Genomic DNA, 54,385 nt, shown 5'->3' with positions numbered 1-54,385 from the left:
CCACCCCAGGCACCCGCATCTCAGCCCGTCCGGCGTTTGAGGACGAGCGCGTTCAGCGCGACAGGCGGGGGTCTGGGGGCGCAGCCCCCAGAAGGATGGGAACGGGTAGGGGCGGCGGGGGCGAGATCAGCCCGCTACCGACACCGACGGTTCGCCCGACGCGATTCCGTCCGCCTCCATCTGCTCGGCGATCTTCATCGCCTCCTCGATCAGCGTCTCCACGATCTTCGACTCGGGCACCGTCTTGATGACCTCGCCCTTCACGAAGATCTGGCCCTTGCCGTTGCCCGAGGCGACGCCCAGGTCCGCTTCCCGCGCCTCGCCCGGGCCGTTCACCACGCAGCCCATGACCGCGACGCGCAGCGGGACCTCCATGCCCTCCAGGCCCGCCGTGACCTCCTCGGCCAGCTTGTAGACGTCGACCTGGGCGCGTCCGCAGGACGGGCAGGAGACGATCTCCAGGCCTCGCTGGCGGAGGTTCAGGGACTCCAGGATCTGGTTGCCGACCTTGATCTCCTCGACCGGCGGCGCCGAGAGCGAGACGCGGATCGTGTCGCCGATGCCCTCGCTCAGGAGCGCTCCGAAGGCCACCGCCGACTTGATCGTGCCCTGGAAGGCGGGGCCCGCCTCCGTCACGCCCAGGTGGAGCGGGTAGTCGCAGGCCGCCGCGAGCTGGCGGTAGGCGTTCACCATGACCACCGGGTCGTTGTGCTTCACCGAGATCTTGATGTCCCGGAAGTCGTGCTCCTCGAAGAGGGACGCCTCCCACAGGGCCGACTCGACGAGCGCCTCCGGGGTCGCCTTGCCGTACTTCTGGAGCAGCCTGCGGTCCAGCGAGCCCGCGTTCACGCCGATGCGGATCGGCGTGCCGTGGTCCTTCGCGGCCCGCGCGATCTCCTTGACCTGGTCGTCGAACTGCTTGATGTTGCCCGGGTTCACCCGCACCGCCGCGCAGCCCGCCTCGATCGCGGCGAACACGTACTTCGGCTGGAAGTGGATGTCGGCGATCACCGGGATCTGCGACTTGCGCGCGATCGTCGCCAGCGCGTCCGCGTCGTCCTGCGTCGGGCACGCCACCCGCACGATCTGGCAGCCGGAAGCCGTCAGCTCGGCGATCTGCTGGAGCGTGGCCCCGATGTCCGACGTACGCGTCGTCGTCATCGACTGCACCGAGACCGGCGCGTCTCCGCCAACGGCCACCGAACCGACCTGGATCTGCCGGCTCTTCCGGCGTTCGGCGAGCTTGGTCGGAACGGACGGCATGCCGAGAGAAATCGCAGTCATCTGCTGTGCAACCCCAAGTTGTGGTTCAAGGTCCGGTCCCGGGAACGGCGGGCTCCGGCCTTCGAGATTACGGCACCGGCCCAGGCCCGAGCACATCCCGCACCTAAACCCACTCATTGGGGAACGGCCGGGCACCGTGGGACCTCCCACGGTGCCCGGCCGTCACGAACTCGTCGCGAACTCGTCGAGAACTTTCCCGGAAACCCCGGGTGGCTATGAGATGCGCACCGGGTTGACCACATCCGCCACCAGCACCAGCAGCGTGAAGCAGATGAAGATGCCCGCCACCACATAGGCCACCGGCATCAGCTTCGCCACGTCGAACGGACCCGGGTCCGGCCGCTTCAGCACCTTCGCCGTGTTCCGGCGCAGCGCCTCCCACAGCGCCCCCGCGACATGGCCGCCGTCGAGCGGCAGCAGCGGGAGCATGTTGAAGAGGAAGAGAGACAGGTTGAAGCCCGCTACCAGCATCAATGCCATTGCCAACTGCTGGGTCGGCGGGATGTCCAGGGTGAAGATCTCGCCGCCCACCCGGGCCGCGCCGACCACGCCCATCGGGGAGTCCGCCGCGCGTTCACCGCCGTCGAAGGCCGCGTTCCACAGGGCGGGGATCTTGCCGGGCAGGCTCGCGATGGAGTCGACGGCCTCGCCCATCCGGTCGCCCATCCAGGTCACCGAGTCGCCGAAGTCCTGGCGGACGATGCCGGTGGCCGCGCTGAAGCCGAGGAAGCCGGCCGTGACGTACTGGCCCTGGACGATCTGGCCGCTGGAGTCCTTCTTGGCGACCTGGTTCGTGGCGATCTTCGCGTTCAGCGTGAGCTGCTCGCCCTTGCGTTCGACGACGATCGCGACGTCCTTGCCGGGGTTGGCGCGGATCTCGTCCGAGAGCTTGTTCCAGCTGTCGACCTGGACCCCGCCGAAGGAGAGGATCTTGTCGCCCGCCTTGAGGCCGGCCGCGGCGGCCGGGGAGGCCGCGTCGGTCTTGCGGCAGTCGTCGCGGCCCTCGCTCTGGGCGATGACGCACTTGGAGACCGAGCTGACGCTGGTGGTCTGCTGCGAGACGCCGAAGCCCATCAGGACGACGAGGAACAGGGCCGCCGCGAGGATGAGGTTCATGAAGGGGCCCGCGAACATCACGATGACCCGTTTCCACGGCTTACGGGTGTAGAACAGGCGCTTCTCGTCGCCCGGCAGCAGCTCCTCGAAGGACTGGGCGCGCGCGTCCTCGATCATCACGCGCCAGGGGGAGGTCGAGCGGGCCTCGATCCGGCCGTCCGGGCCGGGCGGGAACATCCCGATCATGCGGATGTAGCCGCCGAACGGGATCGCCTTGATGCCGTACTCGGTCTCACCCTTCTTGCGCGACCAGATCGTCGGGCCGAAGCCGACCATGTACTGCGGTACGCGGATGCCGAAGAGCTTCGCGGTGGAGAGATGCCCCAGCTCGTGCCAGGCGATCGACACCAGCAGGCCGATCACGAAGACGACTATGCCGAGGATCATCATCAGTGTCGTCATGCACGGGCCTCCGCCATTGTCTTCGCCTGTTCTGTCAGTTCCCGGGTCCTCGACCGCGCCCAGGACTCCGCCTCAAGGACGTCCGCGACGGTCAGGGAAGTTCCCGTACGAGGTGTGCCGTGTTCCTCGACCACCCGGGTCACGGTCTCCATGATCCCGTTGAAGGGCAGTGCGCCGCCGCGGAACGCCTCCACGCACTCCTCGTTCGCCGCATTGAACACCGCGGGGGCCGTGCCCGCGAGCTGCCCCACGTGGCGGGCGAGGCCGACCGAGGGGAACGCCTCGGTGTCGAGCGGGAAGAACTCCCACGTCGACGCCTTGCTCCAGTCGAACGCGGGTGCCGCGTCTGGTACGCGCTCGGGCCAGCCGAGGCCGATCGCGATGGGGCCGCGCATGTCGGGGGGCGTGGCCTGCGCCAGTGTCGATCCGTCCGTGAACTCAACCATCGAGTGGACATACGACTGCGGGTGCACGACCACCTCAATGCGGTCGAAGGGAATGTCGTAGAGAAGGTGGGCCTCGATCACCTCCAGGCCCTTGTTGACGAGGGTCGCGGAGTTGATCGTGATCACCGGGCCCATCGCCCAGGTGGGGTGCGCGAGGGCGTCCTCGACCGTCACGTCGGCCAGCTGGGCCTTCGTACGGCCGCGGAAGGGGCCGCCGGAGGCCGTCACCACGAGCTTGCGCACATCGGCGCGGGTGCCGGCGGCCAGTGCCTGGAACAGGGCCGCGTGCTCGGAGTCGACCGGGATGATCTGGCCCGGCTTGGCAAGGGCCTTGACCAGCGGGCCGCCGACGATCAGCGACTCCTTGTTGGCGAGCGCGAGCGTGCGGCCCGCCTCCAGGGCGGCGAGGGTGGGGGCGAGGCCGATGGAGCCGGTGATGCCGTTCAGCACCGTGTGGCAGGCCGAGGCCGCCAGGTGGGTGGCCGCCTCCGGTCCGGCGAGGATCTCGGGGAGCGGCTCCCCGGCGCCGTACCGCCCGCTCAGCGCCTCGCGCAGGGGTCGTACGGCGTCCTCGCGGGCGACCGCGACCGTGCGGACGCCCAGCCGGTGCGCCTGCTCGGCGAGGAGTTCGACCCGGCCGCCCGCGGCGGAGAGCCCGGTGACCCGGAAGCGGTCCGGGTTGCGCAGCACGAGGTCGATGGCCTGGGTGCCGATCGACCCGGTGGAACCGAGGATCACCACGTCCCGCGGAGCGTCTCCGGCGACGGGGTCGAAGACGAGGTGCGGGTCTGCGAGGGGGGCTGGACTGTCGGTCATCTCTCCATTGTGGCCGCAACCACTGACAGTGAGGACAGTGCGTCCCCCGAGTGAGTGTCCATATGCGAAATCGATCTACAGATCATGTGATATCACTTCTGGCCTGGCCGGTGGACGACCGGCCAGTCGTGGACTCAGTCGTGAACGAAATCCTGGGGGGATCTCGATGCGCATCCGACGTACAGCCCTGCCCGCGCTCGCGGGCGCGGTCGCGCTGACCGGCGCGGTTCTCAGCACTCCGGCCGAGGCGGCCGGGGGTGTGGTCATCAAGCACGTGTGGTTCGACAGTCCGGGCTCGGACAACGGCTCCAACGCGTCCCTGAACGGGGAGTGGGTGGAGATCAAGAACACCAGCTCGGCGTCCATATCGCTCAAGGGCTGGATCCTGAAGGACGTCGCCAATCACAAGTACACCTTCGCCAATCTGAAGATCGGCGCGGGCAAGACGATGAAGATCCGTACCGGCAAGGGGACGGACACGGCGGCGACCAAGTTCCAGAAGCGGGGCTGGTACGTCTGGAACAACACCAGCGACACGGCGATCCTGACGAGAGCGAACGGGTCGAAGGTGGACGACTGCAAGTGGACGACCAGCGATCCGAGCGACAAGAAGTGCTGAGCGCTCCGCTGGGTGGGGCGTTCGGCAGGTGGTTCGGTAGGTAGTTCGTCGGCTGCCGGTCTGTGGGGGCTTGTCGCGCAGTTCCCCGCGCCCCTTGGGGGGGGCGGGGAACCGTTAGTCGATAGCGATGGACGTCAGTGGATGGGGCGGTGGACGTTCTCGCCCTTCGCCCGGCCCGGGGTCGCGTCCGCGATCCAGGGGCCCTCGCCCGAGAGGTCGACTACGCCCTCCTCCAGCCAGGTGTACGTGCCGGCGAGGACGCCCTTGACCACCGCGCGGTCGACGTCGTCGGTGTTGGTCCACAGGCGGCCGAAGAGTTCCTCGACGCGGACGCGGGCCTGACGGCAGAAGGCGTCGGCGAGTTGGTAGGCCTCGCGGCCGTTCTCGCCCTGGGCGCGCAGGAGTTCGGCGCGTACGCAGGCCGCGCTCATCGCGAACAGTTCGGCGCCGATGTCGACGATCCGGCCGAGGAAGCCCTGCTTGGTCTCCATCCGGCCCTGCCAGCGGGACATGGCGTAGAACGTCGAGCGGGCCAGCTTGCGGGCACTGCGTTCGACGTACCGGAGGTGCGGCGAGAGGTCGACCTCGTGCTTGAACTCCGCGTACGAACGCGGGAGTTGACCTGCGCCCGTGACCAGCTTCGGCAGCCACCTGGCGTAGAAGACCCCGGCGTTCGCGCCCGCCTTCGCCTTGTCCGAGAGGGACTTGTCGGGGTCGATCAGGTCGCCCGCGACCGACAGATGGGCGTCGACGGCCTCGCGCGCGATCAGCAGATGCATGATCTCCGTGGAGCCCTCGAAGATGCGGTTGATACGGAGGTCCCGCAGCACCTGTTCGGCGGGGACCGCCCGTTCACCGCGGGCGGCGAGCGACTCGGCGGTCTCGAAGCCGCGTCCGCCGCGGATCTGGACGAGTTCGTCGGCCATCAGCCAGGCCATCTCGGAGCCGTACAGCTTGGCGAGGGCGGCCTCGATGCGGATGTCGTTGCGGTTCTCGTCGGCCATCTGGGAGGACAGGTCGAGGACCGCTTCCAGGGCGAAGGTGGTGGCCGCGATGAAGCTGATCTTCGCGCCGACCGCCTCGTGCAGCGCGACCGGCTTGCCCCACTGCTCGCGTACGCCCGACCACTCCCGGGCGATCTTCAGGCACCACTTCCCGGCGCCGACGCACATCGCGGGCAGCGACAGGCGGCCCGTGTTCAGGGTCGTCAGGGCGATCTTGAGGCCCGCGCCCTCGGGGCCGATGCGGTTGGCGGCCGGGACGCGTACCTGGTGGAAGCGGGTGACGCCGTTCTCCAGGCCACGTAGGCCCATGAAGGCGTTGCGGTGTTCGACGGTGACGCCCTCGGAGGCGGTCTCGACGACGAACGCGGTGATCCCGCCCTTGTGGCCCTCGGACTTGGGGACGCGGGCCATGACGACCAGGAGGTCGGCGACGACGCCGTTGGTCGTCCAGAGTTTCACGCCGTCCAGGACGTAGTCGTCGCCGTCCGGTACCGCGCTGGTGGCGAGCCGGGCCGGGTCCGAGCCGACGTCCGGTTCGGTGAGGAGGAAGGCGGAGATGTCGGTGCGGGCGCAGCGCGGCAGGAACTCGTCCTTCTGTTCCTGGGTGCCGAAGAGCTTCAGCGGCTGCGGTACGCCGATCGACTGATGGGCGGAGAGCAGCGCGCCGAGCGCCGGGTTCGCGGAGCCGACCAGGGCGAGGGCCTTGTTGTAGTACACCTGGGTGAGGCCGAGGCCGCCGTACCTGGTGTCGATCTTCATGCCGAGGGCGCCCAGTTCCTTGAGGCCGTTGACGACCTCGTCGGGGATCCGCGCCTCGCGTTCGATGCGGGCCGCGTCGATCTTCGTCTCGCAGAAGTCGCGCAGGGCGGCGAGGAACTCCTCACCGCGCCGCGCGTCCTCGGTGGGCGGGAGCGGGTGCGGGTGGATGAGGTCGAGCCGGAAGCGGCCTAGGAACAGTTCCTTGGCGAAGCTGGGCTTTCGCCAGCCCTGTTCCCGGGCGGCCTCCGCCACCTCGCGGGCTTCCCGTTCGGTGACTGTGGGTTTGGCGGAGGGTTGGGCGGAGGGCTTGGCTGGGCTTGCGGTCATGAGGCTCACCTCGCCGCGAATCGGGATCTTGAGGACCGTACGTTACCGATCGGTGCTACTCGATCGTATGTACCCGATATCGGACGGTCCCACCAGCCCTCGCGCGTCCGTCAGCCGATGTCGACGGAATACGCCTTGGTGTCCAGGCGGCCCGTCCCCTTGAAGACCTCGGTGCCGGCCTCGATACCGGAGACGTACTTGTCGTTGGTGAGGAGCTTGCGGCGGACCAGGGCCTGGGTGAAGTCGTCCAGGTCGAGGGTGGCCTTGGTGGTGTTGGCGCGGCGGACGAAGGAGTGGACCTTCCAGCCGATGTCGCCCTCGTAGATGTCCCACATCGCGCCGCCGAGGCTGACGCTCGACGTCTTGGTGCCGAGGGGGCCCGCGCCGCCCTGGCGGTTGAGCCAGATCATGATCTCGTCGGTGGGCTGGTCCTGCCAGTCCGCGGTGTTCTTGCTGTGCAGCCACAGGTCGTAGGCGACGTTCATGACGCCCGGGTTCGAGCTGACCGTGAAGTCCCAGGTGGTCCGGACCGGCTTGCGGTCGCCGACGCGGATCGGCAGCTGGGTGGCGGCCTTGTCGGCCTTCCAGCCCCAGTGCCAGCCGAGGACCGTACTGGCGTACGTCTTGACGTCGTAGTCCTTGCCGGTGGCGCTGTTGGCCCAGTTGTAGTTCGTGCCCCAGGAAATGGTCGAGCCGGAGCGGGAGTTGTCCCAGACACACTGGGAGCCGACGGCCTTCTCCTGGTTCCAGAGGTTGTTGTTGACGTAGTACTTGCCGAGCGTGACGGTGTCGAATGCCCCGCACTTCTTGCTCGACTCGCCCGCCTGCGCGACGGTGACACCTGCCGCGGCGGCGAGGGCGACCAGGGCGGAGGCGAAGGTCTTCGCCTTCTTCGACAGGCGCGGTCTGCGGTGTTGCATGGGGGTCCTTCCGGACGACGATTCGCGGAGCACTCCCCAGTGGCCGCCGCGGGGTGGGAAAGTTGCCACGTTGGCCGGGAAAGATCCGAGAAGGACCGGCGGACGCCCCGAGAAACCTTGTCGAAGCGCTTCGACAACATATGGACACCCACCCCCGGTGGGGTTACTGTCGTTGCACCCTCACTCGCCGATATCCCTCACCGTTATCCGTTACGCGCACTGTCGAAGCGCTTCACACACCGCTTGGAGAGCTGGATGGTCACCCTCGCCGAGGTCGCCCAGCACGCCGGAGTCTCGGCGAGCACGGTGAGCTATGTCCTCAGCGGCAAGCGGTCCATCTCCGTGGGCACCCGGCAGCGGGTCGAGCAGAGCATCCAACAGCTCGGCTACCACCCGAACGCGGGCGCCCGGGCGCTGGCGAGCAACCGCTCCAACATCATCGCCCTGATGGTCCCGTTGCGTACGGACATGTACGTGCCGGTGATGATGGAGATCGCCATCGCGGTCGCCACCAACGCCCGCACGCACGGGTACGACGTCCTGCTGCTCACCGGCGAGGAGGGCCCCGACGCCGTGCGCCGCGTCACCGGCAGCGGGCTCGCCGACGCGATGATCCTGATGGACGTCGAACTCGACGACGAGCGGCTGCCGTTGCTGCGCGGCACGGACCAACCCTCCGTGCTCATCGGGCTTCCTGCCGCCACCGAGGGTCTGACCTGCGTCGACCTCGACTTCGCCGCCACGGGCGCGCTGTGTGCCGAGCACCTGGCGAAGCTCGGCCACCGCGACATCGCTGTCATCGGCGAGGCGCCCGCGGTCTACGAACGGCACACCGGTTTCGCCGAGCGCACGCTCGACGGACTCCGGTCCCGCTCACGGGAGTTGGGGGTGCGGGTGCTGCACCGGCCGTGCGAGGGCGGGTTCGACGCGATGACGGTGACACTGGCCCGGATCTTCGACGAACGGCCGGGCACCACGGGGTTCGTCGTGCAGAACGAGTCGGCGGTGGAACCGCTGCTCGCGCTGTTGCGCCAGCAGGGGCGGGCGGTGCCGGAGGACGTGTCGGTCATCGCCGTCTGCCCGGACCAGGTCGCCACCCAGGCCTCGGTGCGGCTGACGTCCGTCGCCATTCCCGCGCAGGAGATGGGGCGGCGGGCGGTGGAGCTGCTGATCGCAAAGCTCGACGGGCACGGGGGCGACGAAGTCGCGCTGCTCGCACCCGAGTTGACGGTACGGGCGAGTACGGGCCCGGCTCCGGTCACTTCCTGAGCACGGTCACTTCTGAGTACGGCTACTTCCTGAGCACGGTCAACTCCTCAGCACGGCTACGTCCTTAGTACGGCTACGTCCTTAGTACGGCTACGTCCTTAGTACGGCTATCGCCGGTCCGGTCGCTTCCCGCGTCGGGCCCCTCCCTGTCCCGGTGCGGCAGAGCTGTGCCGGTTCCCCTCCCCCACTCCTTCCTTCACAGGAGCCGCCACGTGAACCAGCCCGCCGAAACCCCGCCCCCGTCAGGCGCGGTCAGCCTCGCGCAGTCCTCCCCCACCGTCGGTACGTTCCGTGAGCGGGACGGTGCACTGGAGTGGAGCGGCCGGCAGGAGACCGTACGGATAGAACCCTGGGGTCCGGACGCGGTCCGGGTCCGGACACGGCTCGGCGGGCCGGTCCTTCAGGGGTTGCCGGGCGCCCTGCTCGACGAGCCGCCGTCGACCGCGTCCACTGTCAAGATCGAGGGCGGGCAGGGGCAGTTGACGGTCGGTGCGCTGACCGTCGAGGTGAGCGCGGAGGGCCTGATCCGGTTCCTGCGGACCGACGACTCGGCCGAGCTGCTCGCCGAGGAGCGGGCGCACTTCTGGTGGCCGGGCTCGCGTCTCTACACGGCCGTCGGCAACGGCCACCACCGGCTGGAGCAGCGGTTCGCCGCGTACGAGGGCGAGAAGCTGTACGGGCTCGGCCAGCACCAGCACGGGCTGTTCGACCAGAAGGGGGTCGTGCTGGACCTGGTGCAGCGCAACGCCGAGGTGTCCGTGCCGGTGCTCACCTCCAGCCGTGGCTACACCCTGCTGTGGAACAACCCGGCGATCGGGCGGGTGGAGCTGGCGGGCAACGGGACGCGCTGGGTGGCGGATTCGGCCCGGCAGATCGACTACTGGATCACCGCAGGGCAGCCGGCCGACGCCCAGCGCCGCTACAGCGCGGTGACGGGCCGCACGCCGATGCTGCCGGAATGGGCGGCGGGCTTCTGGCAGTGCAAGCTGCGGTACCGCACCCAGGACGAACTCCTCGACGTGGCACGGGAGTACAAGCGGCGCGGGCTGCCGCTGCGGGCCATCGTGTGCGACTTCTTCCACTGGACGCATCTCGGCGACTGGAAGTTCGACCCGGCCGAGTGGCCCGACCCGGCCGCCATGGTCGCGGAGTTGACGGAGATGGGCGTCAAGCTCGTCGTCTCCGTGTGGCCTTCGGTGTCGCCGCTCTCCGAGAACCACGAACTCATGGAGCAGCGCGGCTACTTGATAGGCACGCAGTACGGCCCGATGGCCCACGCCGACTGGCCGGACAAGGGGGTCGCCTCGACCGTCCAGGTCGCCTTCTACGACGCCACGAACCCCGAAGCTCGCGATTTCCTCTGGTCGAAGATCCGCGACAACTACCTTGCCCCGTACGGCATCACGGCCTTCTGGCTGGACGCCTGCGAGCCGGAGCTGAAGCCGGGCTTCCCGGAGAACCTGCGGTACTGGGCGGGCCCCGGCCTTGAGGTCGGCAACCTGTACCCGCTCGACAACGCCCGCACCTTCTACGAGGGCCTGGTCGCGTCCGGCGAGGACGAGGTGATCAGCCTCAACCGCTCGGCCTGGGCGGGCAGTCAGCGCTACGGCGCCGCCCTGTGGTCCGGCGACATCGGCGTCGACTTCCCGACCCTGCGCCGCCAGATCGCGGCCGGTCTCAACACCGCTCTCTCCGGCATCCCTTGGTGGAACACCGACATCGGCGGCTTCCACGGCGGCGACCCGGACGACCCGGCGTACCGCGAGGTCATGGTCCGCTGGTTCCAGTTCGGCGCGTTCTCGCCGCTGATGCGGCTGCATGGGTTCCGGGATCCGGGGATGCCGTTGGGGCCCGACATGACCGGTGGGCCCAACGAGGTGTGGTCGTACGGGGAGGAGGCGGGGGCGATTCTTGAGCGGTATGTGCGGTTGCGGGAGCGGTTGAAGCCGTATGTGTTGGGGGTGATGCGGTCGGCTCATGAGGAGGGGTTGCCGGTCATGCGGCCACTGTTCCTGGAGTTCCCGGAGGATCCGGCGACCTGGTCGGTCGACGACTCGTATCTGTTCGGGCCTGATGTGTTGGTCGCGCCCGTGCTGACCGCGGGGGCTACGGCTCGTACGGCTTACCTTCCGGCGGGGGCGAGTTGGACGGATGCGTGGACGGGTGAGGTGTTTGAGGGAGGTGTGGCGGTGACTGTCGATGCGCCCTTGGATCGGATTCCGGTGTTCCTGCGGGGTGGGGTGCGGTTGCCTATCGCCGAGTAGGGGTGGGTTCGGCTCGGGAGCGGGTGCGGGTGCGTTGCGGCTGGTCGCGCAGTTCCCCGCGCCCCTTTGGGGCGCGTCTGTTCGGGGAGTCGGTCAGGTACGGTCGATCCACGCCTCGACGGAAAGGAACACGGCCCGTGTCTGCTGCTCCCCTCCCCCTCTTACTGGCCAATCTGCTGCTGCGGCCTTCGTTCGGATCGCGGCGCGAGCCGGATCGGGTCTTCGAGCGGATCGTCGAGAAGGCGGGGTTGGCGGACGGGGACGAGTGGTTCGTCGACGGGTTACGGCCGTTGCTGCGGGAGTGGGCGGGCGACGTGGAACTGTCGCCGGTCGGCTGGCAGTCCGCGCAGGGCCATGTGCGGCGGCATCTGACCAACCGGGCCCGTGTCGGCCGGCTGATCGCCGAGCAGCCGGCCATCGCTCAAGAGGCCGTCGAGAAGCCGGTGTTCGTGGTGGGGCTGCCGCGTACCGCCACCACGCTCACCCACGGCGTGTTGTCCCTGTCCGACGAGCATCGCTGCCCCCGGCTCTGGGAGTTGCTCGCCCCCGGACTCGAACCGTCGCCTCAGGAACGGAAGAAGGCGGTCACGGCCGCGCGCCGGATGCTCGACGGGACGTATCTGCTCTCCCCGCGCTTCCGTGAGATCCACCCCATGACCGCCGAGGGGCCCGAGGAGGACACCTTCCTGCTGCCGCACGCCCTGGTGCCGTTGTCCCAGGCGCGGCTGCCGGAGTACCACGCCGAGCAGTTCACGCGGGACTTCGTTCCCGACTACCGCCACCTCAAGGAGTGCCTCCAGGTGCTCCAGTACGGGCGGCCGAAGCGGCGCTGGATTCTCAAGTCCCCTATGCACACCGGGAATCTGGACGCCCTGCGCACCGTGTTCCCCGATGCCACGCTCGTGTGGACCCACCGCGACCCGGCGACCGCCGTCGCCTCGTTCTGCAGTCTGGTCGAGTGCGGGATGGACCTCTCCCGGCGTACGACCGACCTGCACGCCCTGGGCGCCACCTGGCTGGATCTGCTGAGCCGTGCCGTGCGGCGCGGGCTCGCGGCTCGGGCCGGGTTCCCGCGTGAGGCCGTGGTGGATGTGCCCTACTCGTGGCTCGGCACCGATCCGGCGGCGGGCGCTCCGAAGTTGTACGCGGCTGTCGGCGCCCACTGGACCGACGCGGACGCGGCCCGGCTCCCGACGGTCGCCACCCACCTCAGGGGCAGCCGACCGCACCGGTACGACCTGGCCCGTTACGGGCTGACGGCGGCCGGTGTGGAGGAGGCATTCGGCGAGTACAACGCGCTGCGGGCCGAGGTCGACCGCGCCTGAACGGCACGACCGGCCCCGGCCCGGCTGCGACCGGCCTCAGCTGCTGCTGACGGTCAGGTTGTTGGTGGTGAAGTCCAGGCCGCCGGAGGACGAGGTGACCTCGTAGCCGAACTGCACGTCACCGATGGTCTCGTTGCCGAACCAGCCCTTGGTGTCCTTGATCCACTTGAGGATCGGGAGGATGTTGACGGTGCCGGAGGTGGAGTCGGAGGTGCGCAGGAACGAGAAGACCTCGTTGGCGCCGTTGCTGCCCTTGTAGACGGTCCAGGTGTGGCCGCCGAGGGTGACGTTGCCCTGCGAGGTGCCCAACGGGCCGACGGCGCCGTTGTAGTTGACCCAGAGCATGATCTCGTAGTCGTAGTCGGTGTCCCAGATGTCGTACGACGTGTTGTACGCGCCGGACGACGGCACGGTGACGTTGTAGCTGCTGGAGAGCGAGCCGAGCGAGGTGATCGTCTTGTTGATCACCTTCTTGGAGTTGGGGTACGACTTGATGCCGCCGGTGTTCGGGTGGTTGGCCCAGACACCCCAGTTGGTACCGGAGTTGGCCCAGATGCACTGGCTGCCGGCGCCCGAGCCCCAGATGTTGTTGTAGAGGGTGTAGCCGTTCAGGCTCGTGTTGCCCCACTGGTCGCAGGAGTTCCAGACTGCGGCCGAGGCGGGGGCGGAGGCGAGCCCGACGGTGGCGCCGAGCGCCATCGCCGGTGCCAGCACCGCCATGGTGATCCTGCGGAGGGTGTTCCTTGCCATGGTGGTTCCTTCCATGGGTGGGGGGATGTGGAGGGGGGAGTCACCGCGTCTCGAACGTTTCGAACGTCTCGAACGAGAGCACGCGGTCTTCTCCGGCGACGAGGTCGAGCGTGCGGGCGCCGGAGGAAGTCCTGAGGTCGATCCGGTGGGTTCGGGTGGGGCGTACGACGGCCCGGAGCTGCCCCGGTGCCCAGTCGAGGTCGACCTCCGCGCCGAACCGCGTCCGTACGCCCCGGAGTTGACCTGTGGGGCAGGCCGCCGGGAGCGCGGGCAGGAGGACCAGCCGGTCGGGGGTCGACTGGACGAGCGCCTCGATCAGTACGGCGGGGAGGGTGTGCGCGGCGTCCGCGTTGTAGACGTCCCGTCGCGGGTAGTGGGCGCTCATCAGGGACGCGTGGAAGAAGTCGCCGTCGAGCACCTCGCCGAGGGCCTGGGTGACGCGTTCGCCGTCGCGGAGGCGGGCCGCGATCAGGGCGTGGTGGAGGTGGCCGTGGGCCGAGTCGTTCTCGGCGCCCCGGAGTTGGAGCGCGCGGTACGCGGCTGCGGCGAGGTCGGGAGTGTCGTACGGGTTGATCTCGTCGAGCGGCCAGACGCCGTAGAGGTGACTGAGGTGGCGGTGGTCGTAGGTGTCGTCCAGTCCCGGCCGGGCCCATTCGGCGAGGGCGCCGTCGGCGTTGACCCGGTGCGGTGGCAGCCGGTCGGCCAACGCCCGCCAGCGAGCCGCCCGTTCGGGGTCGCCGGGGTGGTGGTCGGCCGCCGTGCGCAGGGCGTGCCGGGCCGCCGAGAGGTCCATGGCCGCGTTGACGGCACCCCAGCTCGCGTTGGCGGGACGGTTCTCGGGCGAGTAGGAGGGGACGACGACGAGATGGCCGTCGGCGTCGGTGCGGGTGAGGAAGTCCTCGTAGAACAGGGCGACTTCGGCGAGCAGGGCGGCCGTGCGCGGGTCGTGGACGCCCTCGGTGTCGTCGTGGTCGACGAGCGGCTTGAGCAGCCAGTCGGCGCCGGCCGTCCAGAGGTGCAGGGGGTATTCGCGGCTGAAATGGTACGTCAGCCCGGACTCGCCGTCGGTGTGCGCGGGCGCCATGACACCCCTCGCGCCGAAGACGGTACGGGCGTTCTCCCGCCAGTTGTCGACCTGACTGTGGATCAGGGAGGCGAGCGCTTCGGTGACTTCGGGGAGGGCGCCGGCTGCGGCCGACGCGGTCTGCAGGTTGACGTTGGCGTCGTTGGTGAACGCTCCCGACCACGCCGTGTCCCAGTCCCCGGTCCACAGGCCGGTCAGACGGGGCGGGAAGAGGCCGCTGGCCGACAACAGGTGGTAGCGGCCGGCGGCGAAGAGGCGCTCCAGGAGGGCGGGGCTCTTGGTACGGGCGAGCAACTCCGTGCCGGGCAGGGCGCGTTCGGTGTCGTCGGCGGTGAGGTCGAGGGTGACGCGATCGTAGGCGGTGCGGTGGAGGGAGATGTGGCGGGCGAGGAGGTCGCGGTACGTGCGCTCCCCTTGCGGCTGCTTGTCGTCCGCGTCCGACAGCAGGTCACGCAGAGCGCGGGCGTGGTCCTCCGTGCCCAGTTCGCCGACGTGCCGGTCGACACGGGTCAGCAGCAGCACGCCCTCCGCGCCCTCGATGCGCACACCGGGCGGGGTGAGGGTAGTGGCGCCGCCCGTGGGTACGACGAGGGTCACGCCGGTGTAGGCGCGGTCGCTGTCGGGGTAGCCGACCCGGAGGGTAAGGAGGGCGCCCTCGGGGATGCGCACCACGCTCCGGCCAACGCCCAACTCATCAGGGGCGCCCGGGAGTCGGTGGTCGAGATCGATGTCGAGGGCGAGGCTGTGGCTGTGGCTGTGGCTGCCGGTGACGTACTGGACGATGACGTCGTCCGAGCGGGAGACGAAGACCCGGCTGCGCCACCCCTCGCACGCGGCCTCGACGACGCCGCTGGTGAAGTCGACGGACCGCCGGTAGTCCCGGCGCTCCCCCTCGGGCGCTCCTCCCGTCAGCCGCACCTGGAACGCCGGGTGGAAGGGCTGCACCCACTGCAGTTCCCGCCCGTCGGTGAAGCTCTCGGCGGCCGTGAGGTCCCCGGCGAGCAACCGGTCCTGGAGGTCGGCCAGTTGGTCCGCGAGCTGCGGCGGGCGGGCGTGTTCGCTGCCGTTCGGGCGTACGAGGGTGTGGTGTGTGACGACGACACGGTCGCCGGCCGGATCGCCGAACACCAGGGCGCCGTGGCGGCCGTTGCCGCTCAGATAGCCGTCCTCCCAGCGGGCGGCGGGGTGGGGCTCCCAGGTGCCGTGGACGGGTCCGTTCGCTGTCATGGCTTCAGCACCGCCACTCCGTACCGGCCGAGCTGGATCGTGTCCGTGACCGTGTCCCCGGTCAGCAAGTCCCTTCGAGTGCCCGGCACTTGGACGGTCACGGGGTCGGAGCCGTGGTTGAGGACGAAGAGCAGTTCGCCGCGCCGGACCGCCTCGACCCCGGCGGGCAGCCCGTCCAGTACCGGTCGGACGCCCGCGTCGGCGCCGATCCGGGCGAGGAGGTCGCGGAGCGCGTCGGGCTCGGGGAGGGTGGAGACGTACCAGGCGCTGCCCTTGCGCAGGATCGCCGGGAGTCCGTCGAGTTCGCCGCCCTTGTACGGGGTGATCTCGTCGGCGCCGTCGGCCTCCAGCTCCTCGGACCACAACTGGCCCTGGAAGCCGTCGACTTCGACGGTCTCACCGGCGTCCAGCGGCCACCACTCGTGCAGGGTGCGCAGTCCGAACAGTTCGCGGAGTCGCTCGTCCATGCCGCCGGGGCGTACCCGGTCGTCCTCGTCGGCGACTCCGGTCAGGAAGCCGCAGACGAGGGTGCCGCCGTCGCGTGCGTAGGCCAGGAGGTTGTCGATCGCCGTGTCCGTGAGCAGGTACAACTGCGGTACGACGACGAGCCGGTAGGCCGACAGGTCGTGCTCGGGGTGGGCGAAGTCGGTGGCGAGGTGCGCTTCCCACAGGGCCCGGTGCCAGGCCCGTACGACCTGTGGGTAGTCCACCTCGGCGGAGAGCCGTCCGTCCTGGGCGCCGCCCCACCAGGCGTGCCAGTCGTGGAGGACGGCGATGTCGTTGGCGGTGTGACTGCCCGTCACCTCGCCGCCGATGGTGGCGAGTTCGGCGCCGAGCTGCTTGATCTCCTGGAAGGTGCGGCCGTGTTCGCCCGCGTGGCTGACCATGCCGGAGTGGAACTTCTCGGCGCCCTGCCGGGACTGGCGCCACTGGAAGTAGCAGACGGCGTCGGCGCCGCGTGCCACCGACTGGAGCGACCAGAGGCGGTTGAGGCCACGCGGCTTGGGGTGGTTCACGCCCCGCCAGTTGACCGGACCGGCCGCCTGCTCCATCAGCATCCACGGGCCGCGTGCCTGCGAACGCGTCATGTCCTGCACGAGCGCGGCCTGTTGGGCGCCGAAGGGGTCACGGGGATCGGGGTAGAGGTCGACGGAGACGACGTCCTCCTCCTGCACCCAGCGCCAGGCGTCCTGGCCCACCCACAGCGGCATGAAGTTGGTGGTGACCGGGAGGTGCGGGGTGTGGCGGCGGACGATGTCGCGTTCCGCGAGGTAGCACTCCAGGAGTGCGTCGGACGTGAACCGTTTGAAGTCCAGTACCTGGGACGGGTTGCGCATGTAGTGCGGGAGGCGCGGCGGGAGGATCTCCGACCAGTCGCCGTATCCCTGGCTCCAGAAGGCCGTGCCCCAGGCGGTGTTGAGGGCGTCCAGCGTCCCGTACTTCCCCTGCAGCCAGCGGCGGAAGGCGGCGGCCGACTCGTCGCCCCAGTCGTAGGTGCAGTACTCGTTGTTGATGTGCCACATGGTGAGGGCGGGGTGGCCGCCGTAGCGGGCGGCCAGGTCCTCGGTGATGGCGGCGGCGTAACGGCGGTAGACGGCGCTGGAGTGCGCGAAGTGCTGGCGCCCGCCCCACCATTCGATGCGCCCGTCCTCGGCGACGGGCAGGGTCTCCGGGTGCAGCCGGCCCATCCAGGGCGGCGGCGAGGAGGTGGGCGTGGCAAGGACGACGCCGATGCCGCTCGCGTGCATCAGGTCCATCAACCGGTCCAGCCAGCCGAAGTCCCGTGCCCCGGGCCGGGGTTCGAGCTTGGCCCAGGAGAAGACGCCGAGGGTGACGGAGTTGACGCCGGCGTCCTTCATCAGCCGGACGTCCTCGGGCCAGGTCTCCTCGGGCCACTGTTCGGGGTTGTAGTCGCCGCCGAAGAGAATGCGGCCACGGGTGGCGTCGGCGAGGCCGGGGCGGCCCTCGGGCCTCTCGGGTACGGGCATCAGACGGGCTCCCCGTACTGGATGCCACGCCCGTTGGTGGCGAGGTAGACGCGGCCGTAGACGCGCGGGTCGCCGGTGATCACCTCACCGGTCCAGCCCCACTGATGGGCGTCGTCGTTGATCCGCGTCCAGGTCTTCGCCTCGTCGTCGGAGCGGTAGACGGCGGTGATGGCCTCCGTGCTGCCGACCATGTAGACGGCCGGGTAGGCGGCGCCCTCGGCGGCCCGCCCGAAACCGAGGGTGTACGAGGCCCAGCAGCTGGCGACCTTGGTGAAGGTGAGACCGCCGTCGACGGACCGGTACAGCCCGTTCCACTTGACGCTCAGCCACAGGTCACCGGACCTGCCCGGGGCCGCGACCAGCTCGAACTGGGCGTCGCCGGACGGCAGCCCGCCCGCACGTGCAGTGAAGGAGAGGCCACTGTCAGTGCTGGCGTATAGCGTTCCCGTGTCGGTGTCGTATGCGTAGAAGAGCGTCGGGTCGGCCGGGTCGGCGACCGGCGTGGCGCCCTTCGGAACGGAGGAGATCTCGGTCCAGGTCGTGCCGTTGTCCGTGGAGCGGTGGGCTGGGTACTTCGTGCCGTCCCAGTGCACGAAGGTCCACAGCAGCACGCTGCCGTCGGCGTTGGTGGCGATCGGTCCCGGTGCGTTCTTGGCGATGTCGGGCTGTGCGGCGAAGGGCGCCCAGCTCCGCCCGCCGTCGTTCGAGAATGCGCCGTTGCCGTTGTCGCCCCACCCTGTCCGGACGACGTACGACGGTCTGGCCGCGGCCTGGGCGAGTCCCGTCGCCGTCCCGAACACGGGGTTCGACGCCATTCCGCGCGACGGAGACGCCGTGAGCCGCTCGTGGTACATCACGCCGATGTCCCCGAGTCCGCTGAGCAGATGTGCCTCCCCGACCGGGGGCGAGATCAACTGGCGCACGGACGTCTCCTCCAGGCCGCGGATCTGCGGGGCCCAGTGCTTGAGGTCACGGGTGCCGTAGAGGGTCGCGCCGGTGCCGTACACGAGGTGCCGGGAGTCGTACGGGTCGAGCGCGAGGGCCTGGATCCACCAGCCGAACTTGGGCGCGTCGCCGCCCCACTTGAGGAAGGGAGTCTCGGACACGTCGAACACGGCGGAGTCCTTGAGGGACGTCCACGTACGACCGCCGTCCGTGGAGCGGAACAGGGTGTCGATGCCGGCCCAGCGGTTGTTGGTGGAGACGACGACGGTGCCGGCCCGGCAGGCGTCGACGGCGACTCCACCATAGGCGAAGGTGTCGGCGGAGCCGTCGGAGGTGGTCCCGCCCGGCCTGACCGGGGTCACGTCGGTCCACCGGCCGGTCGTGGTGCGCAGCCGGTGCACACTGCCGTCGGACTGGCCGTTGGGACCGGGCGCGTTGCCGTACGTCACGTACAGGTCGCGGGTGTGCGGGTCGTAGGCGGCGCGGATCGGGACCTTGGCGGAGGTCGCGCCGACGGGCTGCCCGGGCACGGCCTGCCAGGTCGTGCCGTCGGAGGTGCGGTACAGGTTGGCCGTACCGGCGGTGCCCTTGCCGTCGCCGTCGCCCCACCCGGCGTAGACGGTCCGGCCGACGGCGACCAGGAAGGTGACGCCCTGCCCGCTCGCGCTCGGGACGGCAGGGAAGCCGCTGACGGCTGCCCAGGTGGCGCCCCGGTCGGTGGACCTGAGCAGCCCGTCGTGCCGGGTGCCCAGCCACAGGGCGTCGCTGTCCCGCGGATCGACGAGCAGCCGCTCCCCCGCACCCCGCCCGTCCTCGTTGGCCCCGAGCTTCACGGCGAGGTCGGTCCGGGCCCAGGTCGCGCCCCGGTCCTCGGACCGCAGGACGGCACCGTTCCCGGCCCAGGACTGGGCGTAGGTGCCGAGGGAGAGGTAGACGCGGTTCGGGTGCGCGGGGTCGACGGCGATGGCCTCCACCCCGAGGAGGTTCCAGTCGTCCCACCCGAGGTGATCGGTGAGGGGGCTCCAGCGGGCGGCCCGCTCGTCCCACCGGTAGGCACCGCCGATGTCGGTACGGGCGTAGGCAAGCCCTCGTACGGAGGGATGGAACAACACCCCGGTGACGAATCCGGTACCGCCGATGACGACGTTGCGCCAGCGATAGGAGGAGGGCACAGCGGCAGCGGGCGCGGCCTGGGCGGCCGTACCAGAGAGAGAAACGGCGGAAACAGCGGCGACGGCAGCACTTGCAGCAAGAACGGCACGTCTACTGGGCCGAGACAAAGACATGACTTACCTCGATCTTGGAAAGAGGGGTGAGGGGAAGCGCCCCTTCAAGGGGCGCGGGGAACTGCGCGAGAAACCACAACGCACCCGCAGCCACCAACGAACCGCAAGAGGCACCCCGAACCGTGAGCCAGGGAAAACAGCACCTCAGCCCTTGATCGCCCCGGTCAACATGCCCTTCTTGAAATGCCGCTGCACGAACGGCGACAACACAGCCACCGGCAACAACGCCAACGTCATGACAGCCATCTGCACGGCGAGTGCGGAAAGCTGCCCCGTCTTGATCGCCTGCCCCATCCCCACCGGAGGTTCCTGCTTCTGCACCAGCTGAATCATCACGTTCTGCAGCGGCATCATGTCCTGGTCGCTCAGATAGATCGACGCGTTGAACCAGGCACTCCAGTAGCCGACCGCGTAGAACAGCGTGATGACGGCGATGACCGCCCGCGACAGCGGCATCACGATCGTCCACAGGATCCGCCAGTCACCGGCACCGTCGATGCGCGCGCTGTCGATGAGTTCGGGTGATATGCCCATGAAGAACCCGCGCAGGACCAGGATGTTGAAGACGCTGATCGCGCTGGGCAGGATCAGGGCGAGGTAGGTGTCGGTCAGGCCCAGGGACTGGACCAGCAGGTACGTCGGGATGAGGCCGGCGCCGAAGAACATCGTCGCGAGGAACGTCATCAGCATCCAGCGGTGGCCGACCGAGCCGACGCGGGAGAGGCCGTACGCCGCGAGGATCGACACCGTCATGGAGAACGTCGTACCGACGAGGGTGACGCCCAGGCTGACGAGGCTGGCCCGGGTGACCTGGCCGCCGCTGAGCAGTTCCTGGTAGGCGATGAAGGTGACGCCCTTGGGGATCAGCACGAGACCGCCGGCCTCGGTGATCGTCTGTTTCGTGGACAGGCTGGTGACGACGACGATCCACAGCGGGAAGAGCACCGCGAGGCAGGCGCCGGCCAGGACGATGCCCTTGCCCGCGAGTCCGGCCTTGCCGGGTTCGCCCTCCCAGACGGGCCGGGGCGGGGCCGCCCAGCGGCTCGGGGCCGGTGTGGTCCGCCCGGTCGCGGCACGGGGACGTTCGTCGGTCGTGGCGCTCACTTTTTGTACACCCCCTGCTCGCCCATGAGATGGGCCACCTTGTTCGCCGCGAGGACCAGACCGAGACTCACCACGCCCTTGACCAGGCCGGCGGCAGCCGCGTAACTGAAGTCCTGGTTGCGTACGCCGTTCCACCACACGAAGGTGTCGAGGACCTCCGCCGCGCCCGGTCCGACGGCGTCGCGCTGGAGGAGGATCTGTTCGAAGCCGACCGTGAGGGCGTCGCCGACGCGCAGCACGAGCAGCAGGGCGATCACCGGGCGCAGCGCGGGCAGCGTGACGTGCCACATGCGGCGCCAGCGGCCGGCGCCGTCCATCGCGGCGGCCTCGTACAGGTCGGGGCTCACGGAGGCCAGCGCGGCGAGGAAGACGATGATGCCCCAGCCGGCGTCCTTCCAGACGCCCTCGGCCGTGACCAGGAACTTGAAGATCCCGGGGTCGGTCATGAGGTCGAAGCCCTCGTAGCCGTGCTGCCGCAGGGTCTGCGCGATGATGCCGGCGCCGCCGAAGATCTGCTGGAAGACGGTGATGACCAGCACCCAGGAGAAGAAGTGCGGGAGGTAGAGGATGGCCTGCGAGACGGCCCGGATCCGGGGCCTGATCACGCTGTTGATGAGCAGCGCGAGCATGATCGGGATCGGGAAGAAGAGCAGGAGCTGGAGGGAGAAGAGGACCAGCGTGTTCTGTACGGCGTCCCAGAACGCGGAGTCCTCGAAGATCCGCTGGAACTGTTCGAGGCCGACCCAGGGGCTGTGGAAGATCGCGACGAAGCCGTTGTCGCTGATGTAGGGGTCGTACTCCTGGAAGGCGACGACATTGCCCAGGATCGGGATGTAGTTGAAGACCAGGACCAGCGCGAGGGCCGGCACGGTCATCAGCAGGAGGGTGCGGTCGCGTCGCAGCCGCACGCGCAGGCTCAGCCTGCCCGAGGGGCGGACCGGCCCGGACGTCCCGGTCCCGGCGGCACCGTCACCGGGGCCGCCCGCCTCAACTGCCCCGGCCTGCTTGCCGATCGCCTTCCCGGCCCTCGTACGAGCCGTCTTCCGCCGCTTCTGGGTCTCTGCCTCGGAACCGCCGCGAGGCACCGTGCTGTGGGACACGGCCGTCTCCTTGCCTCAGTTCCGGGTCACTTCGCCGCGCCGTTGGTGTCGAGCAGCTTCTGGTACCAGTCGCGCAGCTGGTCGCCGCCCTGGCTCTTCCAGTCCGACACCGCCTGCTGCATGTCGCTGATCTTCTTGCGGCCCCGGACGATGTCGTCCTCCAGCTGCTCGAAGTCGTTGGAGAGATTGGTCCAGCGGGTCGGCTCGACGACCTGCATTCCGAAGAACGGCGTCTTCTTCGTGAACGCGCCCATCCGCTGCTGCCACTCGACCTGCGCCTTGGCGATGTCGGGGAAGTCGGGGTGGGCGATGGTCGAGGCGGGGCTGGCGACCATGACGAAGGCGTTGGTGACCTCCTGGTTGCCCTTGTCGTTCTTCGTGGGCACCCCGTCCTTCACCGTGTAATGGGTGCCCTCGACGCCGTAGTTGGTGAGCATGTACTCCTTGGTGCCGTACGGGGCCGCGGTCACGTCGGCGACGGCGAGCACGTCCCGGATCGTCTTCTCGGAGGCCTTCTTGCTGACGAAGGCGAAGATCCCGGCGGGCTGGACGGCGTACAGGGTGGGGTCGCCGCCGTCGTGACCGAAGATGTCCATGCCACCGATGCGGAAGTCCTTGTTCTGGGTGGCCTGTTCGGCCGTCTTGCCCCACCACGACGAGATGTCGTTGTTGAAGAAGAGGACCTCGCCCGAGGTGAAGCGCAGGCCGGCGTCGCCCTGGTTCTGCGCCTTGGCGTCGGGGTGGACGACGTCGGCGGCGTACAACTTCCGCGTCCACTCCAGGGCTTCGAGGTATTCGTCGGTCTCGACGCGGTAGATCAGCTTGCCGTCGACGAGGTTCCAGCCGAGGGACTTCTCACCGCCGGAGAGCACCCCGAAGATGTTGAACGCCGTCCACTTCATGTCGTCGCACGCCCACACCTTCGCCTTCGCGTTGGTGATCTCCTTGGCCAGCGCGAGGAACTCGTCGGCGGACGTGGGGAGTTCGTAGCCCTTCGCCTCGAAGATGTCCTGGCGGTAGTACGGCACGATGTTGACGACGTACGAGGCAGGCATGGGCAGTCCGCGTAGTGCGCCGCCGAAGATCGAGCGCTGCCAGGCCTCCGTCGGGATGCCGGCGAGGTTCGGGTAGTCCTTGACCGCGTCGCCGGAGAGGTACGGGCCGAGGTCGGCGAACTTGCTGTTGATGGCGCTGGGGATCTTGCCGCCCATGTTCCAGCCGGGGATGACCACGACGTCCGGGATGTCGCTGGAGGCGAGCACCGCGCCGAGCTTCTCGTCGTAGGTGTTGCCGTCCTGGTTCTGCCAGGAGACGTCGACGCCGGTCAGGGCGTTCATCGCCGTGTAGTACGGGTTGTCGCCCTTGGGCGGGGTGCCCCAGAACGGCGACATGATCTTCACGCTGCTGCCCTTGCCGAGCTTCTGCGGCACCGAGGTCTTCAGCGTGGCCAGGTCGAGCTTGCTGGTGAAGCCGATCGACGAGCCGTTCTTCGACGGGATGTCGGGCGTGACCACGTTCTGCGCCACGAAGGTCGGGAGGATCTTCTGCGCGTCCTTGCCCGAGGTGGTGCCGTCCTTGGAACCGCCGCCGGAGCCACCGCAGGCGGCGAGCAGCGGCATCCCGCCCGCGACCGCCGCGGCGGCGACCGCCGTGGAGGCGAGGAAGCTTCTCCGGCTCGGTGCGGAGGAGGCGGAGGAGGCATTCGGCGTCATTGCGTCAACCCTTCATGGCGCACCAGGACACCCGGCGGTGGGCCGTCGGCTGCGGTGTCTTCAGTGGAACTGGCTGAGCTGAAGCGGCTCTTCGACTCTTCTGGCTCTTCGGAACTCTTCTGGCTCTTCGACGGGTGCAGGGGCACTCTGTAGTCGAAGCGCTTCGATGTTGCTGCGAGGTTAAGTGAACACCTGAGGGCGCACAAGGGTCGGCCCCAAGATTCCTCCAAGCTGCGGGGCCCCGCACGCCCCAGTTATTGCGGCTGGGTCTCTTGACACCCACCCCCACGTCGAATGAGCATCGAAGCGCTTCGAATGTGCCTGGCCGCTCCATCGCAAAGGGAACCCCACGTGACCGCACAAACGCCGCCTTCGCCGCCATTCCGCGATCCGCAGCTGCCGATCGCGAAGCGCATCGACGATCTGCTGTCGCGCCTGACCCTCGACGAGCGGGTGGCGTTCCTGCACCAGTTCGCGCCCGCCGTGGAGCGTCTCGGCATCGCCGCCTTCCGTACCGGGCAGGAGGCGCTGCACGGAGTGGCGTGGATGGGCCCGGCGACGGTGTTCCCGCAGGCGGTCGGTCTCGGCGCCACCTGGAACGAGGAGTTGGTGCACCGGGTCGGCGAGGCGGTGTCGAAGGAGGTCCGCGCGATGCGCGCCCACGACGACCGCGTCGGCCTCAACGTCTGGGCGCCCACGGTCAATCTGCTGCGCCACCCCCTGTGGGGCCGCAACGAGGAGGGCTACTCGGAGGACCCGAGGCTGACCTCGGCCATCGCCACCGCCTACACGAGCGGGCTGCGCGGCGACCACCCCGCGTACTGGCGCACGGCGCCGGTGCTCAAGCACTGGCTGGCCCACAACAACGAGACGGACAGGGCCACTTCCTCGTCCTCGGTGCGCCCGCGCGTCCTGCACGAGTACGACCTGCGCGCCTTCCGCGACACGGTCCGGGCGGGCGCGGTGGCGGGGGTGATGCCCGCGTACAACCTGGTCAACGGCCGCCCCAACCACGTCTCCCCGCATCTGCGCGAGCAGCTGCGCACCTGGACGGACGCCGACCTCCTGGTCTGCTCGGACGCGGCGGCGCCCTCCAACCTGGTCGACCCGGAGCACTACTTCGACACCCACGAGGAGGCGACGGCCGCCGCGCTGATCGCCGGCGTGGACAGCTTCACGGACCACGGCACGGACAGCTCGAAGATCGTCGCCCGCCTCCAAGGGGCCCTGGAGCAGGGCTTGTTGACGGAGGAGGACATCGACAGGGCGGTCCGCCGCCAGCTCTCGGTCCGGTTCCGGCTTGGCGAGTTCGACCCGCAGTACGACCCGTACGCGGACACCAAGGACTTCGACACCCCGGCCCACCGCGCCCTCGCCCAGGAGGCGGCGGAGCAGGCGATCGTCCTGCTGAAGAACGATGACGCGACGCTCCCGCTCGCCCCCGGCACCCGGATCGCGGTCGTCGGCCTGCTCGCCGACGAGTGCAAGACCGACTGGTACAGCGGCACCCTCATCCACCGCTCGACCCCGCTGGAGGGCCTGTACGAGCGCTTCGGCGCCGAGCACGTCGAGTTCGCCGAGGGAGTGGACCGCGTACGGCTGCGGACGTCGGCGGGTACGTTCCTGCACGTACCGCCCGCCGAGGACGCGCCGGAGGCGGCCCGGGGCGCGGAGGGCGCGCTGGACCCGGCCCTCCTCGCGGGCCGCACGGACCTGTCGCCGCTCACCGCCGGGCCCGAGGCCGAGGGCACGGAGTTCGCGCTGGTCGACTGGGGCGAGGGTGTCCTTACGCTGCGCGCGCCGGACGGCCGCTATCTCTCGGTCGCGGAGGACGGCTACGTACGGGCGTCGGCGGACCAGCCCGGAGGCTGGGTGGTCCAGGAAACGTTCCGCCTGGAGCCGCACGAATCCACCGATTCGCATGAAAACCACCGCCACCTCCTCAGGCACGTCGGTACGGGTCGCCACGTCTCTGTCGCCGCCGACGGCGTAAAGGTTGCCGCCGAGGACGAGACCCCTGACGGGACCTCCCAGGAGACCCCTGACGAGACCTCTCCGGAGATCTTCGAACTGATCTTCGTCGAACGGGGTGAGGAGTCGGTGAAGAGAGTGGCCGCGCGGGCGGACGTGGTCGTGGTGGTCGCGGGCAACGACCCGCACATCAACGGCCGCGAGACGGAGGACCGCACCACACTGGCCCTCCCCGCCCACCAGCGGCGCCTGCTCACGGCGGCCCGCGCGGCGAACCCCCGCACGGTCCTGGTCCTGACCTCGGCATACCCGTACGCGGTGGACGTCGCGGACCTCCCGGCGGCCCTGTGGACAGCGCACGGCGGCCAGGCGGCGGGCACGGCGCTGGCCCGCGTCCTGGCGGGCGACGTCTCCCCGGCGGGCCGCCTCCCCCAGACCTGGTACGCGGCGGACACGGACCTCCCCGACCTCCTGGACTACGACGTCATCGGCTCCCGCCAGACGTACCTCTACTTCGAGGGCACCCCCCTCTTCCCCTTCGGCCACGGCCTGTCGTACGGGTCCTTCTCGTACGGCGACCTGACGGCGGAGGCGGAGGAGGGAGAGCGGGACGGAGGGGACGACGAGGGAACACTGCGGGTGTCCTTCACGGTCGCCAACACCGGTTACGTCACGGCGGACGAGGTCGCGCAACTGTACGTGCGGGCACCGGAGTCGCCGGTGGCCCGCCCGCGCAAGGAGCTGCTGGCCCACCGCCGAGTCACCCTGTCACCAGGGGAGTCGGCGACGGTGTCCTTCGAACTCCCACTGGACCGGCTGGAGTTCTGGGACGTGGCGAACGGCGGCCGACGGCTCGCCCCCGGCTCGTACGAGCTACTGGCGGGCGCGTCGAGCGAGGACGTCCGGGCGAGTACGACGGTCCGGCTGACCGGCACTCCGGCGACACCGCGCGCGGTGCGCCAACTCGGACTGGTGGCGGCGGACTTCGACGAGCAGAGCGGCGCCGAGATCGTCGACCGTACGAAGGTGTCGGGCGACGCGGTGACACCGGCGGGCGGCGGGGAGGCCGAACTGCTGTACCGGAACTGCGACTTCGGGGCAGGCGTCACGGAGATCACGGTCGAGGTGGCGGGCGAGGGGGTGGTGGAGGTCGTCCTGGACGGCGCGACGGAAACGGCGGCGGTCCTGACGCGAACGGCGACGGCAGGCCCGTACGCCTACACGACGGTCCGAGCCCCGCTCACCACCACCGACACCGCCGGTGTGCACGACGTACGTCTGAGGCTGCGCGGCCCCTTGCGGCTGGCGCGTGTCGACTTCCCGGGCTGAGGGTCCCGGGCGGTCGGCGCATGGAAGGGGCCCGGCACCGGAAGGCATCGGTGCCGGACCCTTTCGTGACGGCGCGTTCGCGTCATCGGCGAGTGTACGTGAAAATGGTTCCCATTAGCTAGAGGGTGAGGCCGGTCAGTACGAGGACGCGCTCGTACGTGTAGTCCTCCATGGCGAACCTGACGCCCTCGCGGCCGACGCCGGACTGCTTGGCGCCGCCGTACGGCATCTGGTCGGCGCGGTAGGAGGGCACGTCGCCGATGACGACACCGCCGACCTCCAGGGCGCGGTGGGCCCGGAAGGCGACCTGGAGGTCGTGGGTGAACACGCCTGTCTGGAGGCCGTACTTGGAGTCGTTGGCGGCGGCGAAGGCGGCGGCCTCGCCGTCCACCTTCCGCACGGTGAGGACCGGTCCGAAGACCTCCTCGCAGGAGATGGTGGCATCGGCGGGTACGTCGGTGAGGACGGTCGGCGCGTAGGAGGCACCGTCGCGCTTGCCGCCGGCGAGCAGGTTCGCGCCCGCTGCCACGGCCTCGTCGACCCACGCCTCGACCCGCTTGGCGGCGTCCTCGCTGACCAGCGGCCCGACGTCGGTGGCGCCGTCGGCCGGGTCGCCGGTCACCTGGGCCTCGACGGCGGCGACGATGCGGGGCAGCAGGCGGTCGTAGACGGAGGCGTCCGCGATGACCCGCTGCACGGAGATGCAGGACTGGCCGCCCTGGTAGTTGGAGAACGTGGCGATACGGGTCGCCGCCCAGTCCAGGTCGGCGTCGGAGGCGTAGTCGGCGAGGACGACGGCCGCGCCGTTGCCGCCGAGTTCGAGGGTGCAGTGCTTGCGCGGCACCGAGTCCATGATCGCGTAGCCGACCTTCTCCGAGCCGGTGAAGGAGATCACGGGCAGGCGCGGGTCCTGTACGAGGGCGGGCATGCGGTCGTTGGCGACCGGGAGGACGCTCCAGGAACCGGCGGGCAGGTCGGTCTCGGCGAGGAGTTCGCCGATGACGAGGCCGGAGAGGGGGGTGGCGGGGGCCGGCTTCAGGATGATGGGCGCGCCTGCCGCGATCGCCGGGGCGATCTTGTGGGCGCAGAGGTTGAGGGGGAAGTTGAAGGGGGCGATGCCGAGGATCGCGCCCTTCGGGAAGCGGCGGGTGAGGGCGAGGCGGCCCTGTCCGCCGAGGTCGGTGTCGAGGCGCTGGGCCTCGCCGCCGTTGAAGCGCCGGGCCTCCTCGGCGGCGAACCGGAACACGGAGACGGCTCGGCCGACCTCGCCGCGGGCCCACTTGACCGGCTTGCCGTTCTCGGCGGAGATGAGCTGGGCGATGTCTTCCGTGCGCTCGGCGAGGCGGCGGCTGACGTGGTCGAGGGCGGCGGCGCGGACGTGGGCCGGGGTGGCGGCGAACTCGTCGCGGACGGCGTGGGCCGCGGCGACGGCTTCCTCGATCTGGTCCTCGGTCGGCACGCCGACCTTGCCGACGAGGCGTCCGTCCCAGGGGGAGGTGACGTCGAAGGTGGTCTCACCGGTGGCCTGACGGCCGGCGAGCCAGAAGGCGTGGGTGCGGGGCGGCGGCGTGGAGGTCATGGGTACACGGTAGGGCGGGGAGGGGGTGGGGGTGGTTGGCCGGGGTGGAGTGGTGGGGGTGGGGGGTGCGCCGGATTGGCGTGGTTTTTCTTCGCCCCCGCCGCCCCTACCCGTCCCATCCCGTTCCTGGGGGCTGCCGGCACCACTCAGCCCGTCCGGCGTTCGAGGACGAGCGCGTTCAGCGCGATACGCGGGGGTCCGGGGGCGGCAGCCCCCAGGGATGGGAACGGGTAAGGGCGGCGGGGGCGAGGAACAACCCCCTACTCCCCCACCGCCGCCGTAGTCTTCAACGCCAGCCACAACTCCATCCGCACATCCGGATCATCCAGCGACCGCCCCAGAATCTCCTCCACCCGCCGCATCCGATACCGCAACGTGTGCCGATGCACCCCAAGATCCGCCGCAGCCGCATCCCACTGCCCGTGCCGCGACAGCCACGCCCGCAACGACGCCACCAGATCCCCCCGCCCGGTCGCGTCATGCTCGAACAACGGACGCAGCAACCCGTCCGCGAACGCCCGCACCGCGTCGTCCGCCAGCAACGGCACCACGGACCCGGCGGCCAGCTGCTCGTGCCCGACCAGCACCCGCCCCCTCCGCCGGGCCACCGACAACGCCTGCTCGGCCTGCTTGTACGCGGCAGCGGCGGCGATCGGCCCCGCAGGCCCCGACATCCCCACCACCAGCTCGTCGTCGTCACGGGATCCGGCCGAGGAGGAACCCCCCGGGGCGGAAGTGGAGGCGGAGGCGGAGCCAGTGGCATCCGCCCGAGCCCCCTCCACCGCCGCCGCGAACTCCCCACAGGCCACCTCCGCCGCACCCCCGTCCACCGCGAGCACGACCAGCCGCTCCCCCTCCGGCACCACGAGCACCGCCTCCCCGGCCCGCGCCGCGGCGGACTCCAGGCACTCGGCGAGCCCGCCCAGCGGATCACCGCCCGCGTCGGCGGCGACCAGGGACCCGGCCGTCGGCCTGCTCACGGCCCCGCCACCGGCATCCCGCGCCGCTCCCGCCGCCCCCACCGGAGCCGACGCCGCCTCCGCGACCACGATCCGGAACGGCGCGTCGAGCAGCTCGCCGTACAACCCCCCGGCCACCGCCCGCGCATGATCGGGCTCCCCGGCCAGCAGCATCCGCAGCACAGCCGCCCCGATCCGCTGCTCAGCGGCCTGGAGCGAACGAGACCTCTCCGTCGTCAACGTCAACAGAGCGATGGCCGAGTGCAACGCGTACCGCTCCGCCGTACCCAACGCCCCGGCCGTCCCCACCGCCAACGCGGCCCGCGGACGCCGCCCGGTCCCGAGGGAGTGCAGCTCGACCCGGTCCCGCTCCTCGCCCTCACCGCGCTCTCCCTCCCCCAGACCCACCACCGCGCTCGCCGGTGCCGCCCGCTCCCGCAGCCGCTCCACATCCGCCGTGAGCCGGGCCGCCCGCCGCCCGGCCCACTCGGGTGCGGTGGCGACGACCGCGCCCGAGGCGTCGTAGAGCGCGGCCCACCCGTCGACCTGTGAGGCGAGCGCGGCGAGCAGGCCCTCCGGGCCGTCGCTCAGCGCCTGCCGGGTCAGTTCGCGCTGGGCCGCGAATCCGGCCGTGACCGCCCGGTACTGGTCGGCGGCGATCGCGGCCGACACCGCCTTGCTGATGGCGAGGAAGGGCGTACGGCGCGGGACTTCGAGGAGCGGGAGCCCCTCGTGCTCCGCCGCCTCCACCAGCGCCCCGGGGATCTCCGCGTAGTTGACGCCGACGCCGAAACCGAGCCCGGCGACCCCCGCCCCGGCCAGCCGCTTCACATAGCGCCGCATGGTCTCCGGGTCCTCGGCGTCCAACTTGAGGGCGGTGATCAGGAGCAGTTCCCCGCCCTCCATGTAGGGGACGGGGTCGGCGAGTTCGCTGGCGTGCACCCAGCGCACGGGTACGTCGAGGCGGTCCCCGCCCGCCCGGACGGTCAGCCTGAGCGCGGAGTGGTGGAGGAGCGAGGCGAGCGTCGGGGGCATACGGCCTTCAGATCTGTGGGGACTCGGTGAACTCTTGGCCGCCACGTATGAACGACCTGTGCCGATTCTGCCTCACCGTACGTACCGCGCACCCAATACGTCATACGTACGCGTCAGCCCCGCAGATCCACCAGCAGCGGAGGAGCGTGCTCGCCCTCGACGGTCGTCAGGGACAGCACCGCGTGCCCCGGCGGCACCTCGTGCGCCAGTTCGGACGCCGACCAGCGCTCGCGTTCGACCGTACGTACGGTCACCGCGTCGGTCGTGACGGCCTTGCCGGTGACCAGCTTGCGCAGCGCGTGGATGGCGCGGGTCATGGGCTGATCGGCGAAGACGGTGTGCTTGGCGACGTCCCGGGTCTCCACCCACGCCGTGCCCCAGGCCTGCGCGAACCGGCCGCCGTCCCAGGTCGTCACCCCGGAGAAGGCCATACGGCAGCCGACGGCGCCGTACAGCGGCCCGTGCAGCGCCTCCGGAACATCCCCTATCGTCCGCAGGGCGAGCACGACGCCCGCGTTCTGCGAGCGCATCCGCTGGATACGGCGTACGGAACCGGCGGTGACCGTCCCGGTCGCGTCGTCGAGGACCAGGCAGGCGAAGTGCGGGCGCCGTCCGTCCCGTACGACGGCGCTGAACTGCGCGAGGACGAGCCGGGTGATCAACCGGGCGGCCTCCTCGTGCCCGTGTTCGGGCAGGTCGACGCGGACGCGCAGCGGATGCTGGGCGAGGGCGCGCAGCGAGAAGGGCCGAGCGGAGCCGCCGCCACCGAAGAAGCCGTCGAAGACGGGCCGGTTGAGCAGCGCGAGCCGGTCCGCGACGACCCGGCCGACGTCCGCCGGGCTCGCCGACTGCCGGATGCGTACGTCGAGTTCGCGCCGCATGACGGCGGACTCGTCGCCCGCGAGCGCGTCCCGCAGGGCGGTGAGCGCGGCGGGGTCGCTCTCCAGCAGTTCGCGCAGCACGGGCAGGGCCGGGAAGTGTCCGTGCGCCGCCCGGTAGGGGCCGAGCACCTGGGCGAGCGCGGTGGCTGCGCTCTCGGTACCGACGGTGTCAAGGTCGCCGACCAGCGCCTCGGCGAGGAAGGCGGCGGCCTCGTCGGGATCGTCGGAATCGGCATACGGATCGAGGTCGTACACGGAGTCCCGATCCCCTATGCGTACGACGACGTCGAACGCGGCGTCGGCGGCGACGGGCGTTCCGGGCGCGGACACGGTGACGAAGGCGCACTGCCCGGTGAGCGCGCGCAGGGCCAGCGCCTCGGTCACGGGTTCGACGAGCCGCCGTGTCTTGCCCGCTCCGGACGGCCCGATCGCGAGCAGCGAGGTCCCGAGCACCTCGGGCCCGAGCGCGGCTCCGGCACCGTGATAGACGAGCGGCGCCCGCTCGGCGGCCACCCATCGTCCGATACGGACCTGTCCCACGGCCAGATCGTGCCGCGCGGTACGCCGCTCCAGGTCCCGGGCGCCGGAGGGGTGCGCCCAGGCCGCCGCGCCCTGCCGCAGCACGGTGTCCCGGAATCCGGCGAGCGCCCCGTCCCGCCGCGCGACGGCCCACTTGTGCTCGACTCGGGCACAGTCGACGTCGTTCATACGACCGCCGCTCACCTCCCCGGTGAGCAGCTCGGCGGCCTCGTACTCCCCGGCCTCCCGGAGATCGGGCCACTGCTCACGGGGCCGGTCGGCGGGGGCGGGCCCGGTGGGTCCGGCAGCGGCCTTACGAGAGGCGAGCCGCTCCTTGGCGTAGGCCCACCACCCCCCGACCCGCGCGAACGGCCACACCACAAGCAGGCCAATGACCGTATAGAGCCCGAACTTGAACAGGTTCGACCCGAACACGTCGAACCCGCCGGAGATCAGGGCGACGAGGGCGACGACGGCGTCGACGATCGGCAGGGCGTCCCAGCCGGCGCCGGGAAAGGCGTCGGGAAACACGAAACTGAGCGTCACGACGGCCCCGAGCAGCGCGAGCAACGCCCGCGCGGGCTGCGCCCGGCGCCCCACGAAGTGCCGGGCGATGTCGGGCCAACTCCCGAGCCGCCCCATGGCATAGAGGAGCACGAGAAAGAAGAAACCGTTGTAGACGAGAACAGCGGCACTGCCCTCCCACCCCTTGGGCGCGACGGTGCCGCCCCACCACCAGTCCTCCGGCGTGAAGAGCTTGAGCAGCACCCACTGGTAGGGCATGGCCCCACGCCGCCACACGGACCACAGGAACAACCCGACGACCAACGGCACCAACAACCCGACAACGGTGACAGGCGAGAGCCGCTCAGCCGCCTGCGCCCCCTTGGGCAACCGATACCCGTACCGCCAGATCCCGGGCTTGGCCGCGGGCCGAACCTCATTGAGCCACGCGGCGACGGACACCCGCCCGGGCACCCCCTGCTCAACGGCCCGGGGCGCCTGAACAGGCCGAGGCGGCACGGACGACCCACCCGGCGCCCCCGCCGGACGCGGCACAGGACTCGCATGCGTACCCCGCGCGTCCTGCGTACCGTCGCTGTCCATCGCCTTGCCCCCTGACCAGCCGTTCCGCCCACCATCAGCCATCAGACGTCAATCTAACGCCCCGGCAAGGGGAGTTCACCGCTCGACCGGCCATCGAGCCCGAGTGTCTGTACGAGTGGTGGTGTGCGAGGGCGTCGAGGGGTGCCCCAGCCCGAACAGCTGGCAGTGGGAAGCACGCTCAGTCGAACCTATTGAGCGGCCTACCGGTCCAAGGGTTCACACCCGTGCCCAGAAGACGCTCCTCGTCCCGGAAATTCAAGAATCGAGCCCTCTGTACTCCCCACAGAGCTTCGTCGCTCACAGGGCACTCGGAGAACTCGCCCCGCAACAGCCGGAGCAGGAATTCGACGATCCCGCAGTCATGGACTTTCCACCCGCCTCCCTGACGCTCCCACACCGCAACAGGCCATCGGTCCGGGTCGGGGTCCGAGGTCACCCAGCACAGGCTGTCCGCACTGTTCGTCTGGCCCCAGACGAGCATGTCCTCCAACCGGTGCCGAGAACCGTCACCGGGCTCTTGCCACAGGTGCATCGCATTCGACTGCAGGACGGATTCCGGCAAGCGCCCAACCGTCAGGGCCGCAGCCGGCACCCCAGGGCGCGGAATCGAAACAAAGAGGCTCTCCTCAATGGATCCCGCGCCGAAAGCGGAAACGAATTCCTGGTAGTCACCGGGAAACGACGTGACACCGAGTGCGACCGCTGCACCCTCCCAGTCCACCGCGTCCCCAGCCACCCCTCCCTCCTGGAGTAGCGACAAGACTCCCCTCAACTGTCCCAATTCGTTACGCATGATGCCTTACTCGCCTTTCTCCTTTCCATGGAGAGTGCCCTTCGCGCTTGTCTCGCAGGAGACGGGCAATCTGCCCCTGGCCGACTGCGACTCTCACCTGGTTCCCGTAGGAAGCCAGGTGATCTTCAACCCCAGGATCATTCAGGAGATGACAGGCGTTGACCCACTCCCCGGGGGCCGGTTTCCCAGGTAGGCGGGCGGCTTGGGCGGGCGGGTGGTGCCGCCGCGCGGAGTGCCCTTGCCCCGGGTCGTGCCGGTGTTGCGATACCTCGTGGAGTTCGAGCAGCCGTACGTGCAGCCGCGACCGCTGCTGCCCCCGCTTCCACTACTGGCGCGGGTGCCGGTGCGGGGCTTCCCCGAGTACCGCGTTTCTCCGCTACCCCTTTGATCAGCTGTACAGGGAACTCACGAAACCCTCACGGCTGGAGATCCCAGCGATGCCATCCGCGCATCGATGCCGGGGCCATCGGCGTGACCTCACTAACCGCCTAGATCACCGAGGAACGGCTGTGAGACCTGCCCGCCTGTGCCCGCACCCGCGCCGACCGACACCGCGTTGGCCACCCAATTTTGAAACCCCGTCAAACCAAGGGGCTATCAGGCATGGACTGCCACCGCACATCCCCTGCGGGCCATCCGCGAGGAAATTTCTTCTCCCTCACAATGATTCGCAAGAATTCAGAAACACCTCCTTCGACCCACAAAAAGCCAGGACACTGACGGAACGCCACAGCAACATTCCATTGGTCATCATCCACTCCCGGGACCAGCAAGCAGACATCACCGTTCCAATCATGATAAGCCCATGGCACGACATACTCCCAGGACTCCCGCACCGCGTCCGGAATATCAAGAACTTCCGCATATGAATCGTGAAGGTATCGCCTCTCTTCCTGCATAAATTTCAGCAGCGGATCCCCCCCTGCCGGATGCGGAACAAAGAGGTGACTCCAGAAAATTGCATCACCATATCCATCAACAAATTTCTTGTAGTCGACAGGAAGCGTCTTCCCAAGCCAATCCTCAATGGCATTCCACGACTCCGGGGCGGCTGGCCGAAACCTCTCCCTGTCCCCCAGCAGAGACTCCAGATAATCTGACATCGAGATCACCTTCCATAGGTTTCGGAGGAGCAAATAGCCGAATTCTCCTCCTGCGTATTGATGACATAGCAGTCGACGTCCATACCTCGGTTCCCACTCGCCTCCATATGGATCAGGCTCGGAACTCCAGACGCCGGATTCGTATAGATGGGAGTCACTTCATAGTGGACGGCCTGACGAAGCCGTATTTCCCCCGCTATTCGATTCTCAATCTTACTCATGACAGGGCTGTTGGCGACCCGATGCAGAGGCACCAAGTTACGCAGATCAGTGCCGGATCCCCCGAACTGACATCCAGCCAGATGTCCGCGCGCACGATTACGCCCGAGAGGAAGGCTGTAGAAGTCAGGCGGTGTCACCTGACCACTCTCACAGTCAGCCTTCCACGCGGTCTTCGTTCCATCCACCATGTCCTCGGGCCCCGCGAAATTCGCCACCATACCCGTGGCCCGACAGCCGTCCGGCCCGGGACGAAACCGCTCCCTCGGAAAATACGTGATGTTACCCGTGGCGTTCTCACCAGCTTGGTCGTCGCATTCGCCAGGGCTCCTGGAATCGCCGCCGGGGTTCCGAGCCTCGTCGAGGAAAGGGCCAGGCAGGGAGTTCGGCTCAAACAGCGCTGCCGTATCCCAGATCATCTCGATGACCGCCCGCTGATCCACCACCACAGCCCGTTCCACGGTCCGCTGCTGCACCCGGGCCACATCCACCCGCGGCTTAGGCACCGGCCGAGTAGGTGCCGGCGTCGGGTTCTTGCCGCGGTTCGGGTTCTGAGGTGTGGGCGGCTTGGGCGGGCGAGTGGTGCCGCCCCGCGGACTCCCCTTGCCCCGGGTCGTGCCGGTGTTGCGATACCTCGTGGAGTTCGAGCAGCCGTACGTGCAGCCGCGACCGCTGCTGCCCCCGCTTCCACTACCGGTGCGGGTGCGGGTACCGGTCTTCCCCGAGTACCGCGTCTCAAGGCGTCGCAGCTCCGCGTTGTTCTTGCGGGCCTGGCCCTGCGTGCTGCTGTTGTAGCGGCGGCCCGAACCGCCCGTGGACGTCGTGCGTCCCCGGTTGCTCTGGCCGCGCGAGACGTAGCCCTTCGGTGCGAGGTCGGAACCCCTCCCGGCAACCCCGCGCCGGTTGCCGGAGCCCGCGGACCTGGCGCTGTAGATGTTGCCGCCACCGCACGCGCACACATGGCCCGTCGGGTCCGTCCCATTCACCGGGTCGCCGTTCGCGTAGCCCTGCCGGTTGGCCTCGGCTGCCGAACCCGGGTCCAGCAGCCAGGTGTCCCGAGACGAGAACGCCCCCGTCCCCGGCTGATACCACCGCGCCGCCATGTTGACGTCCCCGCTCGTCGGATCCGTCCAGCCGGACTGGTAGCCGACCTCCGGAGTGGTCCCGTTGGTCGCGGTCTCCGTGCCGAACGGGTCGTAGGACGTGGAGCCGGTGACCTGCGTCGCATCCGCGTTGAGCCCCCCGACCAGGTCGGTGTGCCGGTCCGTCAGGGCCAGTTGGCCGGTGGTGCCTGCCGCGTAGGACAGGAGAGCGCCCTCCGGTGTGCGGTTGTACGTGGTCGTACCGTCGTTCGCGAGGTTGTTGGAGCCTCCGTCGTAGGTGAGCGTCGTCGTGCCCCGGGTCTGGACCCGGTCCAGGGAGTCGTACGCGTACTGCGTGCCGCCGTCCGTGACCTTGCGCTCGAAGGCGTCGAATGTCGACGTCGTCGAGCCGACCCTGGTCCGGCATGCCCGCCACGACCTCAGCCATGACAAGCCCCTCCACCCCCGGCGCCCAGTCCCCGCCCCGCCCTCTGTCCATCAAGGACAACGACACACCCCCATCACTCCCAAACGGTGCATGCCCGCCCCCACCCCCCAGGCCTAGCCTGCGAAGAGGCAGAGTGCCGTGGCGAACGTCCCGCGTCGGTCGGCCCTCGCCCCAGACCAGCTTCCGTCACGCCCCCAGGAGCCCCTCATGACCTCCCTCCCCCAGGAGCGCCGCCTCGTCACCGCCATCCCTGGCCCGAAGTCGCAGGAGCTCCAGGCCCGGCGGCTTGCCGCGGTCGCCGCCGGGGTCGGTTCCGTGCTGCCCGTCTTCACCGCTCGGGCGGGCGGCGGGATCATCGAGGACGTCGACGGGAACCGCCTGATCGACTTCGGCTCCGGGATCGCCGTCACCTCCGTCGGCGCCAGCGCCGAGGCCGTCGTGCGCCGGGCCACCGCCCAGCTCGCCGACTTCACGCACACCTGTTTCATGGTCACGCCGTACGAGGGGTACGTCGAGGTCGCCGAGGCGCTCGCCGAGTTGACGCCGGGCGACCACGCCAAGAAGAGCGCCCTCTTCAACAGCGGTGCCGAGGCCGTCGAGAACGCCGTGAAGATCGCGCGGGCGTACACCAAGCGGCAGGCCGTCGTCGTGTTCGACCACGGGTACCACGGGCGGACCAACCTCACGATGGCCCTCACCGCCAAGAACATGCCGTACAAGCACGGCTTCGGGCCGTTCGCGCCCGAGGTGTACCGCGTGCCCGTGGCGTACGGGTACCGGTGGCCGACCGGGGCCGAGAACGCCGGGCCCGAGGCCGCCGCCCAGGCGATCGACCAGATCAGCAAGCAGGTCGGGGCCGAGAACGTCGCCGCGATCATCATCGAGCCCCTGCTCGGCGAGGGCGGGTTCATCGAGCCCGCCAAGGGGTTCCTGCCGGCCGTTCGGCAGTTCGCCGCCGACCACGGCATCGTCTTCGTCGCCGACGAGATCCAGTCCGGGTTCTGCCGTACGGGACAGTGGTTCGCCTGTGAGGACGAGGGCATCGTGCCTGACCTGATCACCACCGCCAAGGGCATCGCCGGCGGGCTGCCGCTCGCCGCCGTCACCGGGCGCGCGGAGATCATGGACGCCGCCCACGCCGGTGGCCTCGGCGGCACCTACGGCGGCAACCCCGTCGCCTGCGCCGGCGCCCTCGGCTCGATCGAGACCATGAAGGAACTCGATCTCAACAGCAGGGCCAAGCGCATCGAGGGCGTCATGAAGGCGCGGCTGTCCGCCATGGCGGACAAGTTCGAGGTCATCGGTGACATCCGCGGGCGCGGTGCCATGATCGCCATCGAACTGGTCAAGGACCGCACCACCAAGGAGCCCCACCCGGAGGCGACCGCGGCTCTGGCCAAGGCCTGTCACCAAGAGGGTCTGCTGGTCCTCACCTGTGGCACGTACGGCAACGTCCTCCGTTTCCTTCCCCCACTGGTGATCGGGGAGGATCTCCTCAACGAGGGCCTCGACATCATCGAGCAGGCCTTCACCAGCATCTGAGGTCGCCATGGCTCCCGCCGCCTCTTCCCGGCTCCCGTTCGTACCGGCCCGCCCGCCCGGATTCCGCTTGTTTCCGGGCCCGTGGGGAGCCCGTGCGCGCGCCGTCAGAGCGTGTGAAGAAGGTGTGCGGGGTGGATGGCGGGTGGCCTGTCGGCCTGTTTCCGCCGCCTCCCCTGCCGTAGGTTCTACCCAGATGAGAGATACACCCCGGCCGCGGGAAACCGCGGACGGCACCTGGTCGGGGCCTCCCCAGCTTCGATCCGGTCGTGCCCTCGCGCACACAACCGGAGCTTCCGGCTCCGGGTCTCCTCACCGATCGGACAGTCGCCCGCCCCAAACCCCCCGGGGCGTGCGACGACCCGATCTGATCGACCGGCCCGGTACTCTCCCCCCTGTTCCGGGCCGGTCGAACTCTCTCCTCCTCCTCGCCCTGCTGACCCTCGCGGTCCTCCTCTTCGCGCTGATCACCTGGCAGGTCGCCGTCCACGGCCCCCTCGCCCGCGCGGACGAACGTCTGAGCGACTCCCTGGTCCACCCGAACCGCTTCTGGGCCCTCCTCGCCGACTTCGGCAACATCGAGGTCGCCGTTCCCGTCCTTCTCGCCACCTTGGTGTACGTCGGCCGGTGCGCGCGTCGGTCCGGTGCGGAACGCTGGTGGCGCGAACCGGTCGCCGCGGCCCTGCTGATGGCGGCGGTCCCGCTGATCGTCGTACCGATGAAGGAACTCGTCGCCCGGACCGGGCCCCCGGTCATGGGCCCCGGCACCGGCTTCTACCCGTCCGGGCACACCGCGACGGCCGTCGTGGCCTACGGCTCCGCCACCCTGCTCCTCCTGCCGTGGCTCCGCCGTACGTACGCCCGCCGCCTCGCCCTGACCGGCTGCCTCGCCCTCAACGTGGCCGTCCCGGTCGGTCTGGTCGTCCGCGGTTTCCACTGGCCGCTGGACGTGGTGGCGAGCTGGTGTCTGTGCGGGGCACTGCTGATCCTGCTGCGACTCTTCGTCAGCCGCAGACCCCTCTCGCCCTCGTCTTCGGCCTCCCCCTCGTCCTCGCCCTGAAGCCACGGTTCGCGTCGGCCGCACGGACGGCCGACGAGAGCGTGGTCACAGGGTGGTGGTCACAGGGTGACTGTCATCACCTGTCCTCGTCGGTCGCCAGGCTCGCCGCCGCCTCGTGCATCGCCAGTTCGAGGAGCGCCGGATCGGTGAGGGTGCCCGAGCCGTCCGGTGGGATCAGCCAACGGACGCCGCCGGTCGCGCGGTTCGGGTACGGCACCACGATCCAGGTGCCGTTTCCCGCCGTACGCACCCCCGTGCCCAGCCAACGGGCGGCCGTGCCCGGCGGCACGAAGAACCCCATCCGGGAGTCGCCGAAGTCGACGAGCACCGGGCCGGGCTGGTCGATGACCCGGGTGAGGACGTCGAGGGTGGGGTAGCCGAGTTCGCCCGGCAGGATCAGTACGTCCCAGGCCTTGCCGGCGGGCAGCAACGCGATCCCCAGGGGATTGCGCTCCCATTCCCACCGGCAGGCCTCGGGATCCGGAGCAACGGACGCCAGCCACTCGACCGCCGTTTTCGCCCCTGTCATGAGAGGACCTCCCTTTTCTCGTGAACGCCGATCGCGTTCACGAGGGAGAGGGAGGTCTCCCGGGACCATTACGCGGGTTCCGCTACTTATTGGTAGTGAACCAGGTCACGGTGATCAAGCCAGGCGTGCGCGCCCCTTGAGGGGCGCGGGGAACTGCGCGACAAGCCCCCACCTGCCCGCAGCGAACGGACAACCTGACTAACTGTCGAATCCCAACCCGAACCGATCCATCGCCCTCAGCCACACATTCCGCCGCCCCCCATTCGCATCGGCCCGCGCCAGCGACCACTTCGTCAACGCGATCCCCGTCCACGCGAACGGCTCCGGCGGAAACGGCAACGGCTTCCTGCGCACCATCTCCAGCGCCGTACGCGCACTCCGCTCCCCCGCCAGCAGATCCAGCATCACGTCCGCCCCGAACCGCGTCGCCCCGACCCCGAGCCCGGTGAACCCCGCCGCGTACGCCACCCGCCCCCCGTGCGCGGTGCCGAAGAACGCCGAGAAGCGCGAGCAGGTGTCGATCGCGCCGCCCCACGCGTGGGTGAAGCGGACGCCCTCCAGCTGCGGGAAGCAGGTGAAGAAGTGGCCGGCCAGCTTGGCGTAGGTCTCCGGCCGGTCGTCGTACTCGGCGCGCACCCGGCCGCCGTACTGATAGATCGCGTCGTAACCGCCCCACAGGACGCGGTTGTCGGCGCTCAGCCGGAAGTAGTGGAACTGGTTGGCGCTGTCCCCGAGCCCCTGCCGCCCCCGCCAGCCGACCGAGGCGAGCTGCTCCTCGCTCAGGGGTTCGGTCATCAGCGCGTAGTCGTAGACGGGGACGGTGTACGCCCGCACGCGCTTCACCAGGCTCGGGAAGATGTTCGTCCCGAGCGCGATCCGGCGGGCCCGGACCGACCCGTAAGGGGTGCGTACGGCCATGCCCGCGCCGTACGGCCGCAGCGTGAGCGCCGGTGTGTGCTCGTACACCCGGACGCCCAGCCGCAGGCAGGCCCGCTTCAGTCCCCAGGCCAGTTTCGCCGGGTTGAGCATCGCGACGCCGGTGCGGTCGTGCAGGCCGGCCAGGAAGGTGGGGGACGCGACCTGGTCCCGTACCGCCTCCGTGTCCAGGAACTCGGTGCCGGTTGCGAGGCCCTGGGACGTCAGCTCCTCGTGCCAGGCTCGGAGTTCGGCCGCCTGATGTGGCTCGGTGGCGACGTCGATCTCGCCGGTGCGTTCGAAGTCGCAGTCGAGGGAGTGGCGGGCCACCGCCTTCTCGATCTCGTCGAGGTTGCGGGCGCCCATCTCCTGGAGTTGGTGGATCTCGTCCGGCCAGCGGGCGAGGCCGTTGGCCAGGCCGTGGGTGAGGGAGGCGGCGCAGAAGCCGCCGTTGCGGCCGGAGGCGGCCCAGCCCACCTCGCGGCCCTCGACGAGCACGACGTCCCGCCCGGGGTCGCGCTCCTTGGCGATCAGCGCGGTCCACAGCCCGCTGTAGCCGCCGCCCACCACGAGCAGATCGCAGCTCTCGCCGCCGGTGAGGGCGGGCTCGGGGTGGGGCTTTCCGGGGTCGTCCAGCCAGTACGCGACCGGCTGGGCGTCCGAAAGGGATTTCGTCCAGCGATTCACATTTCCATGGGTCATGGCGCTTGGGGCCATGATTTCAACTCCCTACAGAATTTTTCGGGTTACGCCTTCTGCCTGTTGCGGCGATTTCCGATGACCATTCCACTGAGCACGAGCAGTACGGCGACCAGGAACATGGCCGTACCGATGACATTGATCTGAACGGGCGTTCCGCGCTGTGCCGAACCCCAGACGAACATGGGGAAGGTGACGGTCGAGCCCGCGTTGAAGTTGGTGATGATGAAATCGTCGAAGGAGAGCGCGAAGGCGAGCAGCGCGCCCGCGGCGATCCCGGGGGCCGCGATGGGCAGGGTCACGCGTACGAAGGTCTGCACCGGGCCCGCGTAGAGGTCCCGGGCGGCCTCCTCAAGCCTCGGGTCCATCGACATCACGCGTGCCTTGACGGCGACGACGACGAAGCTGAGGCAGAACATGATGTGGGCGATCAGGATCGTCCAGAAGCCCAGCTGGGCGCCCAGGTTGAGGAACAGGGTGAGCAGCGAGGCTGCCATGACGACCTCGGGCATCGCCATGGGGAGGAAGATCAGGGAGTTGACGGCGCCCCGCGCGCGGAAGCGGTAGCGGACCAGTGCGAAGGCGATCATCGTGCCGAGGACGGTCGCCCCGATGGTCGCCCAGAAGGCGATCCGCAGGCTCAGCGAGAGCGAGCCGCACATGTCGGCGACCCCGCAGGGATCGCGCCAGGCGTCGGTCGAGAACTGCTGCCACTCGTAATTGAAGCGGCCCTTCGGTTTGTTGAAGGAGAAGACCGTGACGACGACGTTCGGCAGGAGGAGATAGCCGAGGGTGATGAGTCCCGCGATGACGACGAAATGGCTCTTGAGCCAGCGTCCGATGGATTTCAGGAAGCCCATTTAGACCAGGTCCTCCGTCCCGGACTTGCGGATGTAGAGGGTGACCATGATGAGGATCGCCGCCATGAGGATGAAGGAGAGCGCGGCGGCCGTCGGATAGTCGAGGATGCGCAGGAACTGCGTCTGGATGACGTTGCCGATCATCCGGGTGTCCGTCGAGCCGAGCAGGTCGGCGTTGACGTAGTCGCCGCTCGCCGGGATGAAGGTGAGGAGCGTGCCGGAGACGACCCCAGGCATCGACAGCGGGAAGGTGACCTTGCGGAAGGTCGTGAACGGCCTGGCGTACAGGTCGCCGGCCGCCTCGTGCAGGCGTCCGTCGATGCGTTCGAGCGAGGTGTAGAGCGGCAGGATCATGAACGGCAGGAAGTTGTACGTCAGACCGCAGACCACCGCGAGCGGGGTGGCCAGCACCCGGTCCCCGGCCGTGATGCCGAGCCAGCTGGTGACGTCCAGGACGTGCAGCGAGTTGAGGGCGCCGACGACCGGGCCGCCGTCCGCGAGGATCGTCTTCCAGGCGAGCGTACGGATCAGGAAGCTGGTGAAGAACGGCGCGATGACCAGGATCATGATCAGGTTGCGCCAGCGGCCCGCGCGGAACGCGATCAGGTACGCGAGCGGATACCCGAGCACCAGGCAGAGGATCGTGGCGGCGCCCGCGTACAGGACCGAGCGCAGGAACTGCGGCCAGTACTCGGAGAGGGCGTCCCAGTAGGTCGCGAAGTGCCAGGTGACCTTGTAGCCCTCCTCCAGGGAGCCCGTCTGCACGGACGTGGAGGCCTGGTAGACCATCGGCAGCGCGAAGAACACGAACAGCCAGAGCAGACCGGGCAGGAGCAGCCAGTACGGCGTCCAGCGGCCTCTCCTGCGCGGCGGCTTCTTGGCCGGCGCGGGCGCCAGAGGCGGCGCGTCCGGGGTCGCGGTGGCCATCAGGCAGCCGCCTCCTCGTCGACCGAGCCGACGCCTGCGTCTATGTCCTGGTCGGCGTCCAGGCCGAAGGTGTGCGCCGGGTTCCAGTGCAGGACGACCTCGGCGCCGGGGGTGAGCCGGGCGTCGCGGTCGATGTTCTGGACGTACACCTCGAACTCGGGGCAGACGGGGCTGTCGATGACGTACTGCGTGGAGACGCCGATGAAACTCGTGTCGGCGATCTTGCCGGTGATGCGGTTGCGGCCGGCCGGGATGTCCCCCGCGTCGGCCGCGTGGGTGAGGGAGATCTTCTCGGGGCGGACCCCGACGAGCACCTTGCCGCCGGTTCTGGTCGGCGCCGAACAGCGCGCCTCGGGGAGCAGGAGCTTGCCGCCGCCCGCCTTGAGGACGATCTCGTCGCCGCTCTTGGCGTCCACCTCGGCCTCGATGAGGTTGGAGGTGCCGAGGAAGTTTGCGACGAACGTCGTCTGCGGGTTCTCGTACAGATCGGCGGGCGAGCCGAGCTGTTCGACCCGGCCCGCGTTCATCACGGCGACCGTGTCGGCCATCGTCATGGCCTCCTCCTGGTCGTGCGTGACATGGACGAAGGTGATGCCGACCTCCGTCTGGATGCGCTTGAGCTCAAGCTGCATCTGGCGGCGCAGCTTGAGGTCGAGGGCGCCGAGGGGCTCGTCGAGGAGGAGCACCTTGGGGGTGTTGATCAGCGCGCGGGCGACGGCGACGCGCTGCTGCTGGCCGCCGGAGAGCTGGTGCGGCTTCTTGCGGGCCTGCTCGCCCAGCTGGACGAGGTCCAGCATGTCGTCGACCTGCTTCTTCACCGACTTGATGCCACGCCGGCGCAGGCCGAAAGCTACATTCTCGAAGATGTCAAGGTGCGGGAAAAGCGCGTACGACTGGAAGACGGTATTCACCGGCCGCTTGTATGGCGCCAGATGGGTGACTTCCTGCTCGCCGAGGTAGACCGTCCCGGCGGAAGGTTCCTCCAGCCCGGCGATCATCCGCAGGGTGGTCGTCTTGCCGCAGCCGGAGGCGCCGAGCAGGGCGAAGAAGGAGCCCTGCGGGATGGTGAGGTCGAGGGGGTGCACGGCGGTGAAGGTGCCGTACGCCTTGCTGATCCCGGAGAGCCGGACGTCGCCGCCGTGGTCTGTGTCTGTGCTGGTCATGGTGTGGTCCTTGGGGAGTCGGAGGGGTGTCGCACCGCTGGGGCAGGCGGGGCTACGCCCCTGTCAACTTCGCGAACTTCTCCTCGTACGCCGTCTCTTCCTTCTGGCTCAGCAACCGGAAGGCGTGGGACTTCGCGGCCATGGCAGCGTCGGGGATGATCAGCGGGTTGTTCGCCGCGTCCTTGTCGATCTTCGCGAGGTAGGGCTTCACGCCGTCGACGGGACACACGTAGTTGATGTAGGCGGCGAGTTCGGCGGCCGGTTCGGGCTCGTAGTAGTAGTCCATGAGCCGCTCGGCGTTCGTCTTGTGGCGGGCCTTGTTGGGGATCAGCATGTTGTCGCTGGACGTGATGTAGCCGCTGTCCGGAATGATGAAGTCGATGTCCGGGCTGTCCGCCTTGAGCTGGACGACGTCCCCGGCCCAGGCGATACAGGCCGCGAAGTCGCCCGAGGTCAGGTCCGCGGTGTAGTCGTTGCCGGAGAAGCGGCGGATCTGGCCCTTGTCGACGGCCTTCTGGAGCCGGGCGATGGCCGCGTCGTAGTCGTCGTCGGTGAACTTCGCCGGGTCCTTGCCCATGTCGAGCAGGGTCATGCCGATGCTGTCGCGCATCTCGGAGAGGAAGCCGACGCGCCCCTTGAGCTTGGGGTTGTCGAGCATGTCGGAGACGGACTTCACCTCGACGCCGTCGAGCGCCTTCTTGTTGAAGGCGATGACGGTCGAGATGCCCTGCCAGGGGTACGAGTAGGCGCGGCCGGGGTCCCAGTCGGGGCTGCGGAACTGCTCGGACAGGTTCGCGAACGCGTGCGGGAGGTTCGACGCGTCCAACTTCTGCACCCAGCCGAGGCGGATGAGCCGACCGGCCAGCCAGTCGGTGAGGACGATGATGTCCCGGCCGGTGTCCTGGCCCGCCGCGAGCTGCGGCTTGATCTTGCCGAAGAACTCGACGTTGTCGTTGATGTCCTCGGTGTACTTGACCTTGATGCCGGTCCGTTCGGTGAACGCGTCGAGCGTGGGGTGGTGCTTCTCGCTCTCGTCGACGTCCATGTACTCGGTCCAGTTGGAGAAGTTGACGGTCTTCTCCTTGGCCGAGTGGTCGTCCGCGGAGACGCCTCCCTCGGTCTGGCCGGCCGCGGGGATGCCGCAGCCGGTCAGCGCACCGAGGCCGCCGGCCACCAGGGCGCCGCCCGCGGAGGCGCGCAGCAGGGACCTGCGGGTTAGGGCGGCCCTGCCGTTTCGGAAGCTGCGCCGCATGGCGGCCATCTGGGCCGGGGAGAGGCGGTCGGGCTCGTACTGCTCCATGCGCTGGTGCCCTTTCGGGAGGATGGTTCGGCCGCTGGTCGGTCGGCCTGTGTCCGGTCAGCGGTCCCCGAAGATCGTGCGGTGCCAGTCCTTCCGGGCGACCGCGGTGTTGTCGAACATGACGTGCTTGATCTGTGTGTACTCCTCGAACGAATACGAGGACATGTCCTTGCCGTAGCCGGACGCCTTGTACCCGCCGTGGGGCATTTCGCTGATGATCGGGATGTGGTCGTTGACCCACACACAGCCCGCCTTGATCTCGCGGGTGGCGCGGTTCGCCCGGTAGACGTCGCGGCTCCAGGCGGAGGCGGCGAGCCCGTAGGGCGTGTCGTTGGCGAGCCGGATGCCCTCGTCGTCGCTGTCGAAGGGCAGTACGACGAGGACGGGCCCGAAGATCTCGGACTGGACGATCTCGCTGTCCTGGGCGGCATCGGCGACCAGGGTGGGCCGGTAGTAGGCGCCGCCCTTCAGCTCGCCCTGGGGAGCCTCGCCGCCGGTCACCACGCGCGCGTAGGCACGCGCCCGCTCGACGAATCCGGCGACCCGGTCACGCTGGGCGTGCGAGATGAGCGGCCCGAGGTCGGTGCCCGGGGCGAAGGGATCGCCGACCCGGACGGTGTCCATGAGGGCGGCTGTTCTCGCGACGAACTCCTCGTACAGCGGGCGCTGCACGTACGCGCGCGTGGCGGCCGTGCAGTCCTGCCCGGTGTTGATGAGGGCGCCCGCGACGGCGCCGTTGACGGCGGCATCGAGATCGGCGTCGTCGAAGACGACGAAGGGTGCCTTGCCGCCCAGCTCCAGGTGGAGCCGCTTGACGGTGGCGGTGGCGACCTCGGCGACGCGCTTGCCGACGGCCGTGGACCCGGTGAAGGACGTCATGGCGACATCGGGATGCCCGACGAGATGCTCACCGGCCTCCTTGCCGGTCCCGGTGACGACATTGACCACCCCGTCCGGAATCCCGGCCGCGGTGGCCGCCTCGGCGAAGAGGAGCGAGGTCAGCGGGGTCAGCTCGGCGGGCTTGAGCACGATCGTGTTGCCCGCGGCGATCGCCGGGAGGATCTTCCACGCGGCCATCTGGAGCGGATAGTTCCAGGGCGCGATGGAGCCGACGACACCGATGGGTTCCCGGCGGACGTACGAAGTGTGGTCACCGGAGTACTCCCCGGCCGACTGCCCCTGGAGGTGCCGGGCGGCGCCCGCGAAGAAGGCGGTGTTGTCGACCGTCCCCGGCACGTCGAACTCGCGGGTCAGCTTGAGCGGCTTGCCGCACTGCAGGGACTCGGCACGGGCGAACTCCTCGGCGCGCTCGGCGAGGACGGCGGCGAACCGGTGCAGCGCGTCGGAACGCTCGCCCGGGGTGGCCCCGGCCCAGCCCGGGAAGGCGGCACGCGCGGCGGCGACGGCGGCGTCCACGTCGGCGGGACCGGCCAGCTCATACGTGTAGACCTCGTCGCCGGTGGCGGGGTCGACGACCGCGAACGTACGGCCGGAGGTGCCGTGGGTCAGCCGGCCGGCGATGTACTGGGCGCCGGCCGCGAGCCTCTCCTGTGCCGGGAAGCGATGGCCCGGATTGTGCATGTCGCTCTCCTCCGTCGCCCGCCCCGAAATGTGGGGGTCAACGTAGCTCCAGGTCGATTTGAGTGCCGATCCTGACAGAGTAAGTGGACTCCAACAAGTGATTCCGTTGTTGCCTTTTGGTTACGCGACGGAATCTGTCGACGAGGTGTCCAGTCGGACGGCAAAACACAGGGCGCGTTGTCAGTGGTCACTGCCAGACTCGCACGCATGGGGAAACTTGCGAATAACCAGTCGAACCCGGCCAAGTCGGATGATTCCCGGCAGATCGCCTCCAGGGAGGCTCTGACCAGGGAAATCCGTGCGGGAGCCCGGGTCAGGTATCTGCACTTCTGGGGCCACCGGCCACGCCCGGACGGCCGCGTCGGGGCGAGCTGTCTCAGCCAGTGGTGGCCGGCCACGTTTTCCGTGGCGGGCGTCGAGTACGCGACGGCGGAGCACTGGATGATGGCCGCCAAGGCCCGCCTCTTCGAGGACCCGGAGGCGGAACACCAGGCGATCACGGCACGGAGCCCCGCACTGGCGAAGAGGGCGGGCCGACTGGTGCGCGGCTTCGACGAGGCCGTGTGGGAGCGCGAACGGTTCGGCATCGTGGTCGAGGGCAGCGTCCACAAGTTCGCCGCGCACCCCGAACTGCGGGAGTACCTCCTGGGCACGGGCAAGCGCGTCCTGGTGGAGGCGAGCCCCGTGGACCGGGTCTGGGGCATAGGCCTGGCGGCGGACGACGAGGCGGCACAGAACCCCGAGCGCTGGAGAGGCCTCAACCTGCTGGGCTTCGCCCTGATGACAGCGAGGGAGAAGCTACGAGGAGCCTAGGAGGAGCGCCCCAAAGGGGCGCGGGGAACTGCGCGACCAGCCACAACACCCCTGCGGCCGAAATACAGCCCCAGCCCCAGCCCCCGTGGCTCGGCCCTCGAACTAGAACCCCTGGGACACGGAGGAGGACAAGGAGGAGGTCGAGTACCCGTCGTCACTCGTGCTCGACCCACTGTCGTCGAACGCGATCACAATGACCCCGAACGCCGCAGCCACCACGATCCCCACCCCACCACAGATGATCCCGGCCAGCGCCTGGCCGGAGTTCGTCGCCTCCCCCTTGCGCGCCTTCCCCCGCCCGATCACCCCGAAGATCACCGCGAGGATGCCCAGGATGATCGCCAGCGGCCAGAGGCAGAAGACGACGGCCGAGACGATGCCGACGACGAGCGAGGCCGTGCCCATGCCGTTGCTCGGCTGGGGTGCCATGGGAGCCCAGCCGTAGCCGGGTGCGCCGCGGTAGTCCGGGGGCGGGCTGTACACGGGACCGCCACCGACGTGTCCGGGCTGCTGCGGGTAGCCGTACCCCGGACCGGAGGGGTAGGAGTACGGGGCGTGGCCGGGACCGTCGGGGGCTATGGGCGGCGGCGGGACCGGCTCGCCGGGTGCGGCGGGCTGGGCGTAGGAGCCGTGCGGGGCCGGCGGCGCGAAGGGGTTGTCCTGGGGGACGCCGGCCACGGGAGCGCCGGGCGGGGCGAAGGGGTTGGCCCAGGTCTGGGCGGCCTGCGGAGCCGACCCGGGCGGGGGCGTCGCCGGGGCCGAGGTGACCGTGGGGTGGCTGTGGACGGAGGGCGGCGGCGGGGTCGTACCGGCGTCGTCCCAGAACAGCGTGGTGCCGGCGCCGTCGGAACCGGTGCCCGGGGAGTTCTCCGCCGGCGGCGCCCAGGGGTCGAACTCGGGGCCGGGAGCCGGGGTGCCGCCGCCAGCGGCGGGTGCGGAGGCGGCCGGGGACTTGTCCAGCGGGACCCGGGCAGCGCTGCCGTTCGCGGAGCCCTCGCCGGCGGGCGTGCCCTCGGGCCCCGTCCCCTCAGCGGGGAGGTTCTCCGGTGACTGCGGCGGCTGCGCGGCGTCGGACATGCGTGTGGTCCCCTCGTTCGTGCGTTCCGTCATGCTACGGCCCTGGATCACCGGGCGGCGGGGCACCTCCGCCATCCCTGCCCGGCCGGCGCTCCCCCACGCCCTCCCCGCGCCCTCGCCCAACCCCTCGCCCGCCCCGGGAGGGAATCCGCGGGCGGCCTCCCAGGGCCCCGGCCTACGATGATCCCCGAGTCATCGATCAGCCGATCACCCGCGTCCCGCGGACCTTCGCACAGGCCGGGGCGCCGTTCCCGGGGAGGAACCCTTGAGCGACCACCACCAGCCCGCCGCAGCCGGCGCCCGTGACATCCACGCCTTCATCGCCGGGCTGCCCAAGGCCGAACTGCACGTCCACCACGTCGGCTCCGCCTCCCCGCGGATCGTCTCGGAGCTGGCCGCCCGCCACCCCGACTCCAAGGTCCCCACCGACCTGGAAGCCCTGGCCGACTACTTCACGTTCACGGACTTCGCGCACTTCATCCAGGTGTACCTGTCCGTCGTGGACCTCATCCGCACCCCCGAGGACGTACGGCTGCTGACCTACGAGGTGGCCCGTGAGCTGGCCCGGCAGCAGGTCAGGTACGCCGAGCTGACCGTCACGCCGTTCTCCTCCACCCGGCGCGGGATCGACGGGCGGGCCTTCATGGACGCGATCGAGGACGCCCGCAAGTCGGCCGAGGCCGAGTTCGGGACCGTACTGCGCTGGTGCTTCGACATTCCGGGCGAGGCCGGCCTTGAGGCGGCCGAGGAGACCGTGCGGCTCGCCACGGACGACCGGCTGCGGCCGGAGGGGCTGGTCTCCTTCGGGCTCGGCGGGCCCGAGGTCGGCGTACCGAGGCCGCAGTTCAAGCCGTACTTCGACCGGGCGATCGCCGCCGGGCTGCGGTCGGTGCCGCACGCGGGCGAGACGACCGGGCCGGAGACCGTCTGGGACGCGCTGAACCACCTGCGCGCAGAACGAATCGGGCACGGCACGAGTTCCGCGCAGGACCCCGCGCTGCTCGCGCACCTCGCCGAGCAGCGGATCGCGCTGGAGGTCTGCCCGACCTCCAACATCGCCACGCGCGCGGTGCGCACGCTCGACGAGCACCCGATCAAGGAGTTCGTGCGGGCGGGCGTACTCGTCACGATCAACTCCGACGACCCGCCGATGTTCGGCACGGACCTCAACAACGAGTACGCGGTGGCCGCGCGGCTGCTCGAACTCGACGAGTGGGGTCTCGCGGACCTCGCCAAGAACGCCGTCGAGGCCTCCTTCCTCGACCCGGCGGGCAAAGCGGCGCTGGCCGAGGGCATCGACACGTACACCTCGGCGTGGCTCGCCCCCTGAGCGACTCCCCTCCCCCTGCCAAGCACAATGGCCCCATGCAGAACGTGACCGCCGTGGCCCATCGCGGCGACCCCTATCGCGTCCGTGAGAACACCACCGACTCGCTGCGTTCCGCGCTCGACCAGGGCGCGGACGCGGTCGAGTTCGACGTACGGCTCACCCGGGACGGCGTACCGGTGCTGCTGCACGACGCGACGCTGAAGCGGCTGTGGCAGCAGGACCGGCCGCTGGCCGCGCTGTCGGCCGCCGAGGTGCGCGGTCTGACGGCGGGTGGGGTGCCGACGCTCGCGGAGGCGCTGGCCGCGACCGGGGGCAGCCGGGTGCTGATCGATCTGCCGGGGTCGCCCGACGCGCGGGCGGTACGGCGGGTGGTGGACGTGGTCAGGGAGCGCGCGGCGGACGACCGCGCGTACTACTGCGGGGACGCCCCGGCGATGCTCGCCGTCCGCGCGGCCGACCCGTCCGCCGAGATCGCCCTGACCTGGAAGACCCTCGCACCGCCGCGCCCGGCCCTGCTGGCCGCGGTGCGCCCGCGCTGGCTCAACTACCGCTTCGCGCTGGTCGATCGGACCCTCACGGCACGGGTGCACCGGGACGGCTACCTGCTGTCGGTGTGGACCCCGGACACCCGCCGCGCCATGCGACGCCTGCTCGACGTGGGCGTCGACTCGATCACCACGAACCGCATCGACGCGCTGTGCGCACTGCGTAAGGGGTAGCGGGCCGGGGGCGGCTCCGTGGTCCGCCGGTCAGGCCCGTCCACCGCCCGCGAACTCCCTTGGTGGCGCGATCGCTTGGGCGTCGGCCCCCTCCCCCACCCACAGGCCGATGAGCAGCGCCGCCGTCGCCTCCAGGAGGGCCGCCCGGTCCAGGTTCCCGGCGTTCAGCGGCTCGCAGCCCAGGTCGCGGACGAGTTGTCGTACGACGGACAGCGCGTGTTCGTCGTCGCCGCACAGGGGGACGGCGAGCGGGCGGCCGGCGAAGACCGGTGGGGTGAGCCGCCAGACGTCCTCGTGGCACAGGTTGAACGCCTTGACCACGTGGGCGGCGGGCGCGGCGGACGCGATGCGCCGGGCCGCCGAGGGGCCGTCGGCCGTCAGCAGGGCGAAGCCCGGACCCACCGGATTGGTGCAGTCGATCAACACCCGCCCGCGCAGCGGGACTTCGAGCGCGGCGATCGCCTCCGCCGCCACCGGGTGGGGCAGCGCGAGGAGTACGGCGTCGGTGCCGTGTTCCGCCGCCGCCCCCAACTCCCCGAAGCCGACGGCCCCGATGCGCTGCGCGAGGGCCGCCGCGCGTCCGGAGTTCCGGCCGCCGACGAAGACCTCGTGACCGGCGCGCGCCCACCGGCTGCCCAGGGCGTCCGCCATTCCGCCCGTACCAAGAATTCCCAGTCGCCTTCTCGTCTCCATGTGCCCGACGGTAGAAGGCTGTTCGGGCACCATTCGGTACGTGACCACGGACGCCGAACCGCCGTTCCCCTTCCTCGCCGACTGCCGGGCGCGGCTCGCCTTCGATCTGCTCGCCAACACCTGGAACGCGGTGGTGGTGTGGGCGCTGCGCCAAGGGCCCGTGCGGCACGGGGAGTTGCGGGAGCGGATCGGCGGCATCAGCCAGAAGGTGCTGACGGAGACACTGCGGCGGCTGGAGTTCAACGGGCTCGTCCGGCGCCGGGCGTACGGCGGCTCGCCACCGCGCGTGGAGTACGAACTCACCGACCTGGGAAGGTCGTTGCTCGCCCCGATCGAGTCGTTCGGCGTCTGGGCCTTCGAGCACGGCGACGAGGTCATGGCGGCCCAGGAGAACCACCCGGAGCACTACACTCGGGATGCCTGAGCGACGGTCGCCGGATCGGCCGGGGCGGAGCGGGTGACGTACTGCGGTACGGGGGTGTCGTCGCCGCCCGTGTCGCGGACCAGGCCGTAGCGGGTGGCGCCCCGGGGAGGTCCGCCGGTCACGTCCTCCTCGACCTTCTCCCAGGTGGTGGGGAAGACGTTGAGGCCGTAGTCGGCGCCGCGTTCGTTCACGGTGAGGGTGACGCTGCCGTCGACGTAGAAGTACTCGTTCTGCCACATCTGCTGGGTGCCGGCCGGCAGGACCGCGTAGCCGGTGGTCGTGCTGCCCATGCCGGTCGCGGAGGTGTCGGTGCTGCTGACGCCGTCGTCCATCCGGCGGCCCCCGCCCGAGGCGACGTGGAAGAGCTTGCCCTTCAGGGCCGTCCAGGCCGGCATGACGAGGCTGCCGGAACGGTACTGCGGCGAGATCTGCCAGCGCACGAGGACATAGCCCTTGCCGCTGAGCGTGACGCTGTCCCCGCGGTGGTTCATCGTGGCGTGCGCGCCGCCGGTGCTGGTGATCCCGGACTCGGTGCGGTGCGGGAGGGCCGCGGGCAGGGCGTTCGGGTCGGGTGCCGGGTCGACGGCGTCGACGACCGTGCCGTACGTGGCTGTCTTCGTCGGGGTCGCGGACGGGGAGGGCGAAGGGGAGGCGGAGGGGGACGGGGACGCCGAGGGTGTGACCGACGGGGTGCCGGGCGGGGCGGTGGTGGGCGTCTGGAGCTGGGCGCGGGCCGTGGGGGCAGCGACGGCCGGTGGCGGGTCCTCGGCGGGGTGCGTCACGACATACGCGCCGCCCGCGACGATCGTCGCCCCGGCGCTCAGGGCGACGGCGGGCTTGGTGAGGGCGCCGAGCACCTTGCCCGACCAGCCGACGGACGCGGTGGCGGCCGTGGCGGCTGCGGCCGTCTTGCCGCCGAGGGCCAGCGACAGGGTGAAGCCGACGGGCAGCGGGACGAGGGCGATGCCGACGAGGAGACGTTCCGCCGGTACGACGACCGCCTCGCCCGGGCTCGCGCAGTAGGCGCAGCCCCTGATGTGCCGGGCCAGCCGCTTCCGCCAGACGGAGTCGGGGTCGCCGTCCCAGCGGACGGTCAGTTCGCGCAGGTCGGGGCAGGCGCCGTCGAGCGCCCGTACGATTCCGCGCGAGGCTTCGAGGCGCTCCTTCATCCGCTGGACGCGGACGGCCGCGTGCTGTCTGCTGATGCCGACGGCCGCCGCCAGCTCCCGCCGGGTGAGTTCGCCCGCGACCTCCAGCCACCACAGCGACAGCAGCTGCCGGTCCTCGTCGTCGAGCCAGCGCACCGCCTCCGCGACCTCGCGCCGCTGCCCCTCCAGTTGGAGCCGCAGCACGGTGAGTTCGGCGAAGTCGGCGGCCCCGTCGGCGGTCTCGTCGCGCAGCGCGTCGGTCGTACGGCGGCGGGCGCGGTCCCTGATCTGGCGCATCGCGATGGCGACGAGCCAGGACCGGAAGCTGTCCGGGTCGCGCAGCGAACCGAGGTTGTCGACGGCCCGGAGCATGGTCTCCTGCACGACGTCGTCGACGTCCGCGTGACCGTTCAGGGCCCGGCCGACGATGTTGTAGACCAGCGGCAGCCAGCCCGCGACCAGTTCGTCCAGCGCCCGCCGGTCACCGGCCTGCGCCGCAGCGATGGTGGAACTCCACTGGCGCCCGTCCACGAAAGCCCTTTCTCGTACGTATGTGCACCTTACGTCGCTCTGGTGCACACCGGTCCCACGGCCGGCCCCACGGCCGGTGCCGCAAGCCGGTCGCGCACCGGGTCTGCCGAGGAGACGGGCCGAGGGCGCCCGCGATAACGGTTTTTGGCTCGCCCGGAGGCCGGACGGGACACGGCCCCTAGGCCGTGTTTTGGAAGTCGCGGGCGGCGAGCCAGATGATGAGGTCGCTCGCGATTCGGCCGATGCCGTTCTCAGTGGTCACGTGGTGTTCGCGGCGGGTGGTGTCGCGGCGGACGATCTCGTAG

38 protein-coding genes and 1 pseudogene are annotated in these 54,385 nt (G+C 69.9%); 11 read left to right on the top strand and 28 right to left on the bottom strand.

Translation table 11 applies throughout. From position 1 onward, the window contains the following. Positions 1-126: 126 nt before the first annotated feature. The 3 genes from ispG to dxr all read right to left on the bottom strand — a co-directional run bounded on the left by ispG (position 127) and on the right by dxr (position 4,064). Positions 127-1,284, bottom strand: a complete 1,158-nt coding sequence (gene ispG, locus CW359_RS39105; RefSeq protein ID WP_105974985.1) for a flavodoxin-dependent (E)-4-hydroxy-3-methylbut-2-enyl-diphosphate synthase — start codon at positions 1,282-1,284, stop codon at positions 127-129. Positions 1,285-1,497: 213 nt separating this feature from the next. Further along, positions 1,498-2,790 carry a M50 family metallopeptidase gene (locus tag CW359_RS39100; RefSeq protein WP_198655553.1) on the bottom strand — a complete coding sequence of 431 codons (1,293 nt, stop codon included), beginning with the start codon at positions 2,788-2,790 and terminating at the stop codon, positions 1,498-1,500. Positions 2,791-2,798: 8 nt separating this feature from the next. Then, positions 2,799-4,064, bottom strand: coding sequence for a 1-deoxy-D-xylulose-5-phosphate reductoisomerase (gene dxr, locus CW359_RS39095; RefSeq protein WP_105974983.1), 1,266 nt, complete (start codon positions 4,062-4,064; stop codon positions 2,799-2,801). Positions 4,065-4,230: 166 nt separating this feature from the next. Between dxr and CW359_RS39090 the strand changes: the two genes are divergently transcribed. Then, the gene (locus CW359_RS39090) at positions 4,231-4,683 is read left to right on the top strand and encodes a lamin tail domain-containing protein (protein ID WP_105974982.1); all 453 of its coding nucleotides are present in this window, start codon (positions 4,231-4,233) and stop codon (positions 4,681-4,683) included. 134 nt (positions 4,684-4,817) lie between these two features. Here CW359_RS39090 and CW359_RS39085 read toward each other — a convergent pair whose 3' ends face one another. Both CW359_RS39085 and CW359_RS39080 read right to left on the bottom strand, forming a co-directional pair. Continuing rightward, on the bottom strand, positions 4,818-6,773 hold the full coding sequence (locus tag CW359_RS39085) for an acyl-CoA dehydrogenase family protein (RefSeq protein ID WP_105974981.1): 1,956 nt from the start codon (positions 6,771-6,773) through the stop codon (positions 4,818-4,820). Between the two features lie 110 nt (positions 6,774-6,883). Next, a complete protein-coding gene (locus tag CW359_RS39080; protein WP_105974980.1) occupies positions 6,884-7,693 on the bottom strand; it encodes a GH12 family glycosyl hydrolase domain-containing protein in 810 nt (269 codons plus the stop codon). A 255-nt stretch (positions 7,694-7,948) separates the two neighbouring features. On the opposite strand from CW359_RS39080, the gene CW359_RS39075 reads away from it, so the two are divergent. From CW359_RS39075 to CW359_RS39065, 3 genes are all read left to right on the top strand, one after another. Further along, a complete protein-coding gene (locus CW359_RS39075) occupies positions 7,949-8,962 on the top strand; it encodes a LacI family DNA-binding transcriptional regulator (protein WP_105974979.1) in 1,014 nt (337 codons plus the stop codon). A gap of 212 nt (positions 8,963-9,174) precedes the next feature. Beyond that, positions 9,175-11,226, top strand: a complete 2,052-nt coding sequence (locus tag CW359_RS39070) for a glycoside hydrolase family 31 protein (protein ID WP_105974978.1) — start codon at positions 9,175-9,177, stop codon at positions 11,224-11,226. Between the two features lie 137 nt (positions 11,227-11,363). Beyond that, complete coding sequence (locus tag CW359_RS39065; RefSeq protein ID WP_105974977.1) at positions 11,364-12,551, top strand: sulfotransferase family protein; 1,188 nt, start codon at positions 11,364-11,366, stop codon at positions 12,549-12,551. A gap of 36 nt (positions 12,552-12,587) precedes the next feature. Here the strand turns inward: CW359_RS39065 and CW359_RS39060 are convergent, their stop codons facing one another. The 7 genes from CW359_RS39060 to CW359_RS39030 all read right to left on the bottom strand — a co-directional run bounded on the left by CW359_RS39060 (position 12,588) and on the right by CW359_RS39030 (position 23,747). Next, complete coding sequence (locus CW359_RS39060; protein ID WP_198655551.1) at positions 12,588-13,301, bottom strand: glycoside hydrolase family 12 protein; 714 nt, start codon at positions 13,299-13,301, stop codon at positions 12,588-12,590. Between the two features lie 40 nt (positions 13,302-13,341). Further along, positions 13,342-15,612, bottom strand: coding sequence for a glycosyl hydrolase family 95 catalytic domain-containing protein (locus CW359_RS39055; RefSeq protein WP_105974975.1), 2,271 nt, complete (start codon positions 15,610-15,612; stop codon positions 13,342-13,344). Next, entirely contained in the window at positions 15,609-17,600 is a 1,992-nt protein-coding gene (locus CW359_RS39050; protein ID WP_105974974.1) for a beta-galactosidase, read from the bottom strand. The genes CW359_RS39055 and CW359_RS39050 overlap by 4 nt, the downstream gene beginning before the upstream one ends. Beyond that, positions 17,600-19,831: a sialidase family protein gene (locus CW359_RS39045; RefSeq protein WP_105974973.1), complete on the bottom strand. Its 2,232-nt coding sequence runs from the start codon at positions 19,829-19,831 to the stop codon at positions 17,600-17,602. The genes CW359_RS39050 and CW359_RS39045 overlap by 1 nt, the downstream gene beginning before the upstream one ends. Positions 19,832-19,975: 144 nt before the next feature. Beyond that, on the bottom strand, positions 19,976-20,935 hold the full coding sequence (locus tag CW359_RS39040) for a carbohydrate ABC transporter permease (protein WP_105974972.1): 960 nt from the start codon (positions 20,933-20,935) through the stop codon (positions 19,976-19,978). After that, a complete protein-coding gene (locus tag CW359_RS39035; RefSeq protein WP_105974971.1) occupies positions 20,932-22,035 on the bottom strand; it encodes an ABC transporter permease in 1,104 nt (367 codons plus the stop codon). The genes CW359_RS39040 and CW359_RS39035 overlap by 4 nt, the downstream gene beginning before the upstream one ends. Before the next feature lie 26 nt (positions 22,036-22,061). Next, positions 22,062-23,747, bottom strand: a complete 1,686-nt coding sequence (locus CW359_RS39030; RefSeq protein ID WP_105974970.1) for an extracellular solute-binding protein — start codon at positions 23,745-23,747, stop codon at positions 22,062-22,064. A 351-nt stretch (positions 23,748-24,098) separates the two neighbouring features. Here CW359_RS39030 and CW359_RS39020 point away from each other — a divergent pair, with 351 nt between their 5' ends. Continuing rightward, complete coding sequence (locus tag CW359_RS39020; RefSeq protein WP_105974969.1) at positions 24,099-27,047, top strand: glycoside hydrolase family 3 C-terminal domain-containing protein; 2,949 nt, start codon at positions 24,099-24,101, stop codon at positions 27,045-27,047. A gap of 118 nt (positions 27,048-27,165) precedes the next feature. Here CW359_RS39020 and CW359_RS39015 read toward each other — a convergent pair whose 3' ends face one another. The 6 genes from CW359_RS39015 to CW359_RS38990 form a co-directional block, all read right to left on the bottom strand. Beyond that, positions 27,166-28,626 (bottom strand): aldehyde dehydrogenase family protein, encoded by a 1,461-nt coding sequence (locus CW359_RS39015; protein ID WP_105974968.1) that lies wholly within the window; start codon positions 28,624-28,626, stop codon positions 27,166-27,168. Between the two features lie 260 nt (positions 28,627-28,886). Then, positions 28,887-30,620, bottom strand: coding sequence for a PucR family transcriptional regulator (locus CW359_RS39010; protein ID WP_105974967.1), 1,734 nt, complete (start codon positions 30,618-30,620; stop codon positions 28,887-28,889). 113 nt (positions 30,621-30,733) lie between these two features. Further along, a complete protein-coding gene (locus CW359_RS39005) occupies positions 30,734-33,127 on the bottom strand; it encodes a type IV secretory system conjugative DNA transfer family protein (RefSeq protein ID WP_105974966.1) in 2,394 nt (797 codons plus the stop codon). A gap of 178 nt (positions 33,128-33,305) precedes the next feature. Then, entirely contained in the window at positions 33,306-33,863 is a 558-nt protein-coding gene (locus CW359_RS39000) for a hypothetical protein (RefSeq protein WP_105974965.1), read from the bottom strand. Between the two features lie 638 nt (positions 33,864-34,501). Continuing rightward, on the bottom strand, positions 34,502-35,023 hold the full coding sequence (locus CW359_RS38995) for an SMI1/KNR4 family protein (protein ID WP_105974989.1): 522 nt from the start codon (positions 35,021-35,023) through the stop codon (positions 34,502-34,504). Positions 35,024-35,028: 5 nt separating this feature from the next. After that, positions 35,029-36,777 carry an RHS repeat-associated core domain-containing protein gene (locus CW359_RS38990; protein WP_105974964.1) on the bottom strand — a complete coding sequence of 583 codons (1,749 nt, stop codon included), beginning with the start codon at positions 36,775-36,777 and terminating at the stop codon, positions 35,029-35,031. 202 nt (positions 36,778-36,979) lie between these two features. Between CW359_RS38990 and gabT the strand changes: the two genes are divergently transcribed. Together gabT and CW359_RS38980 are read left to right on the top strand one after the other, a co-directional pair. Continuing rightward, positions 36,980-38,314 (top strand): 4-aminobutyrate--2-oxoglutarate transaminase, encoded by a 1,335-nt coding sequence (gabT, locus tag CW359_RS38985; RefSeq protein ID WP_105974963.1) that lies wholly within the window; start codon positions 36,980-36,982, stop codon positions 38,312-38,314. 349 nt (positions 38,315-38,663) lie between these two features. Next, the gene (locus tag CW359_RS38980) at positions 38,664-39,371 is read left to right on the top strand and encodes a phosphatase PAP2 family protein (protein WP_332875044.1); all 708 of its coding nucleotides are present in this window, start codon (positions 38,664-38,666) and stop codon (positions 39,369-39,371) included. A 76-nt stretch (positions 39,372-39,447) separates the two neighbouring features. On the opposite strand, the gene CW359_RS38975 is transcribed toward CW359_RS38980, so the two are convergent. The 7 genes from CW359_RS38975 to CW359_RS38945 form a co-directional block, all read right to left on the bottom strand. Then, the gene (locus CW359_RS38975; protein ID WP_105974961.1) at positions 39,448-39,900 is read right to left on the bottom strand and encodes a bifunctional DNA primase/polymerase; all 453 of its coding nucleotides are present in this window, start codon (positions 39,898-39,900) and stop codon (positions 39,448-39,450) included. Between the two features lie 198 nt (positions 39,901-40,098). Next, positions 40,099-41,532, bottom strand: coding sequence for an NAD(P)/FAD-dependent oxidoreductase (locus CW359_RS38970; RefSeq protein ID WP_105974960.1), 1,434 nt, complete (start codon positions 41,530-41,532; stop codon positions 40,099-40,101). Between the two features lie 29 nt (positions 41,533-41,561). Beyond that, entirely contained in the window at positions 41,562-42,374 is an 813-nt protein-coding gene (locus CW359_RS38965) for an ABC transporter permease (RefSeq protein WP_105974959.1), read from the bottom strand. Further along, on the bottom strand, positions 42,375-43,301 hold the full coding sequence (locus CW359_RS38960) for an ABC transporter permease (RefSeq protein ID WP_105974958.1): 927 nt from the start codon (positions 43,299-43,301) through the stop codon (positions 42,375-42,377). Further along, on the bottom strand, positions 43,301-44,464 hold the full coding sequence (locus CW359_RS38955; RefSeq protein ID WP_105974957.1) for an ABC transporter ATP-binding protein: 1,164 nt from the start codon (positions 44,462-44,464) through the stop codon (positions 43,301-43,303). The genes CW359_RS38960 and CW359_RS38955 overlap by 1 nt, the downstream gene beginning before the upstream one ends. A 52-nt stretch (positions 44,465-44,516) precedes the next feature. Then, on the bottom strand, positions 44,517-45,764 hold the full coding sequence (locus CW359_RS38950; RefSeq protein WP_105974956.1) for a polyamine ABC transporter substrate-binding protein: 1,248 nt from the start codon (positions 45,762-45,764) through the stop codon (positions 44,517-44,519). A gap of 57 nt (positions 45,765-45,821) precedes the next feature. Next, on the bottom strand, positions 45,822-47,345 hold the full coding sequence (locus tag CW359_RS38945) for a gamma-aminobutyraldehyde dehydrogenase (protein WP_105974955.1): 1,524 nt from the start codon (positions 47,343-47,345) through the stop codon (positions 45,822-45,824). A 207-nt stretch (positions 47,346-47,552) separates the two neighbouring features. Between CW359_RS38945 and CW359_RS38940 the strand changes: the two genes are divergently transcribed. Then, entirely contained in the window at positions 47,553-48,158 is a 606-nt protein-coding gene (locus CW359_RS38940; RefSeq protein ID WP_105974954.1) for an NADAR family protein, read from the top strand. Between the two features lie 102 nt (positions 48,159-48,260). Here CW359_RS38940 and CW359_RS46935 read toward each other — a convergent pair whose 3' ends face one another. Beyond that, a complete protein-coding gene (locus tag CW359_RS46935) occupies positions 48,261-49,268 on the bottom strand; it encodes a DUF4190 domain-containing protein (protein ID WP_232838801.1) in 1,008 nt (335 codons plus the stop codon). A 113-nt stretch (positions 49,269-49,381) separates the two neighbouring features. Between CW359_RS46935 and CW359_RS38930 the strand changes: the two are divergent. Together CW359_RS38930 and CW359_RS38925 are read left to right on the top strand one after the other, a co-directional pair. Further along, positions 49,382-50,565 (top strand): annotated as a pseudogene (locus CW359_RS38930) (adenosine deaminase). A 35-nt stretch (positions 50,566-50,600) separates the two neighbouring features. After that, positions 50,601-51,284, top strand: coding sequence for a glycerophosphodiester phosphodiesterase (locus CW359_RS38925; protein ID WP_105974952.1), 684 nt, complete (start codon positions 50,601-50,603; stop codon positions 51,282-51,284). A gap of 30 nt (positions 51,285-51,314) precedes the next feature. Here the strand turns inward: CW359_RS38925 and CW359_RS38920 are convergent, their stop codons facing one another. Further along, complete coding sequence (locus CW359_RS38920) at positions 51,315-51,977, bottom strand: NADPH-dependent F420 reductase (RefSeq protein WP_232838800.1); 663 nt, start codon at positions 51,975-51,977, stop codon at positions 51,315-51,317. A gap of 40 nt (positions 51,978-52,017) precedes the next feature. Here CW359_RS38920 and CW359_RS38915 point away from each other — a divergent pair, with 40 nt between their 5' ends. Next, on the top strand, positions 52,018-52,401 hold the full coding sequence (locus tag CW359_RS38915) for a winged helix-turn-helix transcriptional regulator (protein ID WP_232838799.1): 384 nt from the start codon (positions 52,018-52,020) through the stop codon (positions 52,399-52,401). Here the strand turns inward: CW359_RS38915 and CW359_RS38910 are convergent. Beyond that, positions 52,383-54,080: an RNA polymerase sigma factor gene (locus CW359_RS38910; RefSeq protein WP_105974951.1), complete on the bottom strand. Its 1,698-nt coding sequence runs from the start codon at positions 54,078-54,080 to the stop codon at positions 52,383-52,385. The two genes, CW359_RS38915 and CW359_RS38910, sit on opposite strands and share 19 nt — an antisense overlap. Between the last annotated feature and the right edge of the window lie 305 nt (positions 54,081-54,385).

Origin of the sequence: Streptomyces geranii, assembly GCF_002954775.1 — a bacterium.
Lineage (GTDB): Bacteria > Actinomycetota > Actinomycetes > Streptomycetales > Streptomycetaceae > Streptomyces > Streptomyces geranii.
This window is presented reverse-complemented; position numbering and strand designations above follow the sequence as displayed.

What these genes read in the sequence shown, in the direction of transcription:
- CW359_RS46935 (WP_232838801.1), bottom strand. Translation starts at nt 49,268, where the DNA reads ATGACGGAACGCACGAACGAGGGGACCACACGCATGTCCGACGCCGCG.
- CW359_RS39055 (WP_105974975.1), bottom strand. Translation starts at nt 15,612, where the DNA reads ATGACAGCGAACGGACCCGTCCACGGCACCTGGGAGCCCCACCCCGCC.
- CW359_RS39100 (WP_198655553.1), bottom strand. Translation starts at nt 2,790, where the DNA reads ATGATGATCCTCGGCATAGTCGTCTTCGTGATCGGCCTGCTGGTGTCG.
- CW359_RS38925 (WP_105974952.1), top strand. Translation starts at nt 50,601, where the DNA reads ATGCAGAACGTGACCGCCGTGGCCCATCGCGGCGACCCCTATCGCGTC.
- CW359_RS38970 (WP_105974960.1), bottom strand. Translation starts at nt 41,532, where the DNA reads ATGGCCCCAAGCGCCATGACCCATGGAAATGTGAATCGCTGGACGAAA.
- CW359_RS39050 (WP_105974974.1), bottom strand. Translation starts at nt 17,600, where the DNA reads ATGCCCGTACCCGAGAGGCCCGAGGGCCGCCCCGGCCTCGCCGACGCC.
- CW359_RS39090 (WP_105974982.1), top strand. Translation starts at nt 4,231, where the DNA reads ATGCGCATCCGACGTACAGCCCTGCCCGCGCTCGCGGGCGCGGTCGCG.
- CW359_RS38965 (WP_105974959.1), bottom strand. Translation starts at nt 42,374, where the DNA reads ATGGGCTTCCTGAAATCCATCGGACGCTGGCTCAAGAGCCATTTCGTC.
- CW359_RS39075 (WP_105974979.1), top strand. Translation starts at nt 7,949, where the DNA reads ATGGTCACCCTCGCCGAGGTCGCCCAGCACGCCGGAGTCTCGGCGAGC.
- CW359_RS39045 (WP_105974973.1), bottom strand. Translation starts at nt 19,831, where the DNA reads ATGTCTTTGTCTCGGCCCAGTAGACGTGCCGTTCTTGCTGCAAGTGCT.
- CW359_RS39080 (WP_105974980.1), bottom strand. Translation starts at nt 7,693, where the DNA reads ATGCAACACCGCAGACCGCGCCTGTCGAAGAAGGCGAAGACCTTCGCC.
- CW359_RS39060 (WP_198655551.1), bottom strand. Translation starts at nt 13,301, where the DNA reads ATGGCAAGGAACACCCTCCGCAGGATCACCATGGCGGTGCTGGCACCG.
- CW359_RS39010 (WP_105974967.1), bottom strand. Translation starts at nt 30,620, where the DNA reads ATGCCCCCGACGCTCGCCTCGCTCCTCCACCACTCCGCGCTCAGGCTG.
- CW359_RS39030 (WP_105974970.1), bottom strand. Translation starts at nt 23,747, where the DNA reads ATGACGCCGAATGCCTCCTCCGCCTCCTCCGCACCGAGCCGGAGAAGC.
- dxr (WP_105974983.1), bottom strand. Translation starts at nt 4,064, where the DNA reads ATGACCGACAGTCCAGCCCCCCTCGCAGACCCGCACCTCGTCTTCGAC.
- CW359_RS38960 (WP_105974958.1), bottom strand. Translation starts at nt 43,301, where the DNA reads ATGGCCACCGCGACCCCGGACGCGCCGCCTCTGGCGCCCGCGCCGGCC.
- ispG (WP_105974985.1), bottom strand. Translation starts at nt 1,284, where the DNA reads ATGACTGCGATTTCTCTCGGCATGCCGTCCGTTCCGACCAAGCTCGCC.
- CW359_RS39015 (WP_105974968.1), bottom strand. Translation starts at nt 28,626, where the DNA reads ATGACCTCCACGCCGCCGCCCCGCACCCACGCCTTCTGGCTCGCCGGC.
- CW359_RS38940 (WP_105974954.1), top strand. Translation starts at nt 47,553, where the DNA reads ATGGGGAAACTTGCGAATAACCAGTCGAACCCGGCCAAGTCGGATGAT.
- CW359_RS38995 (WP_105974989.1), bottom strand. Translation starts at nt 35,023, where the DNA reads ATGTCAGATTATCTGGAGTCTCTGCTGGGGGACAGGGAGAGGTTTCGG.
- gabT (WP_105974963.1), top strand. Translation starts at nt 36,980, where the DNA reads ATGACCTCCCTCCCCCAGGAGCGCCGCCTCGTCACCGCCATCCCTGGC.
- CW359_RS38955 (WP_105974957.1), bottom strand. Translation starts at nt 44,464, where the DNA reads ATGACCAGCACAGACACAGACCACGGCGGCGACGTCCGGCTCTCCGGG.
- CW359_RS39005 (WP_105974966.1), bottom strand. Translation starts at nt 33,127, where the DNA reads ATGGACAGCGACGGTACGCAGGACGCGCGGGGTACGCATGCGAGTCCT.
- CW359_RS38920 (WP_232838800.1), bottom strand. Translation starts at nt 51,977, where the DNA reads ATGGAGACGAGAAGGCGACTGGGAATTCTTGGTACGGGCGGAATGGCG.
- CW359_RS38950 (WP_105974956.1), bottom strand. Translation starts at nt 45,764, where the DNA reads ATGGAGCAGTACGAGCCCGACCGCCTCTCCCCGGCCCAGATGGCCGCC.
- CW359_RS39085 (WP_105974981.1), bottom strand. Translation starts at nt 6,773, where the DNA reads ATGACCGCAAGCCCAGCCAAGCCCTCCGCCCAACCCTCCGCCAAACCC.
- CW359_RS38975 (WP_105974961.1), bottom strand. Translation starts at nt 39,900, where the DNA reads ATGACAGGGGCGAAAACGGCGGTCGAGTGGCTGGCGTCCGTTGCTCCG.
- CW359_RS38945 (WP_105974955.1), bottom strand. Translation starts at nt 47,345, where the DNA reads ATGCACAATCCGGGCCATCGCTTCCCGGCACAGGAGAGGCTCGCGGCC.